The sequence below is a fragment of the Spirochaetota bacterium genome (assembly GCA_040756435.1).
Lineage (GTDB): Bacteria > Spirochaetota > UBA4802 > UBA4802 > UB4802 > UBA4802.
Genome location: JBFLZD010000028.1, coordinates 1 through 46590 on the forward strand (window position 1 = coordinate 1; position 46590 = coordinate 46590).

The following is a 46590-nucleotide window of genomic DNA, read 5'->3' on the forward strand; positions in this document are numbered from 1 at the left end:
TGTGTATTATATGTTAATAAAACAATGGTAGAGGGAAACAATGGGTGTTATAATTAAAGACATAAAAAAAAATAATAATGAGATTATACGAGTGGAAATTTCGGAATATCAGGGAAAAGAACTTATTAATCTTAGAATATGGTATCAGGCAATTGATGATGGTGAGGTTGTTTATAAACCCACACAAAAAGGTGTTGCGCTTTCGGTTGATAAGTTCAGTGAATTACAGGAAGCAATAACAAAGATAGCAGAATATTTGCATGATAAAAAACACGGCACTACACCTCACAATGTATAGTTCCATTGCAGTGTAATCTGATCAGAGATTGTATTACCAATTGACGGGCTTTTTTTATCTGCATTTCATCATGAACTATATTTGGATTAAGCACACCATCATAGACATCCAGAATGCAGTATTGTGCCCCTTGCGGAAATTTCTGTATACAATCACAAACAAGCTTTTTAGGTGTTTGTTTCAAGGCAGTGGCAATAGTAAACCATCCACAATCAAACAGTATATAATACATCATCTGAGGATCAATACATTTTTTTAACAGCTGGTTAAATGGCATTGTATACAGCATATTGATATGTGATACATTTTTTAGGTAATGCTGGACTATTGTATACTGTGACAGGATTGTGTGGTCATAGGTATATTTGTTGTTTACGTATGAGGCTATACTTTTTATTCGCCTGGAAGATAGATAGTTAGATAGTTGATTGAAAAGCTTTGAATTATCATTAAAAGCTGTGGCGATAGTTACATCATCGCAATGCGATAAAATCGTATACAGTAATCCAGATTTTTCTATTTCAGAAAACCATGTTTCAAATGTTTTTTTCTGGAATGTTGATACAATAGCAATATGGTGCAAAACGCTGGTAATTTGATCAATAAAATTCCCAAATATGAAATATGGTTTGGTTCTTAGTTTTAAATAAAGAATTTCTTCAAAAGCATATATTCCTTCAATAAGGTCCCTTGCTGTTATATGGTGTATAGTTTTCCCAACATGAAGAATATCAGATATCAGGTTACTTGAAATATTGTATTTAATTTTTAATGCATGCTGTGGGAATGCTCGTGTTAGCAAATACAGATGGTAAGGAGTAAGTATCTTTTCATTCAATAAAAAGTATATCAATTTTTGGAACTCAGTATCTTCCATTGTTTCAAGGATTATTGGCAAAGATGGAAACAGGTTGTAGGGGTCGTTGAAGAATTGTAAAAATTGTGTCTCGATATCATTCAATGAATGGCATGTTGTATAATTGCTAACGTTTATTCTAAATAGTGTGAATAATTCTAGAGGCATATATATAGTAAAATACTCGTCGACAAGGTGTGGATTGTTACAGCGAATATATACACTAAAAAAAATATGCACACTATCACATGGTGTATATTCAAGAGGTTTGTTAAAAGCAAAGGTAGCCTGTAACTTTTTTTTTGATAATAAACTTAAACGCAATCCAATATTGGAAATGTTTTGTTGAATATAATCTATGATAACTTTGAAAATATCTTCAGAATCGGTTGTTATGATTATTGGATACTGTTTTGACGTTAATCTTTTTAATGTTACTACTACATAGTATTTCTTTACAATTCTTTTTCCTGCCTGCCATGGAGATAATGCAATCCCTTCACATATGCCTGAACTTAAAATGAAATTATCAAGACCATACAATAAACTGTAAAAAATCAGGTGTGATGCAGTATTATAAAACATTGCTGTACAAGTTATATATTTATGAAAAATCTATGAACATAAACGCAACATCATCTTTTCGGTCATGAAGTGGAGAAAAATGGTCAAGTGTCTGTAAAAGATGTTCACAGAAATCTTCGGGTTTTTCATTGTGTTGTTTTAAAAATTTTGCCAGTCTTTGTTCCCCAAATTCCTCTTTATTCTCATTTTTTATTTCAGTTATTCCATCTGTATAAAGGATGCACCTATCACCGTGTTCAAAATGAATGGTTTTTTGTTCATACAGTGATTCATCCTGGATACCTAAAAATAAACCGTTGGTATCAAGAGCAATAATTTTGTCAGCGCTTTTTCTATAGAATAGCGGGCGCGTGTGTCCAGCATTTGTGAATGAGACTGTTTTTTTCTCAACATCTATGACCATATAGAATGCAGTAATGTATTGCATATCTAAAAGTAATCCGCGCATTTCTTCATTAATTTTTTTCATTAATTCCTTGGTATTTTCTATTTCATATGCGTATATGCTGAATGTCATCTTGGCCATACTCATAACCAGTGCAGCAGGTATACCGTGACCAGTAACATCAGCTATCAGTACACCAACTTTTGAATCAGAGATTTTGTAGCAATCAAACAGATCACCACCAATATCTGCAATAGGAAGATATCTTCCACTGATAGATGGGTATGGAACAAAAGAAAAATCTTTAGGAATGATAAATTGCTGAAGCCGTTTGGCATATTCCAGTTCTTTTTGAATGAGCTGATTTTTTTCATAGAGTTCATCATGGGCACTTTTTAAGCGAAGCAAGGATTGAACTCGTGCTACCAGTTCTTTCTGGTTTAAAGGTTTTAATAAAAAATCATCTGCACCAATGGTTAATCCCTTAATCTTGGAGTTTAAATCATCAAGGCCCGTCATAAGAATGACGGGGATGAATTCATTCCCGATGTATTGTTTAAATTGTTCCAGAAAACCAAATCCATCCAGATTGGGCATAACAATATCAACTAATATTAAATCAAACTGTTTAGATTTTAATGCATTGAGCCCTTCTCTTCCATCTGCTGCTTCAAAAACATTTATGTTATATGCTGAAAGAGTATTTTTCACAATTGCTCTGTTTAATTTGCTATCATCAATAACGAGTATATTTTTTGGCATATCAGATGAATGAAAAGGTTGCAAAATCATAGTACCTGCTCCTTCACTTTACTTTTGTTGATGATGAAAAAAGCGCATATTGCTGTTCAATATATGGCCCGGAAGAATACGTAATATTAATATCTTTTATGATTCTGTATTCCTCATCTTTAAGTATATTGGGAGCATAAAGAGGTAGATTAATCTGGTCGCAGAATAATCGCAACCCATTGATAATTTTTATTCTGTCTTTAAAGTAATGGAGATTGCGTATTATATGTTCTGATAATATAACCAAAGAAAATTCAATTGTAGAAAGTGACTGCAGTAAATTACTCCCGATGTAACAGTTTGAAACAGCAAATTCAACTGGTGTAGTGTTCTTTGAGCTTAATCCATCATAGTGCAAGATGAAAGAGTGTAATTCTATCTCGGCAATAGCCAAAACTATTTTGTCCAGTGAAAGTTTGGTACACACTTCTTGAAGGGTACTTATCTGTAAAGATAGGTCTATAGAAGGGATCCAGTTGATGATAAACGGTAAATGAAATTTGTGAGCCGATACAATATTTGCTAATGAAGAAACAAACTGTAAGTAATGTTCCTCAGATGTAATTGCGTTTTTTATCATTATATCAAAAAAGTTTTTTGCCGATACCAGCTGTTTGCTGAATACATGACACAGTGATCGAGTAAATTCAGTATTATAGACTGGTAATAAAAAAATATAATCACTGATATCTTTTTTTGAATGAATTTCCTGCCAAAAAGATGAAATAATTTCTGCTTCATTGGCAAGTGATAGCAGGGGTGAAAAATTAGATTTTATTGATTTTATTTCCTGAAGTATTTTTCTGGCCAGATGTTTATGGAATGGAACAACACCATGGGCATAATGAATTTCAACATGGTGATGTATTGATTGCAGTGATATATCCAGCACCAGTTCTTTACAAAGTTTTGTAAATTCTGAAACATTAGTTTTTAATGCTGATGGAAATGGGAACAGGATAGCTATCTCATAATCATAAAGATCTGCAACAGTAACATATCGCTCATACGGAAAATGTATCTCGCAAATTTTGGGTATGAGTAAAGAAATATTCTCAATATCATATTCAAAATTTTTATATCCTCTATACTGGTAAAAATCAACAAGTGGTAAAACTTTAATTATTAAAACCCCTATAGCATCTATTGATGTTTCAAATGAAAGCAGGTTTTCAAGGACAACTGGGAGGTAGTGATACCCTGTTACAGGTTCGTGAAGAAATGGGTCAATGAAGATGTTTTTTATTATTTTATTTGTTTTTATATATTCCCAGAATTTATCGTTCCGGGACATTATTGGACTGAACGCATAGACACGGTTTCGTCCATCAGTTTTTGCTGAGTATAATGCCTGATCTGCACGTGACAGTAATTCTGATAAATTTATACCCATTGAAGGGTATTCTGAAATGCCGGCAGAAAAGCTGACTGAAAAAGACTTGTCAGGTGTATTTGTTTTAAAGTTGATGCTTGAAAACTGGAGCCTGATACGGTCAATAATTTTTTTTGCTTCTGTTGCCTGGACACCAGGGAAAATAACGACAAACTCTTCACCACCAAATCGTGCGGGTGTATAATTCTCTGATTGCAGTGATTTTAGCATATTGGCTAACTGTATCAAGACTATGTCCCCCACAGGATGGCCATAGGTATCATTAATATTTTTAAAGTGGTCAATATCTATAATTGTGATTGAGACGCATCTGTGAATGTTGCTTTCTATATCAAATGAAAAACGACGGAAAAATTCTTTGCGGGTAAAAAGGCCAGTGAGGTCGTCAGTTACGGATAATAAATACAGTTCATCATGCTGTATCAGTTTTGCATGGACCAGGGAATGCAATTCCTCATTTTTTAATGGTAAAGGGAGATATCCATCAGCACCTGCATCAATAGCTGAAATTCTATCCTGTATTTCATTATTATATCCAAAGACTATACAGGGAACATAACGGGTTATAGAATTTTTCTTTATAAGGCTGACAAGCTCAAACGCATTGATATCGGTAATATCGGTACCAATTAAAATTATATGGGGCAATTTGTATGAGATAAGGCTTAAAACTTCCATGCCAGTTTTTGCAAGTGTGATAGTGTATAAAGAGTCAGAAAAAACCTTAGTAATTGTACTGACAGCATCCTCATCTTTTGAAACAATAAAAATCTGATAATTTTTTTCTATTCTAGTTGTCATTATTCGTTAATAACCTAATGTTTCATTTAAAATTTTTAATGCCTCAACCGCCGCCTCATCATAATTTTTGTTATGGTATTGTGATTCCTTGTATGCATAGTTAATACTACTGGAAGCATTGACCCGATGCAGGCCTTTGATTTTTGAGTTGTTCAATATTTTTATTACAGCTTCCATGTCACCTCCCTGAGTCCCAATGCCCGGAATGAGAAGTGGGATATCTTTTCCGGATTCTTCAAATACCGTGATAATATCATTGAGTTGCTGAGGAAATGTTGCACCTACCACAGCACCAATACCTGGAGTATACCATTCAAGTAGTTTTTTTGCAATTAATAAATACAGCGGTTCATTGTTTATAACAATATCCTGTATTTCTGAAGAACTTTTATTGGAGGTTTTAACAAGAACATAAAACCCTTTTTCGCGATAGTTACTGGTAAAAGGCTTAATGGAATCAAATCCTAAATAAGGTGACAGAGTAACGGCATCTGCATTAAAAAATTCAAAGGCTTCTTTTGCGTAGGCTGTGGCAGTCTTGCCAATGTCACCACGTTTAACATCAAGGATCACAGGAAATCCTTCATTCCTGAATATCGTGATGACATCACATAACGCAAGCACACCTTCAATGCCGTACTGTGCATAAAAAGCATAATTTGGTTTTACACATGCTGGATAAATATGAAGCTGCAAACATTTGTTAAGTATGCCCTCATAAAAGGCTACAATAGTATCGCGTATCGATTTCTTTTTGATGGGGATATCTTCAAGTACTGGGTCTAGCCCCATGCACACAATACTTTTATTTTTCCTGGAATAGTATGTCAGCGATTCACAATAGTTCATTCACGAAAGCTCCTGTAAATGTTTTGTATAGATTCCATAATTCTCATCGTCAAAAAGTACAAAATACACATCTATCACAAAATTTTCTTTTTCCATGAACTCAATGATAGTTGCTAGTGCTATGCTGCATGCTTCATCTTTTGGGTATCCATACACACCGGTGGAAATAGCGGGAAACGCAATTGATTTACAACCATTGTCCTTTGCAAGTCTCATGCTGTTGTAATATGAATTTTTTAAAATAGCAGCCTCATTGTGATTTCCCCCACGGTACACAGGGCCGGGTGTATGAATGACATGTTTAGCTTTAAGCCGGTAGCCTTTCGTGATTTTGGCTTCTCCGGGTTGAGCCCCACCCAATGTCCTGCATTCTTCTAAAAGCTGTGGTCCGGCGGCACGGTGTATTGCGCCATCGACACCACCTCCACCAAGCAATGAAGGGTTAGCCGCATTAACTATCGCATCAACTTCCATTTTTGTAATATCACCCTTTAGTATGTGGATATGTTTTAAAATTGTGCTTTTATGTACAGCCATTGGTACCCCCCCACTGTGTAATGTAGAAAAAATTTTTTTTACATGGTAAAAAAAGGTATTATTAATTGATAATAGTATTCACACTATACGTTTTATTCAAGCATATTTATTGAAAATGTTTACGAGATATATACTACAATGATACGGTATTTTGATATTATTGTTATAGGGGCAGGTCATGCAGGGGCTGAGGCAGCACTGGCTTCGGCACGCCGTGGTTTTACAACGCTACTTCTAACCGGTAACCTTGATACTGTCTGCCAGATGAGTTGTAACCCTGCTATAGGTGGGCTTGCAAAAGGGCATTTAGTGAAAGAGATTGATGCCCTGGGCGGGGAAATGGGTCTTGCAATAGATGAAACGGGCATACATTATAAGATGCTCAATAAAAGCAAAGGACCTGCAGTATGGGCACCGCGTGCTCAGGCAGATAAAAAGCAGTATCAGTTACGCATGAAGGAAGTTCTTGAAAAACAGAAGAATTTAACAATAATTCAGGATATAGTTGATGCAATTATTGTAGAAGGTGGGCAGGTACAGGGTGTTGAAACAATACGCGGGCAACAGCATATAGCTAAAGCAGTGATTGTATGTACAGGTACATTTTTAAAAGGCTTGATACATATTGGGAATTATAATGAAAAGGCAGGCAGGTTGGGTGATTTCTCGGCTGAGAAGCTTTCAGATTCACTGCGAGCCTTTGGATTCCCTGTTAAGCGATTGAAAACAGGAACCCCTCCTCGGGTAAATGGCAATTCAATAGATTTCAGCAAGTGTGAAGTGCAGCATCCTGATCCAGTACCGGTACCATTTTCGTATAGAACACATTCCATTAATCGCCCACAGGTCCCCTGTTATATTACCTATACAACCGAAACAACACACGCAATTATTACCAATAATCTTCATCTTTCTCCATTATACTCAGGGAAGATACAGGGGATAGGACCTCGGTATTGCCCGTCAATTGAGGATAAAGTTGTCCGTTTTTCTTCACGCAATAGGCATCAACTCTTTTTAGAGCCAGAAGGTTTGCACACCAATGAGTACTACATTAATGGTTTTTCAAGCTCATTGCCTGAAGATGTACAGTTAGAGATGATAAAAACCATACCAGGGCTTGAAGAAGTCCAGGTTATGCGGCCTGCATATGCGGTTGAATATGATTATGTACCTCCTGTGGAGTTATACCACACACTGGAAACAAAAAGGGTCAAAGGATTATACCATGCAGGGCAAATAAATGGGACATCAGGATATGAAGAAGCTGCTGCACAGGGTATTATTGCCGCCATAAATGCAGGTAATAAACTGTTAGGGATGCCACCGTTAGTTTTAAAGCGTTCTGAAGCGTATACTGGTGTACTGATAGATGATCTGGTTACCAAAGGAGCAGATGAACCATACAGGATGTTTACTTCACGCGCAGAATACAGGTTACTGCTGAGGCAGGATAATGCTGATGAACGGTTGATGCGTTATGGATATGAAATTGGCCTTATTGATAAAGCATTGTATGAGAAGACAGTAGAAAAGTATAAACGAATACAGGAACTGACAGATAGCATTAATACAGTATCTATTGTGATTGATGAAAAGTTACATGAAATCCTTAAAAATAAACAGATTGAAATAGAAGAGCGAAATCAGATACAAGCAGGAAAACTTTTGCGAAGACCAGAAATCAGTCTTGATGATGTGTTACCGTCTATTATACAAAGCGATAGTAGCCTAATAATGAATGAGCAGGAAGCAAAGATTGTTGAGATGAACATAAAGTATGAAGGCTATATAAAGAAAGACCTGGAGCGTATAAAAAAGCTGGAACAGATGGAAAACAAAAAAATACCCGAAACCATCAATTATGATGCAATCATAGGACTTAAGAATGAAGCACGGGAAAAGCTAAAAAAAATAAGGCCTGAAACCATAGGGCAGGCGCTGCGTATTTCAGGCGTTGATCCTTCGGATATATCAATAGTTTTAGTACATCTTGAATCATTACACAGAAAACAATCCAATTAAGTTACTAATATTTTCAATAAATTATATGTATTGTATGCTCTGAGATTCAATGTTCCACGTGGAACATTATGTCACATAACATTACTTCTCAATAAAAAGATTAAATTTAATTAGGAATAAATATCATACTACAAGTAAGGCTGTATACAACAAACTGTTGTGAAATTTTTAAAATTGTCTGATTATATACAGTGGTCATTATGATATAATCATTTTTACATTTGAGCAGTAAAATAAATATAATAAACACTTAGGAATTTAGATAACAATCAAAAGCTCATGCAATGCTTCTATCGATGATGCTATAATAACACGTTATTGAATTGGGTTCATTGTACTAAAAGAATTTTATAAAAGATAAAATAAACATCTCTTAATAGTATTAAAAAATAAAGAGAAATATTTTCACGTTTCATGTACAGGATTTTGCAATGTAAGGATGAGCAGCAAATTGAAGTAATGGCAGGATTTAGCATGCTAAATGGCCAGTGTTTAACTGGTAGTAACTAAATTCAATTAAAATGCTATGCAACAAATTTCAGCAGGTGGGTCTTTGGTATAATGTGGTGAAATGATTTTACACATACTCATCAAGGTACTTACTATCCATGTTTGACTATCTATACACAGGCACATGAACAAATACTAAATAAAACAGCATGAAGTGATAGGATTATGATCTATCATGAATACCATGCTGCAGTTGTAAATTAGTGCTATGATGTTGTCAAAGTGTTTATTAGTAATAAATATCGTTTTATGAGCATATAGAGATAGTGGTTTAAATATTTTATAGAAGATGTAATGAATTTGATCAATTCATGGTATAATACAGGAAATAATGTGTAATCCATAAGTTTACAATTATTAAATTGAAGATGAAATAGTCCAAAGTATATAAAGAGTAGGGGAAAGGGGGTGATGTGAATAAATTTTATATTTAACAAATCTATTGATTATTGATCATTACAGCACTATTGATTACAATAAAAAAACATGAACTTTCAAGAGAATTAATTTTTAAGATCATATACGGTCTGTGGAATATGTAGGTATTTTATCATAATAATTATAGTATAGCGGAAAGTTTTGTACATGAAGAAAGCAATATGAAATACATATTGAAAATAAAGATTAATGGTATGGAGATAATTTTTGGCTGATGAAAGAATAAAGTCCGACACAAAGTAGAAAAATGTAGACTCGTACTCAAAACATCCTTTTGAGGGTATATTCTCAAATAACAAAAACGTAAATGAGGTATCTTTGAATCATATACAATTGGGAGAAAGAATTGTCATCAAGAAATGGTATTCCATAAAGGAATATCGGTATGGGAAATAGCACGAATATTACAAAGGCATCCCTCAACAATAAGTAGAAAGATAAAGTGGAATGTAACAGGTGGATATTGAGTATAAGGCATAAAGAAATCGTAAAAAATTTCATAGCAATGGGGGCCGTCGCAAAACAAACCGTGGGGCTTGCACTGAGCATGTCGAAGTAAAGCAATCTCAATGCATCAGAAGACAAGATTGCTTTGTCACTTCGTTCCTCGCAATGACGTGGGTGCAAAGTAATTGCAATGAGGTGTCTTTGGGGACACCCTCAGGTGGTATAGCGTCAAATATTGCATGCGTAGTTCGAAAGGCTCACAATCAAGATCGTATAGATGGTCTCCGAGTGTTCCATAAAATCAGCAACCTTCTATCGAAAGAGGATAGCTTTTCTTAGATTGAAGTACTAAACCAATGCTGTTTAAAACCTGAGCTGTTGTAAGATTATAGAGTATAGAAAGAACAATGCATTTTTCTTTGGCACTTTCTATTGTTGCTGCCTGGACAAAAGAAAGTGAATGGTGGGATAAGGGCAATCCTAAAAAATTGCATCAGATAAGAATATTAATCTTGATAATGCACGTATGAATACATACACGTTCACAGAAGTCTAAAAGATGGAAATTTTGGTATGAGATTTTACAGGGATAGCTTAATGTTGGAATTCTATCTTGAAATGACAATTACTTTTAATTATTAATTAAGAAAGATTATTGCAAAGAATAATATATTCTGTTATACATTGATGATTTATTTATAGCTGAGTACAAGAGAATACGAATTATGCATAATTCAAATTCCGGCATCATACCCCAGGAAATAAACAGAAAGCTGCAGGAATATGCACAGCTTATACATGAGTATAATAAAAATACTAATATTACAGGATTAAAAGATAGTGAATCTATTTATAAAGAACTCATCATGGGGAGCATAACGCCTTTAATGCATGTAGATGTTCCACGTGGAACAAATTTTATAGATATAGGCACAGGTGCAGGGATACCGGGAATCCCGCTATTGCTGTATTTTGGCGGGAATATGAAAGGTGTTTTAGTAGATTCAAATAATAAAAAAATTAAATTCCTGTTGAATGCAATAGAAACATTGGGAATAACTAATATAGTTACGGTAATTCAGGGCAGGGTAGAAGAAATAGCAAAAGAAAAAGCATATAGGGATAATTTTGATTTTGCTGTTGCCCGTGCTTTTGCTCACCCGCTTATGGCACTGGAGTATGGACTGCCCTTTGTGAAGCAAGGGGGGTGGATGTATATATATTATGCTCTTAATGTGTATGAAATGAGAATACAAAATAATAAGATAGTGTCTACTGATAAAGAGATAATAGTAGAGTATAGTGATAATAAACAACATGAAGCAAATAATTTTGCAAAAAATGATATGGCAACATTAATTCACTATTTAAAAAAGCACGCACATAATCTTGGCGGACATATGGCTACGCTTGAAGAAGCAAGAAAATTGAAACTATATGAAGGTTTAATCTTTATGAAAGATAGGTACACGCCTGCAAGCTATCCACGAAAACATGCTCTTGTAAAAAGGGAAGTTGCGAATGTAAGGGATATAAGTTCATGAGCCATATAAAAAAGAAATATCTTCTTAGTATGGTTTTGGTGTATTGTATGACTTTTACAGGAATCAATGCTCAAATAAATCAAGGCCAGCTGCACAGTATGATAATAAAAGATGAAACTCTAATTGCACCAGGCATTGGGGCATCATCTACGGTGATTGATATGTCTGAACAGGAAGTTTTATTAATAAAGGGGAACCCTTTTGAAAAAACACAACAGGTACAGCATGATTTATTTAAGGATGTTTTAAAAATACAATCAGAAATTACGGTACCTTTTCATTATTTATATACTTACCGGAATCCATTAACCATTATAGGATTATATACTGGCAGGGTATCGTTTATTATTATATGGGGTTCATATGGTGTTTTAATTGATGGTGTGCGTTTATCAAAGGGTATAATGGCAATAGTATTTAATTATGGCAATGAAGGAATGAAGGTTCTAAAAGATGCAGATGGGTCAATCTACATGTATCCGTCAAAGGGGATTGCGTTTATTGATGAAAAGAGTGATGATACTGTAGATGGGGTAATAATTTTCAAGGGTAGTTCAAATCAATAATTATTATGCAATAGAAATTTTTGTGGCGATGCTTTCATGGATATGATGTGCAAGCATATCATTAATCCCATATTCATGAAAAACAATATCATCAATTGTATCCATTAATGTTTTCCGTTTAATTCCATCAACATTCCTGAGTTCTAAAGATAATTTTTTCAAAAGCTTTTTGTTTGTAGAATTAATTATTTTTATAGGCAGTTTCTCAAGATTACCACGCAAGACTTTAACAGTAAAAAATTGAGTTTCATAAATATATTGCAGCAGGCGAGAATTTAAAACAGCTACAAGGACATCAGGGTCCAGCTGCGGTGACAGTGGAATAAAACCATTAACATTGTTAAGTGTATACAATCCATGGGGGTCAACGGCAAAGGTAAGATACCTGCCGATAAATTTATATAGTATTTTATTTCTTGTAAGGTAACATTGCTGTTCGGCAACTTGTTGTAATGTGGCCACATTATATTTAAAATAATGGTTACTGAAATTAATACGAAATTTCTCTACATCTTTGCCTATGATTATTGGATCAGGATGTGTTGAGTTTTTGATAGTGCTAATGTGATAGTCATTATTGCCAGTGACAATACCAAGAAAAAATTTAACCCTGTCTTGTAATGTAATATACGGCAGTGTATGAATGTGCTCTAATAATGCTACTGCTTTGCGGGTATAATTGATGGAGAAGATAGATTCATGGGAAGTACAATACATTTGTTGGGGTATCAAATGTGCGATAGTTGTTAATGATTTTGCATGTTTTATGTGAACAATATGTTTCCTGCGAATTTCTTCCCGTGGCTCCTTTTGAACAGTAAGCGATATGGCAGGTGCATACACTCCTTTAAAACAATCTCCCCATTGAACTATTTCTTTAATTATGGTGTGCGAAAGTAGCATATGGCGTGAGTTCTGATGTGCTTTAATGTTGAGGTATGCTTCAGGAATTAGAAAAGATAAAATTCCGCGTTCGTGCAAAAAAGAAAGTGACTGCTCAATAAATAACGTAAAACTGTTTATACCACTTTTGGCTGAAAAATAATGCTGTTTGAAGTATTGCTTTTGTTCATGTGTGAAATGTGCACCCCAGGGGGGGTTGCCAATAATGATATCAAATCCAAATGCATTATTTTTATTAAAAAGGTCTTCTGCTAAAAGCATGTCCCTGTTGAAAATATTAGTATGGGTTCCTGAAAGTCTTTTTATATTCCACTGTGCAATCATACAGGCAATGGGATCAATATCATAGCCAAAGAGATTATTGTGGCAGATAGTGTATGCAGCTTCTTGCTGAGAAATACCATGTTGTTTGTAAAGCTCCATAAGATATTGATATGTATAAATCAAAAACTGACCTGATCCACAAGCAGGATCTAAAATTTTAACAGTAAAAGGATTGTCGTGATATTGCAGCGCCTGTTCAACCATATACTGTACAATAGCAGGTGGGGTGAAATATTGCCCTTTCTTTTTTTTGTCATGGGTGTCTTTGATGTTTTGGTAAATATAACCTGCTATATCACCATGCTGTATTATGTCCCATCCACTCATTACCCGTAGAAGGTCATTGCATGCTGTGATTCCCTGATTTGATAATGGGATTGTCATTTCCTTTTGGAAAAGAATATGTTTCAGTATTGCTGTGATGGCATCGGTTCTATTGGCTAAGCCATCAATATCTTTTTTTAGTTGCCCAATGCAGAAATCGATATAATGAATGTTATACGTAATATATGAATCAATTTTTTTTTGCATGGTAACTATCGGTTACAAAAAAATGAAGAAAAGATTGTTCATATTTACATATCGATATATTGTACAAAAACGATTAGCATTTGTGAGGAAACAATGCACGAATTATCCATCATGTCCAATGTCCTTGATATCGTTGTTCAGCATGCATCACAAAACGGTGCCAGTAAGGTAACTAAAATACATCTTCTGGTTGGGGAATTGTCGGATTATATTCCTGAATGGATGCAGACATATTTTGATTTTGTAAGCAAGGATACCATTGCTGAGAATGCTGAACTGGTTGTTGAAATGGTGAAGGCATCACTCAAATGTGATGATTGCGGCAATGAGTTTACCTTTAATAAAAATGACTGGCAATTTAGCTGCCCTCAGTGTAATTCTCCCAATATCACTATTATATCAGGAAGAGAGCTTACGGTAAAAAGTATAGAAATAGAGGGGTAGTATGATGACTATAGCAATAGTTGTAGTGAGTGATAGGTCATACAGAAAAGAGCGTGAGGACCTTTCAGGCAAGGCTATAGAAGAGTGGGCTAAAGACAGGGGATATAGTGTGGTTGAATTTTGTATTGTTCCTGATGAGCGCGAGATGATAGCACAAACATTGCGGAACCTGTGTGCAAAGAATATTAATTGTATTTTGACAACAGGAGGGACTGGATTTGCTCCCCGCGATGTCACGCCTGAGGCAACGGCTGATGTTATTGAACGCTATGCTCCAGGATTTGCTGAAGCCATGCGCCATGCTTCACTTGCAATAACCAAACATGCAATGCTGTCACGGGCAATAGCGGGTATCAGGGGATCTTCAATTATCATTAACCTTCCTGGAAGCCCAAAAGCTGTTATAGAGAATTTAGAGGTTATACAGGATGCCCTGCCGCATGCTGTAAGGCTTGTGCAGGGTCAGGTTAAAGACTGTGCCCATGAATAAAATTTGATTGTACTGGCCATCCAACTGTACCGATATTATATATAGTACACCTATCTTTACTGTTTATGTGTTTTCATGCTACTACGTGAGTTTATTAAAAAAGTGTTTTTAATGTATGAAAATGCGGTCAATCATCAATTGGTAACACCACCTATGTGATAAAAATGGATTAGGGAGTCAATTGGATCAGAGAAGCAGTGAGAAATCTTGATAGAAGTCATATAAGGCTGTGATGAAATTTGTTATTATGTATTATGCATATATGAAAAAATCTATGAAACGATATCTGAAATATGCTGCAATTGTGGGTGCATACGCGGTATTTCTTTATATACCTGGTATACTGTTTGCAGGGCCAATTGTTGCCATTGAACGTATCATTGTAGATTCATTGCCTGAGATTACCATAAAGGGTGTAGTACACAAACCGGAAGGAATACAGATTAGTACTTTGGACAGAGAAAATTTTGCCATTGTGGAAGATAACACACAAATACATGAGTTTACGGTAAAGTCACTGGATGCAGATGGATATATTGCACTGTGTATTGATGCAAGCAAGAGTTTATCAAAGAAAAATTTTCTAAAGCTTAAAAAAATAGCTATAAACATTATAAACAAAAGTAAAGGCAAATATAGGTTTATTGTATACAAGTTTAATGATGAAGTTGTAACACTGAGTACATTTTCAAAAGATATACCTTCTACTGAAACAATTGAATCAATTCAGCAACATGGCAAACGAACGAAGCTATATAATTGTTTGTTTGCTGCTACTGAAGAATTAGCTCGAAAGAAAGGTAGAAAATCCATTATACTTTTAACTGATGGAAAAGATGAAGGTAGTTTTATGTTGCCTGATGACGTTGTTACAAATGCCCGTGAGCATGCAATTCCTATATATACCGTTGTCCCTGAACGGTGTTCAAAAGCTGCTGTAGTGAGCAGATTAAGTAAGATTACCAAAGGGAAATTGTTTGTTGCCACTGTAGGGGTAGAAGATACGGTGATTGACGTACTCCATACACAGTCGCAATCCGAAACCATACCATTTGAAATAACGTTCAAAACAAAAAAACATGATGACGCCATTCATCCCATAGAAGTACAATTTAAACACAGATCCATTCAGGATAATGATACAGGGTATGCAAAATACTCTTTTCCAAAGAATACCTATACAATACATACTGATCTGCCATTTGTGGTGCTGGCAGGGATTATTGTGCTTTTAGTGGTAGCGCTGGTTATTGTTATTCTGGTATTTATAAATAAATGGAAACAGATCGTTGAGCTTGTAAGCATGCAACGAATTCCTCAGCCAGTGAGTCGTTACTATTCTTTGCTCTATGAAAAAGATGAAGCTGTAAAAAAAGATACAGATACGTTGCTTTTATCAACATCTCCTGAATACAGTTATACCAATGCATGGCTGGTTGAAAAAAGCGGACCTGAAACGGGGAAAAAATTTCCTCTTATATGGGATGAGGTAACAATAGGACGGGATAAAGAGAATACGATAGTCATCAATGATGATGCTGTTTCCTTAAAACATGCAAAAATTAAAAAAGTTGGGAATACCTACTATTTATTTGACCTGGCAAGTGATAATGGCACATTTTTAAACAATAAGAAATTATTGCGTCCCAAACCTCTTTCTGATTGGGATGAAATACAGATAGGGCGAACAACCATACTGTTTCGCGGAACAAAGATAAAACAATCATAATATGCCTCTCAAAGTACTATTGCTATCACCGCCAATATTTGATTTTTATTATAGCTTTCACCGCTCAGAACCATTGGGGCTTTTGTACATTAAAGAGGTATTAGCAGGATATAACTGGCTTGACGTAACAATCTTTGATGCGCGCTATAAAGGCACTACCAAAGTAATTCCAACGCCTGAGCTATTCAATTATCTTGATCATATGTATGTAAAAGATACGTCATGGTTTAGCCTTTTTTTTGGGTATAAACGATTTGGATATTCGTATGATACTATTGTTAAATATATAAAAGAAAATGCATATGATGTTGTGTGTATAACCTCTTTATTTTCAGCATATCATCATGATGTGGATGTTCTTGTAGAAAGAATTAAAAAAGAAACAGGGGCGATAGTTATTGTGGGAGGTTGGGCTGTATGGGCTGATACAAACATTTTAGAAAACGGCAAGGCTGATTTTTATGTTCGGGGTGATGGTGAAATTACATTGCCTTCGCTCCTTCAGGAGATCCATTGTTCAAATGGCAACATTTCACATCTTCCCAAAATCATTGATTGTGACAGTTCATTGGTCAATGAATTCTTTATGCATAAATTCCCACATCGTGATACCTGGTATACATATTATGGTAAGCGAATGGCAAATATCATATGCAGTAAAGGTTGTGTGTATCACTGCGATTTTTGTTCAATTCATTCTCGGTATCGCTACTACCAGCGCAGTATTGATTCAATACAGCAAGAACTAAAATACCTGTATTCACACGGAGTGAAAATAGTCAATTTTGAGGATGACAATTTTTTATTTAACAGGAGGTTTGCTAAACAGTTACTATCGCTTATGAAATACTATCATACGAAAGGGATGCAATTTTTATGTATGAATGGTGTAACAGCACCCAATCTATATGCGGTGATTGATGATGCGCTGGAAGCTGGATTTTTAGAATTCAACCTCTCGCTTGTTTCATCACATGAAGATGTTGTTGCACATCACAATCGTCCAGCATTACACAAGATTATAAAAGATATTGCCTGGAAAAGTGTGGGGAAAGTCAGGGTGATAGTGTATATCATTGCGGGGTTACCTGGTGCTACGGTTCAAACATGTATTGATGATATTCTTTTTTTAGCTTCGTTACCTGTGATAATAGGATTTTCTCCTCTTTACTTGCTTCCGGGTGTGCCATTGTTTGAAAGCATGGGGGTACCTGAAGACAGGCGGTTGTGCAGAGGGAGTGCCTTATATTCTTTTGGACAAGGGTTTACCAGGGAAGATATTGCATCACTGTGGAAGGTATGCCGATTTATTAACAGGCTTAAAATAGCTGATGGAAGTAATGATGAGGTGAGAATGCATTATGAGTTCTACAAAAAAGCCTGCCATGAACATGTGTGGTATTATCGTGACGAAAGTGGTTTATGGCATGAAGGCTTTTCGTTTTCTGCAAACCTTCCTGAAAGCTTTACTATATGTGATATCAATGGTGCCACACGATATATTGGCTGAGTTATTCTTTATACATGATAAACAGATAATTAAATCCTCGTAAGAAAAAATTTCCCTCTAATGCTGCCTTGTGGTAATTTCCCATCTGAAGTGTCTTGTTGTGGCGTACTACTGCCATTATATCAATGGGGATAAAATATTTTGTCAACAGTGAAAACAAACGGAATCCAATAGGTACAAATCCATCTTTTTTATTGTAGTAGTCGCATACGTATAAGCCCATGTGGTGTTCATGTTTTAATATTCTATGAATCTCATGTATAACCTGTTCCATAGCGGTAAAATACTCTATTTCAGTTGCTTTCAGTTTGCCAATACAATCCTTTTCGTCAGAATAGGTTATATTGTCGCCATAGGGTGGGTCTATGAAGACAAAGTCAGCTTTATTGTTTTCAAGAGGCAATGAACGTGCATCAGCTTTGATTATGTCTTTGCGGTAGGGGTGAATATCATAGCCCAGGCATTTTCTACCGGTATCTTTGCAAACATCAATAGTAGTTCCACTACCACACATGGGATCAACAACAAGATCTCCCTTTTGTGTATAGCGCATAAGAAGATTCCAGATGATATATGACGGTGTAGCACCAGGGTAGTTCTGGTTGCCCTGTTGCTTATCTCCATAATGCTGTGAAGGATAATTCCACAACGTGGTGGTTTGCATGCTTAATGGTGGTTTAAACATATACTGCTCCCTTTCTAGTAAACTATACCAGTAAATAAATATATCAATTATTTTAAGCAATTATTACTAAAAAATAACAGATGGATATTAAAGTATATACTGTTTGAAGTAGTACTATTACGTGAATAATAAAAATAGAAAAAATTTTTTCTCAATTTTAGATATATCACAGAATGAGAAGAAAAAAAATACTACTAATGCTAAATCAAGTATAGAGAAATAAATAATTTTGGAACAGTGGCATGAGCATTTCCATTGCCTTTGTATGCATGAATGTGAATTGTCTAATTTTTATAAAGACGAGTAATAAAGTAATACAGATAAAAGGAATATTTTGGAGGAAGTGTATGGATAATAAAAGTTCTGATTGCATTGCTCAATGTTATGTTCTGTATGGCAATTATATCAAAAAAATTATTGCACGGTTTTGTTCTGATAAAGATGAAATTGAAGATATATTTCATGATGTTTTTTTAAAGTTGTTACATGCTGGCTTTTATAATGATCCCCATTCACGTAAAACTAAAAACTATATCGTAAAGACAACACGACATATATGTATTTCCCGTATGAGAAGGGAAATTGCACGGCAAAAGTATTGTAACAGTAAAAATCCAGACACTTTTATGGATATAGAGACTGTCACTGATGTACAATGCAAGGATATTGGCGATACTGTCATTGATGGTATTATTGTGAGCACTCTCAATGATGTTATTGATGAACTTGAACATGATGAACAAAATCTGATATTTGATAAATATTTTCATAACAAGAAATATATACAATTGGCTGCGGAGCAGGGTGTTTCATATCATTTTATAAAAAGAAAGCTTTTAACAGTTAATAAAAAGTTAAAGCATAAATTGATGAATACTATTGCATATCCATAAAGCTTACCGATGGTTTATTATTTAGCTTGAAATTTATCGATATCTATTGTAGAAGTAGCCTGTTTATATATGCAACATTAATTCATAGATATCGGAAGGTTTTGCTTTGAGATATATAATTATTTTATTTTGTTTTTTTACAATTTTGTATGCTTTGTTTGTAGTTCTGGTTAATGTTCTGAAGCGGTTTTCGTATGCAGTGAACAGGTGGTTTTCATTTATAGCGTTGCTTACAGCAGCAATGATTTCATGCCTGCTGATTCCTTTTTTTATTTCAACTATAGCAATAACAGAGTTAACACGCTGGTATTTTGCATTGATTATAATCATTAATCAGGCTTTCTTCCATTATACACAGATATTCCCACGCTGGGAGAAAAAGAGTCCTCTATTTATTATAATTATTTCAGCAATTCCAGGAGTGGTTACTTTTTTGCTTACGGCGGTAACCGATGGTATAATTCTTTCTGCTTCTTTTGATGGTCTCCATATTCAGTTTGAATATGGTCAGTTTATAGTGCTGTATCTGGTTGTTTTTGTTTTTTATATTATGGGAACGTTCCTCACCCTGTATTATAAAGTACGACGCCTGGAGAATACCTCTTTCAGGTATCAGCTTTTTTATGTGTTTATGGGGAATCACGTTGGTGCACTCATAATACTCATTTCTTTTATCATAATGCCCTATGTTTTCAAACGCTTTGAATATCACAGTTTAGGAATATCCTCTGCAGCTTTGCTATTATTGTATATTAATAACTATGCTATCTCTGATGAGCGATATCTTAACTTTAAAGAATTTTATCTTAAAATTGTGTATTATAGCGTTGTGCTGGTATTTACAGTAATTCCAACATACTGGATTCTTGTTACCAGTTACCGGTATTTTCTGGCAGGAGGCCAGATACCTGCAGTTGCTGTCGCCTTTTTAAATTTCGTATATTTAGTTTTCTTCACCAGGGTTATACAGCCATATTTAGAAAAATTGATTAAAAGAGAATATGCTGAATTAGAAAAACGTTTTAATGAATTTATTCAGGCATTATCGCAGGTTGAAGAATTTGAAGGTGATCCCACATACTGGGATAGGTTCTTTACTGCCACAATGGATTCACTGGAATACCTTTTTAATGTAACATCTGCTTCATTTTTAATGTATAATGAATTGGAAAAGGCATATATTTTGAGCCATGCTATAGGGCAGCAGCCCCAGGTAAAAAGAATATCTGTTGATGATTCACTGGTTCAATTATGCCAGATAGCAAAAACAACAATACATCAATCATTATTCTACACTGATGAAATATTTAAGCCGTATGATGATGTACTGGCATTGGTAAAAAACAATGCTATTGAAGTTATTCTCCCATGTTTTGACCAGTCGGGAAAACTTATAGGAATACTTTTTATTTGCCCTCATAAAAAAGGAAGGCCGTATACATTTAATGAAATTGAGTTTATGGAGTTGTACAGAGTAAAATTTAACAGTGCACTTGTTAATTCACTTCAGATTGAAGAGGTCAAGTCAAAACAGGTTGGCGAACATGATAATTTAGTTGTGAGTGCTATAAAAAATTCAATTATCCCCCGTCAGATGCCCTATATTGAGCACATCAGGATAAGCTCATTTTTTATGAACAATTCTAATTTAGGAGGGGAATTCTTCAATGCAAAGGTTTTACATAAAAATGCACTGGCCTTTTTAATAGCCGATTGTTCCTACAGTGGAGTGGATGCAGCAGTATTGGCATTGGAACTCTATGCTGCGTTTGAGTCTTTATCCCCCCTATATGACACTCCGGAAAAAATTATGCAGTTATTGAACTGGGTGGTATGTACATCCAAATTTACTGAAAGGTATGCCACTTCATTTTGTTTTACATTTAACTCTGAAGCACTATCACTGAAATATATTAATGCAGCGTTTAATCCCTTGATTATATATGAAATTCAAAATGATAGTTTTATAGAGTTAGATACAAAAGGAATCCCCATTGGTATAGAGAAAGATTTTATCTATGAATCAAAAGAATATGTAATCAAAGGGCCATGTATTGGTTGTATTTACTCTAATGGCATTACGGGTGCTGTAAATCAAACAGGGCAACCATATTCTATTGGAAGAATTAAAGATCTCATAAGACTCCACAACAGTGAAAGCCCTGCTCTTATAATCAGGCGTATTTCTTCAGACATAGATACATATACAAGCAATACAGCTGTTAAAGAAGATATCAGTATTATTATATTTCGAATAGAATGATTATTCCCAATATAATTTATCCAATTATAGTAGTGTCATCATGATTAATATTAATTTTGAAGAATCAGCAAAAACTATTACATCTTTGTTACAGGAACAGAAAAATATAGCAATTATTATAAAAGGTTCTCCAGATCCAGATGCATTAGCTTCGTCATATTTTTTCTGGAAACTATGTACATTGTTACATGTTAAAGCCACTATATATGGATTTATGCCTGCTTCTCTGCCATCTAATAAAGAATTTATATCTATTTTCAATATACCGTTTAACATTGTAGCGGATTTAAAAGAAATAAATCTTAGCAGATTTTCAGGGTATATTGTATGTGATTATCAGATAGCAGCTCTTGAAGATAATTTTGCTACTATTCCCTGTATAATCCATTTAGACCACCATTCACCAGCGGAACATGATGTTCCTGCACGTTTTCGCCTATTAACTGATAAAGTATCTTCAACAAGCACACTCTGTGCATTGTTGATGCAGCATATATCATTTGTATCATTAGAAGATGTTCCCAGTCTGGCAACATCACTATATGTAGGCATTAAAACGGATTCTGATGATTTTAAACATGTGGGTGAATATGATACAATGGCACTGGAATATATTAAGCCATTTTGCAATATGACAATAATTGAACAGATTGAAAATACGCCTTTAACTCCGCATGCATTGAGCCTGTTACAGAAAGCAATGAAAAACGCCATTGTTTATAAAGATTGGCTTATTGCTGGGGTTGGATTTGTGGAAGAAAGGTATCGTGATACTATCGCCATTATTGCGGATTATCTTTTGCAAAATAATCCTGTTGAGCTTGTGGTAGTATATGGGGCAGTGTATCATAATAATCACACTAAATTGGATATTGACGCATCATTCAGGACAAGAAGCGAAGATTTTGATTTAAATGAGCTCATAAAAAATATTACTCCTGATGGCGGCGGACGCAAGTACAAGGGTGCATTTCAGGTTCATATTGATTATTTTGTACATTGCCCTGATCAGGATACGTTGTGGGAGATAATAGAAATAACTACAAATCAGATATTAAAAAATCAAAGAGATAGTAGTTTAAAAATTGTATTGCAGAGTAAATTTAAAAACTTTAAAAAAATACTTAAACATTTATTTCGCTTATAATAATATAAGGGAACTTCTAAAAAACTTTTTTTTGGATGTTCCCTTGTGGGCATAATACATAGGATAAAACTGCTTTATTTTTATATGAATAATCGGAAAAAAGCAGTTTTAAGAGATGCCCATAGGAATGTTTGATTATATTAAAATAACAGGCTGAATTGGAAGCCAAGCTCATAAGATATAATCTCACGATTAACGTCATTTGTTTCCCTATTTCTATAGCGCTCCAGTATGCCACGTGCAATACATGAACCCTGAACATTTTTGTGGACATTTATTGTGAGGCTTGATGATATGCTGTACAGGTCGTATGGTTCAGGTGAAGTGTAGTAGGTATAATTATAGCGGTTCAGTGTCATGAGATATTCTAATCGAAATATTGGTAATGCTGTTAATGTGTACCAGGTACTGAAGAAATCATAAATAAACGGGACATCTGTTTCATAAATTGTAGAAAATGTGTATCCCTTGTCAATATTTGTAAATGGTGATTGTACCATCATATTGTAAAAATAGATATCATCTTTTGCCGATCGCTCATTATCATCAATCGGGATAAATTCATGCCATTTCTGGGTACGGTAACTAATCCCAAATTTTGCAGCAATACTTGACCTGTCCCATTTAAATGTTGCTCCAATGCTGGGTGTGTACTCATCCTGCAGTATATTGGAAGTAATACGAAGGTATCTATTCCATTGATATTCTAGTAATGCAGTTGCGGAATGGTACGGAAGATCGGGCCTGTTTGGTCTGAAAAAACCAGAGGAAAATATTTTCATTAAATCACATGATAATGATGAAACAAGAGTATAGGTAACAACCTGCTGGGAGGCGGTATTAACACCGTTGCGGTCTGAAACTGAATGAATACTGCTGTTTAAAAATAAAACAAATGGCGATAGTTCCCAGTTGATACTGAATGAAGCATTATCTAACAGCCTGAAATAGTTATTGTAATCTGAGAATGGAGTTCCATTAACTTCTGGCTGAGACGATACCGTATGGGTTACAAAATCACGTCCGTGAGCGTAATTTGATCTTCCTTTAAAAAAATGCCATGGGGGATAGTGAATAATGTTATATATGGGGCCAGCACATAGATTCAAATAACGACTTACTCCATATTTTTCTTCATAAAAATTTATAGACTCACCTTCATAGGGCACATTAATCTCATTCAGTGTGCTTGCACGAGTATAGTTGAATGAACAACTTTTTATACTGGGGAATAAAGTTTGGAGATTTATGGGTACAGCAATTGTACTGGATAGAAATCCCTGTGTAGAACGGGTGCGATTGAATCCCAGAGTCATCCATGTATCATAGGATTGCAGGTCTTTGAATTGATTTTCAAAATATGAGATTTCGTATGTTATAGAAGGGTTTATAAGCTTATAACTTTTAAGGCCAAAGGAAAGTGAACTTTTTTTCAAACGCTCAATAAATCGTATACTATCTCCATATATAAAAGGAATGTGATATCCTGAACTAATCTCCTGTGATAATGCTGGGTTTATGTCAGTTACCGTTCCTGAGTAGGTGATAAATTCTTCTGTTAGTAGTTGTATGTTGGGGGAAATAAAAAAATGAGGTAATTGATAATTAAAATTCATTGAACAGGATTCACGCTGTTTTTTTTGAGTGTTTGTTCCTGTTGCTACTGATTGGGTGTTTTCTTTGAATATATCTTCTTTAAAAGAAGTATCAAGGAGTAATCTGTATGAAAAATCTCCGCCCAATACATCATGTAACGATTGCTGCACGCCAACTGTTGCCTGATGTGTTATTTTGCTGGTGTCATTATCAAATGTGTTTACATCCTGATAATATGCCTGCTTGTTGGTGAAGTTTTCATAATTATAGAGCAGGTTAAGCTGTGGAATTGTTGTATTGGGAGGTGAGAGGGTTGAGGCAAAATGGATTTGTTTTATACTGGTTATTCCTCTTCTGGATGCGGTTACCTGCTCATTAAGACTATCAGTTTGCGATTCTTCCTGAATAAAATCAAGTGATGTGTGCCAGTATGGAAGCACCTGGCAGGTTACTGTTGCCTGATTATAGTCTTCAGAAATATCATTATATGGTTGACCTATCGTATAAAAATTATTCCCATGCTGTTTTTTTAAATATGATAGGGTAATATCCGAAAACACCGGAGTCCCTGCTTGTGTGCGGGTAATCGGTTTGGTAATTTTTATGGTGCCTTCATACCAGTGAGCGGTATCTTCAAGTGTCATGGGGTCGCTGGCATAGATATCGTCAAGCCAGAATTGGCCACTAGTAGTGGTATTCTGCACTGAAACTGTGATAGCTATTATTCGTTTAAGATCAGGGTTACCTTCTTTTTTTATGAATTGAGCATTTGTATTGTTGCATTGTAATGACAAAACAATATCTTCCCAGGCTTGCATAAATTGTGGGTTGTATGAGTACTCTAAATAATCATTATCTGAAGAATGCAAACGGAATATAAGTGTATCACCTGATGTATAATTTCGTATATTAATCCAGCAATGGACATTGCGATAAAACCTGAGATCCATTGGTTTATAAAATTTTCTTTTTATAGTGGCTGATGTAATTGAAGTATACGTTACATTCAGGGCAGATTCCATAGTCTGGCTGAGTTCTTTTTTACTTTTATCACCATACAGACTGGTGTAAATATCACTTTTACTGCGAGCAAATGACTCCTGCGCATATTCTGAATCATTAAGTGAATCAATAAGGGTAAGCTTCACTTTGTCGATATCAGTGCCACTTGTGCCATCAATACTATCCACCTGCCAGTGCATGGTAACAAAGCGAATGGTGTCAATGAGGATGGTACCAGTTGCTGCTGATTTTTTTTGTAATATGAGTCTAATAGCATATATTTTTTTCAATATATCCTCAAATGCATCTGGCAATGCGGTATATAAAGCGGGGTTAGTTTTGTTTATATAAATACGAACTCTTTGCCATGTAGTATTGGCACAATCCACGGTAATTGGGGTTATTAATCCGGGAACACGTATATTTTGTTCACCGGTATCAAGCATCCCATTATCATTTAAATCCTCAGTATTGAGCACGCCATCGCCAATGGTGGTAGATGATACAGCAGGCCCAGAGCCCACAACTGTTGTAAATGGATTGTCAAACGTATATCCTGTATCTTCAGAAATATTTTTATTGGTATCATAATCTAAAAATCCGTTATGATTACTATCTTCAGTATCAAGAATCCCATCACCGTCACTGTCTTCATTTATGGAACCTATATCAAGGTACATATCAACAGTACCAGTACCACCTGTACTACGATACCATATCTCAACATATTCTAAGTTGGAAAGATCAGTGGGTTTTTGGGATAGTGTACGGGTAACAATAGATATACATTCCCCCGATGAAAAATCAAAGTTTAAGCCTAAAGAACGCTGGGATTGCTCGCTCTGGAGCGACGGTGCAATGTGGCCAGTAGCAACATTATAAGGGCCAGGCTTTTTGGAGTATGGCACATTAATAGGGGTAAAGTCTAAACCATACAGTGTTTCAGGATTATTACTATCGCGATAAAATTTATAATAGATGCGGGCACGTTCATTCTGCGATATACTAGGGGGTAAAGAGCCCAATACCCAGTCTTTTTCTGACATTGATACTGTTAGCCCAGAATAAATTGATTCAAAATCATCTATCAGTCCTTTGCCAAAGGTATTGATGCTGTGATAGCTTTTTGCGTACTCTGCATAGCCTTTGAATAGTACCGGTACGGTAATAAGGGATTGCGTAATTTTTGAGGCAAATGCTGATATATCATGAGGGCTCACTTCAACGGAACTATCGGCCTCAATAACCGTAGTTTGTGTTGGTTCATTGCCTAACAGAGGAACAGTGGATGCCATGCCCTGCGTGGTATACAGAATAGTCCCACCAACATTAATATTTTTATTCAAAGCATAATCAGCTCGCATGCCACCAACGAATTGCTGGGCCTGTCCTTCAAAGGGGAGGTATTGGTAGCTTATTTCAATATCGGTTTCAGGAGTGATTACAGGATTCCCTGGATTGGTGAACTGGAAAAAACCCGATGTGGGGTCAACACTGTACAGGCTTTCGGCAATCTGAATGCCATTAATCTTAACCCGTATGGTGTCAGGGATGATATTGACATGTTTTAGCTGAAATCCCCGTGACTGACTGTATCCTGCAATACCAATCTTATACTGGGATACGGTATATGCCTGAGTTTGTGATTCAGTGTAGATAATTTTTTGTGATTGAGCGGACAAAAGCTGTTTAAATGGTTCACGAAGCTTAAACGTAATTGCGCCAGTGTTATAATCAATAATGAAATTTCCTAATTTTTGTATGTCGGTTCTGGACATAGGAAAAAGATTGTTAAAAAAAGATATTTTAACGTCATCAGCACGAATGTTTTGTAGCCCTGTATTATATATTCCGCGAATTTCATATATGTCTATGTTTAAAACACCATCGTTGTTGGTATCTTCACTTGGGTCAAGAGTGCCATTAAAATTAGCATCCTCGTGAATTGATGGACCACATTTAATAAACACACATATTTTACCGGGAAATTGCGGATGATTGGTAATTGCAGAAGGGTCGGAAGTCTGTGTGGTCCCACCATTTCGAGTATAAACTGCAAATATTTTTGCCTGGGGTTTAAAAGCTTTTAACAGGGCGATAGTTCCTGTGGAAAAGTTTATGGTATACTCAGAGCCCTGCTGTAATTTTCTGAAATATCCCAAAATGATAGAAGGATTATCCCATCTGTGAAGTTCCAGTAATCCACTTTTATCCTGTGTGATAGCATCATCTGCATACAGTTCAAAACCGGAGCTATCGATACCAACAGAATAGGGTGTGTAGGTTGATGGATTGACTGGTGCAGATGTCCATGTAATGGTTGTATACATGTTTGATGGGGGAGTATCCACATTGTCATAGCGTTTGAATGGTTCCAGCTGATAATATGTTGCCTTTGTATATTGGAATTCCTGCAATGTAATGCTTGCACTGGAAAAGTTACCCTTAAAATGTTCTATCTCACTGACACCCTTTGCCACTGAACCAAACGCTTTGACCTGTAAATTGCCCTTTTTAATGGTAAAATCTATACCCATGCCCTTTGATGTGGTGTCATCATACACTGCATATTTTGATTTATTCACTTTTATGGTTATATCACCGGCATTAATCTCACGTAAAACTTCATCGTCTTCTACAGCTTTGTATTGCATTATATAGGTGTTGGTGCGCTGCTGACTATCGTGGTCAATGTATAGGGTAAGACGCTTACCGGCTTTGCCTTCGATATGAAGCTGCATGGTTTGTTCAGGTGTAAAACCGGATTGGATTAATGCAGATGTTGGTTTGTCTTCATCAAATCGTTTGTACTTATTGCTGGTAAAAAATGACTTTCCATATCGTGCGTTGAGATTCATTGAACCATATGACAGAATGTCATAGGGCTCTTCTTCTATGAGTGGTTCGGCTCCGGGGACAGTAAATTTATACTGGGGCTCTATGATGTATTTTGTCCAGTCTCCCTGATTATAATCAAATGGCGATTGTGCATGGGGTTCTATTTCTGGCTGTGTAGAGGACGGGGGGTGTATTTTTTCCTCTGAAATTTTGTATGTAGTGATATAATCATTAATGCGTTGGTGAAACGGACGAGATAATTGCTGGGAGATAACTATAGCAGTAGCTGATGACAGCAATAAACCAATAACAATGATATTGGATAATGATTTCATGTGTTATAATTACAAGCATGTATAGAACAGGGAAATAAAAATATTACCACATCTTGCTCATATATGGGTAAGGATTTATTGGCACCCCGCCTAAACGTATTTCATAGTGACAGTGGCTCCCCGTTGCAGAACCGGTTTGGCCAACATAGGCAACAACCTGTCCTTTCTGTACATTCTGCCCCGGGAATACTATTACTTTGGAACAGTGCCCATAGATCGTTTCATAGCCGTATTTATGTTTAATTCTGACCATAAATCCATAACCACCACCCCAGGAAGAGGATATGACTACTCCCGGAGCAGTGGCACGTATTTCAGTACCCTGAGGTGCTGCGATATCAATGCCGGAATGAAAATCCCTTCCAAAACCAAATGGGGAACGGCGCCATCCAAAAAGGGAAGTGATGTGCCCGGGATTAGGAATTATTGACGGGGTGTCATAAATAACTTTATTACGTACATCAATAAAATTCTTTATTGTTTTTACAGTATTTGTTGTACAGATCAGATCCTTTTGCAATACTCGCAATGTTTTAACTTCAGAAGGCAAAATTGCCGAATATTGACGCATTGAGGGGTCTTCCACTGAAATTATGGATGATTCCCAGATTGACTGAGTATTATTGTTATTGGTAGCCAATTCATATAGATCTTCAATATCAGGTTTTATGGAATCTAATTCTTTATCAAGCTCATTTGTCAGCTGCTCAAACCGTATAAGCTGTGATCGTATATCTTTGTAGTTTGATAGTAAACGTTCTTCTTCACGTTTTACTGCAGCATTTTTGATTATTGCGTAAGCTGAAGTAACGATAACTATCATCATTAAGGAACTGAAAAAAAGTATGGTGAAACGAGATATCTGAAAATTAAATATTTTCTGTTCATTGTGGGGAATGAACATTATGGTCATTTTTTCGTGGCCATGTTCAAGGAATTTATCCCACTTTTTAGACCATTGTTTCTTCTTCAGATAATATTTTTCTTTGAGCTGTCGCTCAATATCGCTCTTTAGTATTTTTAGCTTTACTTTCATGATTCCTTTAATAAACAGCACTTTTTATTAAGTGATTCAGGGCAATGGTTAAAAATATACAATAAATTGCAATAAAAAATAAAATATGCTATCATTGTATTATATCGTATGATAAGCCTGATTAATGCAAGTTTTTTTTATACACTGTATAAAGGATAACAGGATTTAGGACAATATATGGGATGTAAACGGTGTGGAACATGCTGTAATGATATCAGGCTGGCTGAGTCGCCTGAAATGCTAAAGAAAGCATATGAATACTGGCTAAAGATGCCTTCAGTTGACCCTAAATTTTCTGAGATATATCTTATTTATCCCATGCTGACGTTTATCTATGAAAACAAGTCTGAGGATTTGCCCTACCATTATTCTTGCAAACATTTTACACGCGATAGCAATGGTCTGGGTGTCTGTAGCATTTACGAAATAAGGCCACGGATGTGCAGAGATTTCCCATATTATGAAGGAGTTGAACTTGCTTATGAAGACAAAGTAAGCCCTTACGATGGATGTGGGTATAATGAATAATAGTGAAATAATTGTAGAAAAATGCTTGTATTATTAACAAATTAATATAGGATTTGATACAGTAGTCTGGCAGAGATTTATAATGACATCTGATGATAAAAAAAATAAGCTTCGTGCAATCTTATTTTATACGATGATTGCAGCATATTCCTACCTTGTATTGACTATAGGTTCTGGCAATGATATTCTTTTCTGGTCGTATGAAGAGTTTATTTTTGGCACTGTAATCAGTATTATACTGGCATCTGTAACCTACTGGCTTATACCAATAAAGATTACCGGTAAATTGTTAAATCCATTCTTTTATCTTGGGTTAATTCTATACTTTGCAGGGCCTTTTTTCGTAGCGCTGCTCATAGCTAATGTTGAAGTGATGTATCGGATTATCACCGGGAAAATTAAGCCTGCAATTGTAAAAGTTGACCCTGAAATTCAGGATGAAATGGGAGTATATTTACTGGCAAATTCGATTACCCTATCCCCTGGAACATTAACCTTAGGTTTTGATCCTGAAAAAAGAAAATTATTCATTCATTGTTTGTACTGGACTAAAAGCAAAGAATATTCAGCTGTGCCAAAGGATGTTGCAGGCTTTTTACACTTTTTTTTAAAAAAGCTTTTTAGGTAAGCAAGTATGCACATGTATGATTTCAATTCAATATTCCTGTTATCTGCGCTGTTATGCATAGTGTATGTATGTATCATTGTGATACGGATTGCATTCAGCCATAATGTGCCCGAACGAATAGTGGCCCTGGATACCATTAACACATTAATAATTGTTATCATGATTGTACTGGGTGCAGCTCAGAAAAAAGCCTTATATATTGATATTGGAATTGTGTATGGGATTATCTCGTTTATTGGGACATTATATATTGCCCGCTACCTTATAGATGAGAGGAAATAAGTGGATACTTTTATTGTGTCTTGCCTTGTTATTGGTTTGGTTGTCAATGGTATGAGTATTATTGGGCTCATGCGGTTTCCTGATATATATACCCGTTTGCATGCAGCCACAAAAACAACCACGTTTGGCAGTATCTTTGTTGTTTTGGCGATAGTTATTAAAAATATAGTCTACTATGACCAGGCAAGTCTCACAATTGCCATTCATAGTATTGTTGCATTACTGGTTATTATCTTTACCAATCCAATCAGTGCTCACGCAATAGCACGAGCATCATTGCTATCAGGCATTAAACCGTTTGGTGTTGTTATAAATGAATTTGATTATAAATCGCAGATTAAGTCTGCAGATGAGCTGGAACTTGAAAAGGTAAGTGAAGGAATTCCTGATGAGGATGGTGTACTATGATGTATTACTTTTTTCTGGTTATTTCAATTGCCCTGGTAATCACAGCACTGCTCTCTATCTATTTTAGAGATCTTCTGGCAGCAATCGTAAGCTATTCGGTTTTTTCATTGGTTTTGACAGTACTGTATTTTCTTTTAGATGCACCTGATGTTGCTATTGCAGAAGCTGGTATTGGAGCGGCACTCACTACCTGTATTTTTGTTATTGCCATCAGAATGACACGGAGAAGGGAAGAATGAGGTTATTCAGCGTTGTAGCAATTGTTATACTATTTGGGTTTCTTTTTGTTGGAATATTACATCTACATCCTGTTGGAGAAGCTTTAGGCAATTCGGAAGTGTTACAGGGAAGGCCAGAACAGGGTATTGATATTAATGGTGTTAGCACCATGGATGATTACTTTTTGCGCAATGGTCAGATTGAAACAAAGTCAAATAACATTGTAGCAAGTGTGGTATTTGATTATCGTGGATTTGACACATTAGGGGAAGCTACCGTTTTGTTTATTGTTGTAAGCAGTATTTCAATGCTTTTCTTTACATTTTTGAAAAGTAAAAGTATTGTTTCAGCGGGTGTACCTCCTGCAGGTCAATTTCCAAAAATTGAGTCAAGAGTCATTACATTTGGATCTTTTATCATGTATATCATGATATTAAGCTTTGGGGTTTATCTGGTGGTTCATGGTCATATCTCACCGGGAGGAGGTTTCCAGGGGGGCTCTGTTATGGCCTCGGCAACAGCACTTTTACTCATCAGCTTTTTAATCACCCGCCATATGCAACGGACTCGTAAAATTTTCTCTTTCTTTGAATCTTTGGGGTTAACCATTTTTATTGGATTGGGATTTGCGGGAATTACAATATCGTTTTTATATAATTTTCTTGTTCACACCAGTACTGGATTTGGCAGGATGATTGCTTTTGGTCCAAATCAGGGTTATTTAATATCAGCGGGGATATTACCGTTGTTATCACTGGCTGTAGGTATTGAAGTATTTTTTGGGTTAAGCCTTATCGTTGTAACATTATTTCATGTATCAGGGGTAAAAGATACTAATTCATTACGGTAATCATTATGTCAGCAATTTTGCTTTATGTAACATTTATTCTTTTATTGACCATAGGGATAATCGCACTGTTGTTTAAACGCAACCTTATTAAAATTGTACTGGCATTTAACATCCTGGATTCAGGTATAAACCTGTTTTTTATTTCTTTAGGATACCGTGAAAATGCCATGGCTCCAATATTCACACTGGCGCCGTTTGATTCTGTTATAACCATGGTATTGCCCACACCTCAGGCGCTTATATTAACTAACATAGTTATTGGATTTGCTACCACTGCGCTCATGTTGGGAGTTTCTGTGCTTACCTACAGAAATAATAATACTCTGGATACACGAAAATTGCGTGGAGTGGAAGAGTATGATTAAACATGTCCCTATCTTATTGGTAGCTATCCCGCTTCTTGCTGCTTTCATGATACCAATGATTGGCATGGTCAATCGTACTGCCCGTACTGTTGTTGGGGCGATAGCTCTGGTAATGATACTGGCTGCATCATATTATATTGCTGGTGATGTTTTAGTCCATGGCCGAATTTTATATTATATGGTAGGTTCCTCCAATCCAGAAATAGTAACTGAACATGGATTGACATTCCCAATACGGATAGGATTAAAGATAGATTCATTTTCACTTTTTTTTATTATAATGACTACAACTCTTGTGTTTATTTTTTATCTGTTTTCCACTCAGTATATTGAAGAAAATGAAAGAAAAAATTATTTTACCGTATTATTTATATCAATGGTAGCAGGGATGATGGGGCTACTTGTTGCAAATGACCTGTTTACCTTTTTTGTGTTTCTGGAAATCCTTTCAATTTCCTCAGCAGCCCTGGTGGCATTCCGGACAGAACGAAAACACCCGCCCTATGCCGGGTATAAATATATGTTTATTAGCGCTGTGGCAACCAGTTTCTTTTTATTAGGGATTGCCTTCCTGTATGCACAGTATGGATCGTTCAACATTGACTATCTCAAAGAAGCTGTACGGGGAACATTGCTTGATAAAATTGCTATTGTCCTGCTTATAATACCGCTGGCAATGAAATCAGGTGTTGTTCCCATGCACATGTGGATACCGGATACCTATTCAGAAGCTCCAGCACCAATCAGCGCAATGGTAAAATTAGGAAGTTTAATTTGCCTGTATGGTTTATTCCGTATATCATTTTCATTTGGATTGAGCCATGCACATGTCAGCTATCCACTGGGCGTATTGTTTATTGTTTTTGGCATACTGTCAATGTTTATAGGTGTGACTCAGGCTCTGGTACAGAAGGATGTAAAACGCCTGATGGCCTTCCATGCGGTCTCTCAGGTGGGGTACATGCTTTTAGGTATGGGTGTTGGATTAACAGTAGTGAGAGCAGGTGACGCTTCCTTTGCTCTTTTTGGAAAAGTTGCAATGATTGGTGGATTACTCCATGTTGTTAACAACGCATTGTATAAGGGATTGCTGTTTTTAACATCAGGTGTTTTGGTAAGGCATTTCAAAACGCGTAATCTGGATGCTATGCATGGATTGGCGCATTATGACGTATTTACAACAGTGGTATTTATGATAGCAGCCCTGGCTATATCAGGGATTCCGCCATTTAATGGTTTTGTGTCAAAAATTATTATCTATGAATCGGTATTCCAGTATAATCCGGTATTGACGCTCATTGCAATATTTGTTTCAATTTTAACACTGGCTTCATTTATGAAAGTATTTTATAGTGCATTCTTAGGTATGCCTGCAAACAAAAGGCCAATGGAACAGCCGGTACTGATCAAGTGCAGTATGCTTGTCCTGGCTGTTTTTATAGTAGTTATAGGTATATATCCACAGGGAATACTGAAAGTATTAATTGAACCAGCAGTAAATGCATTGGTTAATTTTTAAGGATACAGTGATGAATATAGTTCAAGTTGAATATCTTCATTGGGCGCCATTGTTCTGGTTAGGAATTTTTTTTGGATTAGTTGTTGTGGTGATTATTATTGGCAAACTGTTTTTTAGGAATGATTATAATACAGTTGGTCAGCAAAGCCTTCCATTCTATTCGGGGACAAGCAATTCCCTGCTGCAACTGATCACCGCAAGCAGTTTATACTGGGGATTTAAGCATACGTTAGATGCCTATTTTTTAATCATAAAGAGATTATTCATAAGTGATGTTGAAGATTTTATTCAATGGTTTATCATCATTGTTGCAGGCATGCTTCTTATACTGACTGGGGTACTATAGTGAAAAATGTAAATTACCGGCATTTGAAGCGTTCATTGTGGGCTTACCATATAAATACAGGATCCTGCAATGCATGCGATATTGAAATATTGGCTACCCTCATGCCACGGTATGACGCGGAGAGGTTTGGTATAAAGTTAGTTGGCAGCCCCCGGCATGCTGATGTGCTGCTTGTTACAGGAACCGTTACCGAAAAGATTAAAGACAATATCCTTCAGGTGTACGAACAGGTTCCCGAACCCAAGCTGGTTATTGTTATTGGAGGATGTGGCTCTACTAAAGGAGTATTCCAGGAATCCTATGCAATGGCAGGCCCGGTTGATGCAATAATACCTGTTGATGTGTATATACCAGGGTGCCCTCCAAGGCCTGAAGCTATCATTTATGGTATAGCAAAAGCATGGGAAAAACTGGAAAAATTGCAAAAATGATGTTATGGTATATATGCAATGAAAACTGAACCTATAGTAACGGTATTACAGAATAAATTAGGAAGCCATATACAGGCATCCCGTGAAAAGATTACCAATTATGGTAATGGAATTAACCGTATAACACTCTGGATCAGTATTGACAGGGAGTCTTTTCATTCGGCAATAGCAATCCTGAAAACCATGGGAAGGTTGCATATATCAACCCCAATGCCCTATAAAGAGTATGAAGACCGTATTGAGCTTATATATCCGTTTGCGTTGAAAGAAAAAGATACTAAGTTTTCTGAAATCATGGTTATTATCTCGGTGGATATACCCAAAGACGATTTAAAGATAAGGACAATTACTGATATTGTTCCAGGAGCCCTTTTTATGGAGCGGGAAACCATGGAAATGATAGGTGTAGAAATTGAAGATATTCCTGACCCAAGAAGGCTTTTTACGGGCAACTATCTTCCTGATGGTGTTTATCCGTTGAGGAACCAAAAAAAGTAAGGAACTAGTTAAATGAAATCAGATATAACGTATCCATTAAATATTGGCCCCGTTCATCCAGCATTCAAGGAGCCCATTAAGTTCACGTTCAGGATTGAAGGGGAAAAGGTTGTTGGGGCTGATATTGATTTTGGGTATACACACAGGGCAATAGAGAGGATTGCCCAGGAAAGAAATTTCATACAGATAATCTATCTTCTTGAAAGGGTGTGTGGAATATGTTCGTTTTCACATCCCATGGCATATTGTCTTGCCATTGAAGATGTTGCAGGAATAGAAGTGCCGCCTCGTGCGCGGTATATACGGACTATTGTTGGTGAACTGGAACGCCTGCACTCACATTTATTGTGGACTGGTGTTGCAGCTCATGAAATTGGATTTGATACACTTTTTATGTACACATGGAATATCAGGGAGAAAGTCCTTGATTGTTTAGAAGAGCTTACCGGAAACCGCATTAATTATGCCATGCTTACAATAGGTGGTGTGCGACGTGATATAACACCTGACAATGCACAAACTATTCATCAAATGCTTGAATACTATGAAGAGTTGTATAACAGAACTTCGGAAATATTGCTTGATGATTTAACACTGAGAGCCAGGACCGAAGGAGTAGGAGTCCTGACTACAGAACAGGCTGAGCGATTATGCGCAGTGGGACCAACGGCCAGAGGTTCAGGATTAATGAAGGATGTTCGGGTTGATTATCCTGTGAATGCGTATTATGAGATACCATGGTTGAAGCCCATATCTCCACGGGATATAGGGAAGGAACCAATTGGTGATGTGTATGACAGGATGGCTGTGCGTGTGCTGGAGATACAGCAAGCAATAAAGATAATACAGTTCTGTATGGAAAACCTTCCCCAAGGGGACATTAACACCGGCAGTGGTGCCGTTAAGATGATTAATACACTGAAGAAGTTAGAAGGGGAGGGGATAGGACGGTATGAAGCTCCTCGTGGTGAGGTGTGCCACTATGTTATACTGGATAATCAGGAACATCCGGTTCAGATAAAAGTAAAGGCGCCAACATATTCCAATGGGTTTGCCTGGGCGCCAATGCTTACCAATATTGAAATAGCTGATATCCCAATAGTCATTGCTTCAATTGATCCATGTGTGGCATGTGCTGATAGGATGACGTATGTGCAAACTGATGGAAGTAGCACAACCATATCCTGGGAAGAATTGCATGCAAAAAGTATACAGAAATATAAAGGGGCACGCAAACGATGTATGAAGTGATAGGTGTGGCGATAGCTATCGTAATTGCAGGTGTAATTGCAGGGCTGTTTCTGAAAGGGATTGATAGAAAACTTGCAGCTTTTATGCAGTCAAGGATTGGGCCACCTATCGCACAGCCGATATATGATATTTTGAAATTAATGCAGAAGCAGACAATTATTCCGGCAACATCAGTGCGGTGGTTGTTTACCGGGGCACCACTGATTGCACTTACTTCAAGCATCCTGTTATTACTTTATATTTCCCTTTCCTATGTGTGTTATATAATCGGATTGCAAAGCCCTGTACAGGGTGACCTGATAGTTATACTTTATCTTATTCTTTTACAATCTATTGCTATAATCAGTGGGGCTTTTGCTTCAGGATCACCATATGCATCTATAGGTGCCCAGCGTGAAATGGTTATTTTAATGAGCACCGAATTGCCTATCGCTGTAGTTGTGGTGAGCATAGCCTGGCATGTAGCCGACAGTATGTATAATCCATTTGCCTTACAATCTCTGTTTGAATATACATTATGGCATCACGCCGGAGCATTTGGAGTTCTTGGTGGTATTTTGCTGTTTCTTACTATGATACTTGTTCTGCCTGCTGAAATGTCTAAGGTGCCATTTGATCAGGCTGAGGCTGAGACAGAAATAGCAGAAGGTATGATGGTTGAGTATTCGGGGAAGTTGCTGGCATTTTTGCTTTTAAGTGATGCGTTTAAAGCACTGTCATTTTCGGCTTTGATAGTTATATTATTTTTCCCCTATACATTTACAAGTTTGTTTGGGCTGTCCTTTTCCATTGGTGGTTATAGTATTATTCCACTGGTTGAAATAATCTTTTTTTTAGGTAAAGTTATCTTTATATATAGTATTGGAGTAACTGTAATCAGGGTAATTATGGCACGGTTAAAGATTTCTCAGGTAGCTAAAGTGTTTCTGTTTGCAGTGTCAGCTATAAGTATTATTGGAATGGTGCTCATTATGTTAGATCCAAAGATGAAAATGATATGAAAGGTGAGCCATGTTAGGAATGGTATATAAAGTGGTGGAGCAATTGTTTGCAAAAAAATCCACAAATTATTTCCCTTCAAAATATATACTGGAAGATACAGCAACTACTCTCAATAAAGGTGCAATACATCCACCTATTGCGGTGAAAGAAGGTTTCAGAGGCAGATTAGAGTATAATGTTGAGACTTGTACCGGTTGTGGATTATGCAGCAAGGTATGCCCTGCCAATGCTATTGAATTATATCCTGCTCTCATTAATGATAAAAAAACAAAACGAATTGTAATATATTTATCACGGTGCACCTACTGTCAGGAGTGTGTTACTATTTGTCCCAAAAATTCAATACAGATTACTTCACATTTTTGCATGGCTGATTACAATAAATATAATGCTTCTCTGGTTGTTGGTTTTGAACACAGACAGAAATTTGAAATAAAAGAAGAAGGATCCACGGATGTTCAAAAAGAAGGAGATTGAGATAAAAGTTAAATTGTATAGCGGGTTACATAAAGAAGCCAGCATTGACAGGTATAACCCGGATGAAGGATATATACTAAAAATTCCTAAAGGTTCCCGTGTAAGGTATGTGGTAAAACAGTTAGGATTACCCGATATCTACTCACTGGCATATTTTTGTAACGGCCAACGTATTGGGATTTTTACAAGGCTGCATGAAGGCGATGAACTTTCATGCTTCAGGCCTTCCGGTGGAGGCTGATTTACAGCAGGTATTCATCGTCCCTGTGGCTTAATGATCTGAAAATGCTTGATTGTGCGCCTTTCACCGATTTATTGATAATTTTTAATAGTTCTTTTGTCTGTTTTCGCTTGGTTGTATCCTTATAGGGACAATCATTTTCCAAAGGCACAATCGGTAGTGCGTTGCAATATCCTTTCACTTCTGCTTCCGTGAGAAATGCTAGTGGCCTGATTATCTCCAATGTGCCATTGAACATTTTTAATTTTGGCGGCATTGTCGATAGTTTCCCATGATAGAACATATTCATAAAAAAAGTGACGATAATATCATCCTGATTATGACCAAAGGCAATTTTTTTGCACTGAAGTTGGGCGGCAGTTTCAAACAAAGCTTTTCTCCTGAACCATGAACAGACAAAACATGGTGATGAATTTTTGTCAGAAAGATCTAATGTTATTTCTTTTACGTATAATGGTATACTGTAATGATGGCAGTATGTCTTAAGTGTTTCAATAGTTTCTTTGTTATGAAAGTTTGTAATACAGACATGGCAGCAATACAAATTATATGTAATGGGAATGTGGTGTAAACGACGATGTAATGCATCCATCAAAACCAGAGAATCTTTCCCACCTGAAAGAGCAATGAGTACATTATCATTTGCTCCAATCATGCTGTAGGTATTTATGGCTTTGCCAACAAGTTTTAAAAGTTTTGCAATGAGTTTGTTTGTTTGAGTACTCATAATAAAGCCTTGACGTAAAGATTATGGTATGATTAAGTAGTGTTTGGACAGGAGTAGATGTCAATAGAATTTGTACGTAATTATCATAGTGAATGCAGAGGTTTTGTAATGGCTCGTTGTATGATAGTTGATGATTCAAGTTTTATGCGCCGTATTATCAAACAGACATTAGTAGAAGCTGGTCATGAAGTAGTGGCTGAGGTTGATAATGGCCTTGAAGCCCTGGAAAAATACAGAGAAATACTGCCTGATGTGGTTACAATGGATATTACCATGTGGGGTAAAGATGGCCTGGAAGCAATATCTGAAATAACCGATAGTTACCCGGATGCCAAAATTATTGTGATATCAGCATTAAATGAAAGAACGTTGAAAATAAATGAAAAAGATATCAAAGCCCGTGTGTTTTTAACCAAGCCGTTTGAAAAAAAAGAGCTGTTAGAGGCAATCAATAAAGTCCTGTAACATGGAAGAGCAATTATTACAATTATATAAAAAAAATGCTGTGGCAGATAGTGCATATTTAATTGCTGATGGCAAGGCATATTTATTTGTTACAGAAGCTGATAAATATCTTTTGCAGGGCAAAAATCTAATTATTGGTGCCACTGAACTGGTGTTGGGAGCAAAAACTAATGAAAATATAGTAAGGATTGAGACAGCTTTAGCGCTTAAAGGAACAACAATAAAAAAAATTCCTGCTGCAACACTTGTACAGGGATTGGACAATAGTGCTTTTGCCATGAATCTGGCAATTGTTGAAGCTAAAATTGTAGTTCTAACCAATGAAATCCTGAAAAAAGATTTGCAGTTGGATTCACAGCTTTTAAAAGAAAAAAACATATGTATTGAATATTATTCAATCATTCAATCTCTCCAAAAAGAATATGATAAAAGAAGGCTTCCCTGGATAAAAGAGCTTATAGAAAAATATAAAACCAGTTTGATATATAAAAAAGGTGAAGCATTTACACGAGCAGCAGAATCAATAAAAGTTGAAACACCTCGGGAGCTTTCTTCAAACACTGTGGAATTTCCTGCAGGTTCTGTGTTATGCCAGGAAGGCAGCATTGGCGATTTTATGTATATCCTGGAATCAGGCCAGCTTGAAGTATATATACAGAATGCAAAAGTTGCCACGATAGCTGAAAGAGGCACAGTCATTGGTGAAATAGCAATGTTACTTTCCATGCCGCGTACTGCCACACTGAAAGCCCAAAATACAGTTCTTGTTACAAAAGTAACCAAAGATGATTTAAAAAAATCTTCCTCACCACAGCTTATACAGATGTTACTGGTTTCACTTGCCAAGAAACATCAGGCAAACGTAATACATATTGAAGATATTAATGAGAAAAAAGCTCTTGCCTATGCAGAAAAGAAAGAGCAAGAGCCTCATAAAACAGATATTCACCGGTATATCAATGAACTATCGCAGCTTAAAAGTGCATTAGAAAAAACAATCAACACTAAACAGGCTGATTATTTAGAGTATATATTGAAAGATAAATAAAATTATTCTACCTCTGTCAGTACTTCACCTTTCTTTAATGATCTCAACCAGTTCAGCTCAGCTTTTAAATGATTTTCCAGATAGGTGTACACATGTAACTGAGAAGCTGGTGATGTATTCTTTGATTCAGCATCAATCTTTTCACGCAAAGCATTCATCTTTTCTTTGATATGTTCTACGCGATCTTCAATGAACTGTTCGCGTTGTTCAGGTGAAAGAGAATTTAAAAACATCAGAACTATATCAATATCAAAATGTATGAAATTATGGTCAAAATACTGTTTTAACATCTTCTTATAGTACTTTCTTCCATCTGGCAATATTTGGTATATATACCGCTCAGGATTTCCGCCTTCTTTTTCAGTTCCAATTTTTTTAACCCAGCCATTGTCCAGGGCTTTTTTTATTGCATAGTAAATAGAACCAAATTTAATATCAACATAATCTTCAAGGCGTTCAACAATCCTTTTCTTAATTTCATAGCCATAAAGATTTTCCTCCATAAGGAGCCCCAATATGGTAATTTCTATTTTCATACCTACCTCTCTATAAAAATTAAATTATTTCTTTTAAAATACAATGAAGATTGAAAAAAAGCAATAATATTATTGTATGTTTATAAAAATATTTTAAAAATAATTTAAATTAGATTATATAAATATGACTTTATATATAATTATATTTAATATAGTTTAATTTTACTATTTTAATATATCATAACTACTCTGGATTATTTAGATAGTTGTTTTAATGACAAACGGATAATAGTTTCACTGTTATGTAAGTCGGGATGTTGTGCCAGTATAGAAGAAACAGTGGATAAAGCCTGTTTTTCATCAAATCCTAACGAAACCAATGCTTCAATAGCATCATTCATATAAGGTTTTGTAGCAGATTCCTGAGACAGGATGGTGTCTAATTTTTTTAATTTTCTTTTTAATTCAAAAATAATTTTTTCACTTTTGCTCTGACCTATGCCCGGGATGGATTTAAATGCCGTTATTTGGTCATTTTTTACAGACGATAGTACCTGCTGAGGAGTCATGGATGATAAAATTGAAATTGCTATTGACGGGCCTATTCCAGAAATTGTCAGCAGTAGCGAAAATATCTGTTGCTCTTCTTCAGAGTTAAAACCGTACAACGATATAGCATTTTCCCTTACCACCATATGAATGAAAAGTTCAGCACTGGTAGCTGTATTGATTTTTTCATAGGTTGAAAGGGGGATATGTATTTCATAGCCTACACCCTGAACATCAAGAACAACCCTGGTAGGCTTACAAGAAAGTATAGTTCCCTTTAAAAAAGCTATCATAGTATGTTTCAGTAAACCCTTTTTATGATGAAATATTTTTTTGGATTATTGAATAACCTGGTAATGCTAAACAATGGCATACTGCAATAGCAAGGGCATCGAATGCATCATCATGCTGTATGATTTCAGGGGCCTTTAATATTTTTTTTACCATGGTTGTAATCTGATCTTTTGAAGAATGTCCGTAACCCGTTATTGATTGCTTTATCTGTACAGGTGTATATTCAGTATACGGTATATTGTGCTGAGCCAGCAATAATTTTATCACACCAATCACCTGTGCAACGGGAATAGCTGTTTTAACATTCTTATTGAAAAAGAGTTTTTCAATTCCACAGGATATGGGGTTATATTTTATTATGATATCTGATAATGCAGTGTATATGCATAACAAACGATTTTCATCAGTGGGCTTTGTTTCTATAACACCACAATCTATATAGGAAAAAGCATCATTAATGATAGCCCAGCCGCAACGCCCATATCCTGGATCAATGCCAAGTAAATAAGCCACGAAATATCAACTCATATTGTTAATAATATCATCAGGTATATCAAAATTAGCATGGACACTCTGAACATCATCATGATCTTCCAGTGCTTCAATAAGTCTCAGACATTGCGAAGCTTTTTGTCCTTCTAAATGTACTGTTGTCTGTGGAACATAGGTAATTTCACTGTTCAGGGTTGGCAAATTATTTGAACGGATAACTTCTAAAATATCGTTAAACTTTTCAGGGGCAGTGTAAACTACGATTGTATTGTCTTCTGTCTTAATATCCTCAACATCATAATCAAGTAAAATTTCCATGACTTTGTCTTCGGTTGTTGCGTTTGCATCGATGTTTATAACTCCTTTTTTATCAAAAAGATATGCAACGCATCCTGTTTCACCCAGGTTTCCGCCATTTTTGGAAAAAATAGTGCGTATTTCAGGAGTAGTTCGGTTTTTATTATCAGTCATACACTCAACCATTATGGCCACTCCACCGGGTCCATACCCTTCATACCGAACTTCTTCATATGTTGAGCCTTCAAGAGCACCAGTACCTTTTTTTATTGCTCTTTCAATGTTATCCATTGGCATATTGTTTTCACGAGCTTTTAATACTGCAGTACGCAATCTGGGATTACTGTTCAGATCATCGCCGCCAACGCGTGCTGCAACAGTGATTTCACGTATGAGCTTGGTAAATACCTTTCCTTTTTTGGCATCCTGTGCCGCTTTCCGGTGTTTTATGTTTGCCCATTTAGAATGTCCTGACATGTTCTATTCTCCTCATTGTACAAGTTTTCAGATAGTATTGCAAAGCAAGAACGAATGGTAGAATCATGACTAATTTTGTCATTAATAAAATAATCACAAAATTTGCGTAAAAATAATTTTTTCAATAACCACGTGAAATTTTCAACTGTATTTTTTCAATTTTTTTTGAGGATTCACGGATTTTTGTACCTGAAGCGATAGCTCTATTATACCAGTCTATTGCCTGCTGGTATTGCATAATAGTTTCATACGTTGAAGCAATTTTGAAGTACAGTTCCCCTACGGTAAGTTTGCTATATTCGTGCTCAAGGCGGCGCAATTCTAACTCATTATTTCCTAATTCATCCATAAGAGACTGGTATTCGGGATAGAGTGATATGTCCTTTTTATCAAGTAGTGTAGACTTGATAGTGTTAATTTTGATTTTGATCCCTTCAATACTATTTTTTTTATCATCTATGGACTTTTGTATTCTCTCAGCAATTTGTATAGCCTGGAGATAGTGGTTAAGACTTTCAGTGTAATTTAAATCAATACTGTTGATATCACCAATTATAGCATGTGATATTCCTTTCCTTATCAGATCACTATCGCCATATAGTGACAGTCCTTTTGATAGTGAGGTATATGCCAATTTCATGTCTGAAATTTTAGTATAAGCTAAATATCCAAGAGCAAATTGTATAGCAGCATCATCAGGGTGGGTATTGAGATATAATTGGTAATGTCGCCCCGCGTTTATAAAGTCACCAATTGATTCATAGCAGTTTGCAGCAGTTAAATAAAGGTCAGGAGGGGTATCATTGCCTTTTGACTGTATATAGCGGTTGAGATGAAAAAGGGCTTTTTTCTTGTTTTTACCAGGAGCAAGCGCTAGAGCTAATTCTAATGAATAGTCATAATTATCAGGTTTAATTTCATATGCTTCTTCCAGATAAGTCAAATATGCGTCAAATTTATTGAGGCGTTTAAAAAGGAGTGCAAGGGAATAGAAGATTATATGGTCTTTTTCACTTATGGTGGTAAACCGTAATGCCTGAATGTAATGCTGTACTGCTTCTTTGTATTTAAATATATTATTGTAGCAAAGGGCAGCATTAACATGCAATGTATAGAGGGTATCATTGTTTTCAATAAAAAATGGCTGCAATTTTCTATCAGTGAAGAGTTTTTTCAGGTCTATACCTTCTTCAATTTTTTCAATAGCAATGTATGAGTCAGGAATCTTTTTATCAGTGCTTCTTGCAGAATAGATTTTATCCAATTGCAATTGTATTATCTGTAGGGCATCGGTGAACTTTTTCTGCTGTATCAGAGCAACATAATCCTGGCCACTGCCATCATTATATAGCAGCAATATAGAAAATATAAACAGATACAATATTAACGATTTAAATTTCATACCATTTAATTTATTTATTTAGTAATATTATCGGTTGGTTTAAAAGGCAAGTTGAATTACAGAAACTATCGCCGAATACGTATTTTGGGAAGTTGCCGCTTCTTGATTTTTGGAGCGCCATCAGGATTATACTTATTCTGAACATCTTCAATGCTATGAGTTATAAGCATTCTGACCACTTCCTCAGCTTTGTTGAGTACATCAATTAGAATAAGATTTTCATCTTCGGAAAAATCATTGAGAAGATGTTCTTCCATGGTCACGCCTTTTTTAGGATAGCCAATGCCTATTCTAACCTTAGCAAATCTGTCCGATTTTAACGCACGGGTAATTGATTCAATACCCGGGTGTTTGAGCTTTGACATAATGGAGTCTATTCGTATCTCGCCAAGTGGGAGGGATGGGTCTTCAAGAACACATATAATATCACGCACATTTATTCGCAGAAAAGAGGCAATATAAAGAACCGATTCACCTAAAAGGGTGACAAAGGTTTGAGGTTTCAACAACACTACATCTTCACCAGAAATCTTGCCACGACCAATAATTGATTTTTTCTTTTTAATGCGGATGTCGATATTCTCATTGTTTCCAAGAATATCGACAACCTTGAATCCAATGTTTTGCCTGTTGTTGAAATATTCCTCGCCTGGATTTCCAAATCCTACGATTAGTTTCAATTATTAACTCCTTGCCTTAAAGTGTTATTGCTGTTCTTCAGCTGGTTTGGCTTCCTCAGCTACAGGCTGTGCAACTTCTTCAGCTGCCTTATGCGGTGCAAGAACAGCTACAACTACCGTTTCTGGTGTGCTAAGAATTGTAACACCTTTTGGAGCAGCAATATCCTTTACATGTATAGATTGCCCTATGGTAAGATTTGTTACATCAATAGTAATTTTTTCTGGCAAATCTGCAGGAAGACATTCAACCTCAATTTCACGCTCAATGATTTCCAGTATGCCACCCTGTTTTACACCAATTGGAGTTCCGCTAATTTCCACAGGTACTTTTGTGGAAATGGCTTCAGTCATGGTTACTTTAAAAAAATCTACGTGTAGAATTTCATCGGTAATGGGATGGCGCTGGTAATCCTTTACAAAGGCTTTTACGGGAGAACCTTTTGAATCTTTTATTTCAAGGTCTATAAGGACATTCTCAGAAATGTGGCCCTTAAAAATTTTAAAGAAGTTTTTCTTCTTAACCATTATGGTTTGAGATTCACCGTGAGAGTACAATACTGCAGGTATATACCCCTGTGCTCTGAGCTTATGATTTGCATTTTTCCCTATCTGGGTTCTTGTTTCAACTGGTAAAACATGTGCTTCCATATCAACCTCTTTTAAATTATTTAATATACATTATAGTGAAAATGTTATAAAATTCAATAATAAATTTTTTTAAAACTATCGGACAAACAATGAGCTAACTGATTCGCCGTTATGTATGCGGCGTATAGCTTCACCAAACAGTGGCGCCATGGATAATATTTTCATGTTTGGCAAAAGTTTCTTTTCTGATATATCAATTGTATTGGTTAAAATGATTTCTTTAAAATCAGCTTTTTTA

At 35.9% G+C, this 46590-nt stretch carries 47 protein-coding genes; 29 read left to right on the forward strand and 18 right to left on the reverse strand.

The genetic code is table 11. The features are described from left to right. Positions 1-40: 40 nt before the first annotated feature. On the forward strand, positions 41-298 hold the full coding sequence (locus tag AB1444_09155) for a transcriptional coactivator p15/PC4 family protein (protein ID MEW6526819.1): 258 nt from the start codon (positions 41-43) through the stop codon (positions 296-298). Here the strand turns inward: AB1444_09155 and AB1444_09160 are convergent. Genes AB1444_09160 through AB1444_09180 form a run of 5 tightly spaced genes read right to left on the reverse strand, consistent with a single transcriptional unit; the run spans position 279 to position 6496 of the window. Beyond that, on the reverse strand, positions 279-1739 hold the full coding sequence (locus AB1444_09160) for a hypothetical protein (protein MEW6526820.1): 1461 nt from the start codon (positions 1737-1739) through the stop codon (positions 279-281). The two genes, AB1444_09155 and AB1444_09160, sit on opposite strands and share 20 nt — an antisense overlap. 19 nt (positions 1740-1758) lie before the next feature. Next, on the reverse strand, positions 1759-2916 hold the full coding sequence (locus tag AB1444_09165; GenBank protein MEW6526821.1) for a fused response regulator/phosphatase: 1158 nt from the start codon (positions 2914-2916) through the stop codon (positions 1759-1761). A 13-nt stretch (positions 2917-2929) separates the two neighbouring features. Beyond that, positions 2930-5110, reverse strand: a complete 2181-nt coding sequence (locus AB1444_09170; protein MEW6526822.1) for a diguanylate cyclase — start codon at positions 5108-5110, stop codon at positions 2930-2932. Positions 5111-5116: 6 nt separating this feature from the next. Beyond that, complete coding sequence (gene pyrF, locus AB1444_09175) at positions 5117-5959, reverse strand: orotidine-5'-phosphate decarboxylase (GenBank protein ID MEW6526823.1); 843 nt, start codon at positions 5957-5959, stop codon at positions 5117-5119. Next, complete coding sequence (locus AB1444_09180) at positions 5960-6496, reverse strand: O-acetyl-ADP-ribose deacetylase (protein ID MEW6526824.1); 537 nt, start codon at positions 6494-6496, stop codon at positions 5960-5962. A 138-nt stretch (positions 6497-6634) separates the two neighbouring features. On the opposite strand from AB1444_09180, the gene mnmG reads away from it, so the two are divergent. The 4 genes from mnmG (at position 6635) to AB1444_09200 (ending at position 12026) form a co-directional block, all read left to right on the forward strand. Continuing rightward, positions 6635-8521, forward strand: a complete 1887-nt coding sequence (mnmG, locus tag AB1444_09185) for a tRNA uridine-5-carboxymethylaminomethyl(34) synthesis enzyme MnmG (protein ID MEW6526825.1) — start codon at positions 6635-6637, stop codon at positions 8519-8521. 1307 nt (positions 8522-9828) lie between these two features. Next, the gene (locus AB1444_09190; protein ID MEW6526826.1) at positions 9829-9936 is read left to right on the forward strand and encodes a helix-turn-helix domain-containing protein; all 108 of its coding nucleotides are present in this window, start codon (positions 9829-9831) and stop codon (positions 9934-9936) included. A gap of 705 nt (positions 9937-10641) precedes the next feature. Beyond that, positions 10642-11460, forward strand: coding sequence for a 16S rRNA (guanine(527)-N(7))-methyltransferase RsmG (gene rsmG / locus AB1444_09195; protein MEW6526827.1), 819 nt, complete (start codon positions 10642-10644; stop codon positions 11458-11460). Positions 11461-11507: 47 nt separating this feature from the next. Further along, complete coding sequence (locus AB1444_09200; protein MEW6526828.1) at positions 11508-12026, forward strand: hypothetical protein; 519 nt, start codon at positions 11508-11510, stop codon at positions 12024-12026. Positions 12027-12029: 3 nt separating this feature from the next. Here the strand turns inward: AB1444_09200 and AB1444_09205 are convergent, their stop codons facing one another. Next, positions 12030-13784, reverse strand: a complete 1755-nt coding sequence (locus AB1444_09205; protein MEW6526829.1) for an N-6 DNA methylase — start codon at positions 13782-13784, stop codon at positions 12030-12032. A gap of 93 nt (positions 13785-13877) precedes the next feature. On the opposite strand from AB1444_09205, the gene hypA reads away from it, so the two are divergent. The 4 genes from hypA to AB1444_09225 all read left to right on the forward strand — a co-directional run bounded on the left by hypA (position 13878) and on the right by AB1444_09225 (position 17957). Next, positions 13878-14228: a hydrogenase maturation nickel metallochaperone HypA gene (gene hypA / locus AB1444_09210; protein MEW6526830.1), complete on the forward strand. Its 351-nt coding sequence runs from the start codon at positions 13878-13880 to the stop codon at positions 14226-14228. A gap of 1 nt (position 14229) precedes the next feature. After that, a complete protein-coding gene (locus AB1444_09215; GenBank protein MEW6526831.1) occupies positions 14230-14718 on the forward strand; it encodes a MogA/MoaB family molybdenum cofactor biosynthesis protein in 489 nt (162 codons plus the stop codon). Positions 14719-14950: 232 nt separating this feature from the next. Further along, positions 14951-16447 (forward strand): FHA domain-containing protein, encoded by a 1497-nt coding sequence (locus AB1444_09220; GenBank protein MEW6526832.1) that lies wholly within the window; start codon positions 14951-14953, stop codon positions 16445-16447. Between the two features lies 1 nt (position 16448). Next, entirely contained in the window at positions 16449-17957 is a 1509-nt protein-coding gene (locus tag AB1444_09225) for a radical SAM protein (protein ID MEW6526833.1), read from the forward strand. Between the two features lies 1 nt (position 17958). On the opposite strand, the gene AB1444_09230 is transcribed toward AB1444_09225, so the two are convergent. Next, positions 17959-18642 (reverse strand): DNA methyltransferase, encoded by a 684-nt coding sequence (locus tag AB1444_09230; protein ID MEW6526834.1) that lies wholly within the window; start codon positions 18640-18642, stop codon positions 17959-17961. A gap of 347 nt (positions 18643-18989) precedes the next feature. On the opposite strand from AB1444_09230, the gene AB1444_09235 reads away from it, so the two are divergent. The 3 genes from AB1444_09235 (at position 18990) to AB1444_09245 (ending at position 22945) form a co-directional block, all read left to right on the forward strand. Next, positions 18990-19535 carry a sigma-70 family RNA polymerase sigma factor gene (locus tag AB1444_09235; GenBank protein MEW6526835.1) on the forward strand — a complete coding sequence of 182 codons (546 nt, stop codon included), beginning with the start codon at positions 18990-18992 and terminating at the stop codon, positions 19533-19535. 106 nt (positions 19536-19641) lie between these two features. After that, positions 19642-21798: a SpoIIE family protein phosphatase gene (locus AB1444_09240; protein ID MEW6526836.1), complete on the forward strand. Its 2157-nt coding sequence runs from the start codon at positions 19642-19644 to the stop codon at positions 21796-21798. Between the two features lie 40 nt (positions 21799-21838). Further along, a complete protein-coding gene (locus AB1444_09245; protein MEW6526837.1) occupies positions 21839-22945 on the forward strand; it encodes a DHH family phosphoesterase in 1107 nt (368 codons plus the stop codon). A gap of 140 nt (positions 22946-23085) precedes the next feature. On the opposite strand, the gene AB1444_09250 is transcribed toward AB1444_09245, so the two are convergent. Both AB1444_09250 and AB1444_09255 read right to left on the reverse strand, forming a co-directional pair. Further along, positions 23086-28716, reverse strand: a complete 5631-nt coding sequence (locus AB1444_09250; protein MEW6526838.1) for a hypothetical protein — start codon at positions 28714-28716, stop codon at positions 23086-23088. A gap of 43 nt (positions 28717-28759) precedes the next feature. Next, positions 28760-29752, reverse strand: coding sequence for a M23 family metallopeptidase (locus AB1444_09255; protein MEW6526839.1), 993 nt, complete (start codon positions 29750-29752; stop codon positions 28760-28762). Between the two features lie 177 nt (positions 29753-29929). On the opposite strand from AB1444_09255, the gene AB1444_09260 reads away from it, so the two are divergent. From AB1444_09260 to AB1444_09330, 15 genes are all read left to right on the forward strand, one after another. Further along, on the forward strand, positions 29930-30280 hold the full coding sequence (locus tag AB1444_09260; GenBank protein ID MEW6526840.1) for a YkgJ family cysteine cluster protein: 351 nt from the start codon (positions 29930-29932) through the stop codon (positions 30278-30280). An 82-nt stretch (positions 30281-30362) separates the two neighbouring features. Continuing rightward, a complete protein-coding gene (locus tag AB1444_09265; protein MEW6526841.1) occupies positions 30363-30908 on the forward strand; it encodes a Na+/H+ antiporter subunit E in 546 nt (181 codons plus the stop codon). A 12-nt stretch (positions 30909-30920) separates the two neighbouring features. Beyond that, complete coding sequence (locus AB1444_09270) at positions 30921-31190, forward strand: monovalent cation/H+ antiporter complex subunit F (GenBank protein ID MEW6526842.1); 270 nt, start codon at positions 30921-30923, stop codon at positions 31188-31190. Then, complete coding sequence (mnhG, locus tag AB1444_09275) at positions 31191-31598, forward strand: monovalent cation/H(+) antiporter subunit G (protein MEW6526843.1); 408 nt, start codon at positions 31191-31193, stop codon at positions 31596-31598. Continuing rightward, a complete protein-coding gene (locus AB1444_09280) occupies positions 31595-31837 on the forward strand; it encodes a hydrogenase subunit MbhD domain-containing protein (protein ID MEW6526844.1) in 243 nt (80 codons plus the stop codon). The genes mnhG and AB1444_09280 overlap by 4 nt, the downstream gene beginning before the upstream one ends. Further along, entirely contained in the window at positions 31834-32667 is an 834-nt protein-coding gene (gene mbhE / locus AB1444_09285; protein ID MEW6526845.1) for a hydrogen gas-evolving membrane-bound hydrogenase subunit E, read from the forward strand. The genes AB1444_09280 and mbhE overlap by 4 nt, the downstream gene beginning before the upstream one ends. A gap of 5 nt (positions 32668-32672) precedes the next feature. Next, a complete protein-coding gene (locus AB1444_09290) occupies positions 32673-33032 on the forward strand; it encodes a cation:proton antiporter subunit C (protein MEW6526846.1) in 360 nt (119 codons plus the stop codon). Continuing rightward, the gene (locus AB1444_09295; GenBank protein MEW6526847.1) at positions 33025-34551 is read left to right on the forward strand and encodes a proton-conducting transporter membrane subunit; all 1527 of its coding nucleotides are present in this window, start codon (positions 33025-33027) and stop codon (positions 34549-34551) included. The genes AB1444_09290 and AB1444_09295 overlap by 8 nt, the downstream gene beginning before the upstream one ends. 10 nt (positions 34552-34561) lie before the next feature. Next, the gene (locus AB1444_09300) at positions 34562-34897 is read left to right on the forward strand and encodes a hypothetical protein (protein ID MEW6526848.1); all 336 of its coding nucleotides are present in this window, start codon (positions 34562-34564) and stop codon (positions 34895-34897) included. Then, positions 34894-35328, forward strand: coding sequence for an NADH-quinone oxidoreductase subunit B family protein (locus AB1444_09305; GenBank protein ID MEW6526849.1), 435 nt, complete (start codon positions 34894-34896; stop codon positions 35326-35328). The genes AB1444_09300 and AB1444_09305 overlap by 4 nt, the downstream gene beginning before the upstream one ends. Positions 35329-35346: 18 nt before the next feature. Beyond that, positions 35347-35826, forward strand: coding sequence for an NADH-quinone oxidoreductase subunit C (locus tag AB1444_09310; protein MEW6526850.1), 480 nt, complete (start codon positions 35347-35349; stop codon positions 35824-35826). A gap of 12 nt (positions 35827-35838) precedes the next feature. Next, positions 35839-37077, forward strand: coding sequence for a nickel-dependent hydrogenase large subunit (locus AB1444_09315; GenBank protein ID MEW6526851.1), 1239 nt, complete (start codon positions 35839-35841; stop codon positions 37075-37077). Beyond that, positions 37065-38078: a complex I subunit 1 family protein gene (locus tag AB1444_09320; protein ID MEW6526852.1), complete on the forward strand. Its 1014-nt coding sequence runs from the start codon at positions 37065-37067 to the stop codon at positions 38076-38078. Before AB1444_09315 ends, AB1444_09320 begins: the two co-directional genes overlap by 13 nt. Positions 38079-38088: 10 nt before the next feature. Beyond that, positions 38089-38556 carry a 4Fe-4S binding protein gene (locus AB1444_09325; GenBank protein ID MEW6526853.1) on the forward strand — a complete coding sequence of 156 codons (468 nt, stop codon included), beginning with the start codon at positions 38089-38091 and terminating at the stop codon, positions 38554-38556. Continuing rightward, positions 38534-38797, forward strand: coding sequence for a hypothetical protein (locus tag AB1444_09330; protein MEW6526854.1), 264 nt, complete (start codon positions 38534-38536; stop codon positions 38795-38797). The genes AB1444_09325 and AB1444_09330 overlap by 23 nt, the downstream gene beginning before the upstream one ends. Before the next feature lies 1 nt (position 38798). On the opposite strand, the gene AB1444_09335 is transcribed toward AB1444_09330, so the two are convergent. Next, a complete protein-coding gene (locus AB1444_09335) occupies positions 38799-39524 on the reverse strand; it encodes an ATP-binding protein (GenBank protein MEW6526855.1) in 726 nt (241 codons plus the stop codon). A gap of 57 nt (positions 39525-39581) precedes the next feature. Between AB1444_09335 and AB1444_09340 the strand changes: the two genes are divergently transcribed. Both AB1444_09340 and AB1444_09345 read left to right on the forward strand, forming a co-directional pair. Next, positions 39582-39989 (forward strand): response regulator, encoded by a 408-nt coding sequence (locus AB1444_09340; protein ID MEW6526856.1) that lies wholly within the window; start codon positions 39582-39584, stop codon positions 39987-39989. A gap of 1 nt (position 39990) precedes the next feature. Continuing rightward, complete coding sequence (locus AB1444_09345) at positions 39991-41037, forward strand: cyclic nucleotide-binding domain-containing protein (GenBank protein MEW6526857.1); 1047 nt, start codon at positions 39991-39993, stop codon at positions 41035-41037. Positions 41038-41039: 2 nt separating this feature from the next. Here AB1444_09345 and AB1444_09350 read toward each other — a convergent pair whose 3' ends face one another. The 8 genes from AB1444_09350 to AB1444_09385 all read right to left on the reverse strand — a co-directional run bounded on the left by AB1444_09350 (position 41040) and on the right by AB1444_09385 (position 46568). Then, the gene (locus tag AB1444_09350) at positions 41040-41573 is read right to left on the reverse strand and encodes a PadR family transcriptional regulator (protein MEW6526858.1); all 534 of its coding nucleotides are present in this window, start codon (positions 41571-41573) and stop codon (positions 41040-41042) included. 194 nt (positions 41574-41767) lie between these two features. Then, positions 41768-42355 (reverse strand): Holliday junction branch migration protein RuvA, encoded by a 588-nt coding sequence (gene ruvA / locus AB1444_09355; GenBank protein MEW6526859.1) that lies wholly within the window; start codon positions 42353-42355, stop codon positions 41768-41770. 22 nt (positions 42356-42377) lie between these two features. Beyond that, the gene (gene ruvC, locus AB1444_09360; protein ID MEW6526860.1) at positions 42378-42869 is read right to left on the reverse strand and encodes a crossover junction endodeoxyribonuclease RuvC; all 492 of its coding nucleotides are present in this window, start codon (positions 42867-42869) and stop codon (positions 42378-42380) included. 6 nt (positions 42870-42875) lie between these two features. Further along, complete coding sequence (locus AB1444_09365) at positions 42876-43622, reverse strand: YebC/PmpR family DNA-binding transcriptional regulator (protein MEW6526861.1); 747 nt, start codon at positions 43620-43622, stop codon at positions 42876-42878. A 121-nt stretch (positions 43623-43743) separates the two neighbouring features. Further along, the gene (locus tag AB1444_09370) at positions 43744-45024 is read right to left on the reverse strand and encodes a hypothetical protein (protein ID MEW6526862.1); all 1281 of its coding nucleotides are present in this window, start codon (positions 45022-45024) and stop codon (positions 43744-43746) included. Positions 45025-45089: 65 nt separating this feature from the next. Beyond that, positions 45090-45704 (reverse strand): aminoacyl-tRNA hydrolase, encoded by a 615-nt coding sequence (gene pth / locus AB1444_09375; protein ID MEW6526863.1) that lies wholly within the window; start codon positions 45702-45704, stop codon positions 45090-45092. A gap of 24 nt (positions 45705-45728) precedes the next feature. Beyond that, positions 45729-46352 carry a 50S ribosomal protein L25/general stress protein Ctc gene (locus tag AB1444_09380; protein ID MEW6526864.1) on the reverse strand — a complete coding sequence of 208 codons (624 nt, stop codon included), beginning with the start codon at positions 46350-46352 and terminating at the stop codon, positions 45729-45731. Between the two features lie 75 nt (positions 46353-46427). Then, positions 46428-46568 (reverse strand): hypothetical protein, encoded by a 141-nt coding sequence (locus AB1444_09385; GenBank protein MEW6526865.1) that lies wholly within the window; start codon positions 46566-46568, stop codon positions 46428-46430. Between the last annotated feature and the right edge of the window lie 22 nt (positions 46569-46590).

Excerpts from the sequence above, each read along its gene's own strand:
- rsmG (MEW6526827.1), top strand. The coding sequence starts at position 10,642 with ATGCATAATTCAAATTCCGGCATCATACCCCAGGAAATAAACAGAAAG.
- AB1444_09180 (MEW6526824.1), bottom strand. The coding sequence starts at position 6,496 with ATGGCTGTACATAAAAGCACAATTTTAAAACATATCCACATACTAAAG.
- AB1444_09260 (MEW6526840.1), top strand. The coding sequence starts at position 29,930 with ATGGGATGTAAACGGTGTGGAACATGCTGTAATGATATCAGGCTGGCT.
- AB1444_09330 (MEW6526854.1), top strand. The coding sequence starts at position 38,534 with ATGTTCAAAAAGAAGGAGATTGAGATAAAAGTTAAATTGTATAGCGGG.
- AB1444_09205 (MEW6526829.1), bottom strand. The coding sequence starts at position 13,784 with ATGCAAAAAAAAATTGATTCATATATTACGTATAACATTCATTATATC.
- ruvA (MEW6526859.1), bottom strand. The coding sequence starts at position 42,355 with ATGATAGCTTTTTTAAAGGGAACTATACTTTCTTGTAAGCCTACCAGG.
- AB1444_09190 (MEW6526826.1), top strand. The coding sequence starts at position 9,829 with ATGGTATTCCATAAAGGAATATCGGTATGGGAAATAGCACGAATATTA.
- AB1444_09160 (MEW6526820.1), bottom strand. The coding sequence starts at position 1,739 with ATGTTTTATAATACTGCATCACACCTGATTTTTTACAGTTTATTGTAT.
- AB1444_09270 (MEW6526842.1), top strand. The coding sequence starts at position 30,921 with ATGTATGATTTCAATTCAATATTCCTGTTATCTGCGCTGTTATGCATA.
- AB1444_09170 (MEW6526822.1), bottom strand. The coding sequence starts at position 5,110 with ATGACAACTAGAATAGAAAAAAATTATCAGATTTTTATTGTTTCAAAA.
- AB1444_09155 (MEW6526819.1), top strand. The coding sequence starts at position 41 with ATGGGTGTTATAATTAAAGACATAAAAAAAAATAATAATGAGATTATA.
- AB1444_09320 (MEW6526852.1), top strand. The coding sequence starts at position 37,065 with ATGTATGAAGTGATAGGTGTGGCGATAGCTATCGTAATTGCAGGTGTA.
- AB1444_09310 (MEW6526850.1), top strand. The coding sequence starts at position 35,347 with ATGAAAACTGAACCTATAGTAACGGTATTACAGAATAAATTAGGAAGC.
- AB1444_09315 (MEW6526851.1), top strand. The coding sequence starts at position 35,839 with ATGAAATCAGATATAACGTATCCATTAAATATTGGCCCCGTTCATCCA.
- hypA (MEW6526830.1), top strand. The coding sequence starts at position 13,878 with ATGCACGAATTATCCATCATGTCCAATGTCCTTGATATCGTTGTTCAG.
- AB1444_09250 (MEW6526838.1), bottom strand. The coding sequence starts at position 28,716 with ATGAAATCATTATCCAATATCATTGTTATTGGTTTATTGCTGTCATCA.
- AB1444_09300 (MEW6526848.1), top strand. The coding sequence starts at position 34,562 with ATGAATATAGTTCAAGTTGAATATCTTCATTGGGCGCCATTGTTCTGG.
- AB1444_09345 (MEW6526857.1), top strand. The coding sequence starts at position 39,991 with ATGGAAGAGCAATTATTACAATTATATAAAAAAAATGCTGTGGCAGAT.
- AB1444_09380 (MEW6526864.1), bottom strand. The coding sequence starts at position 46,352 with ATGGAAGCACATGTTTTACCAGTTGAAACAAGAACCCAGATAGGGAAA.
- AB1444_09235 (MEW6526835.1), top strand. The coding sequence starts at position 18,990 with ATGGATAATAAAAGTTCTGATTGCATTGCTCAATGTTATGTTCTGTAT.
- AB1444_09230 (MEW6526834.1), bottom strand. The coding sequence starts at position 18,642 with ATGTTTAAACCACCATTAAGCATGCAAACCACCACGTTGTGGAATTAT.
- AB1444_09225 (MEW6526833.1), top strand. The coding sequence starts at position 16,449 with ATGCCTCTCAAAGTACTATTGCTATCACCGCCAATATTTGATTTTTAT.
- AB1444_09335 (MEW6526855.1), bottom strand. The coding sequence starts at position 39,524 with ATGAGTACTCAAACAAACAAACTCATTGCAAAACTTTTAAAACTTGTT.
- AB1444_09265 (MEW6526841.1), top strand. The coding sequence starts at position 30,363 with ATGACATCTGATGATAAAAAAAATAAGCTTCGTGCAATCTTATTTTAT.
- AB1444_09245 (MEW6526837.1), top strand. The coding sequence starts at position 21,839 with ATGATTAATATTAATTTTGAAGAATCAGCAAAAACTATTACATCTTTG.
- AB1444_09325 (MEW6526853.1), top strand. The coding sequence starts at position 38,089 with ATGTTAGGAATGGTATATAAAGTGGTGGAGCAATTGTTTGCAAAAAAA.
- AB1444_09295 (MEW6526847.1), top strand. The coding sequence starts at position 33,025 with ATGATTAAACATGTCCCTATCTTATTGGTAGCTATCCCGCTTCTTGCT.
- AB1444_09255 (MEW6526839.1), bottom strand. The coding sequence starts at position 29,752 with ATGAAAGTAAAGCTAAAAATACTAAAGAGCGATATTGAGCGACAGCTC.
- AB1444_09370 (MEW6526862.1), bottom strand. The coding sequence starts at position 45,024 with ATGAAATTTAAATCGTTAATATTGTATCTGTTTATATTTTCTATATTG.
- mbhE (MEW6526845.1), top strand. The coding sequence starts at position 31,834 with ATGAGGTTATTCAGCGTTGTAGCAATTGTTATACTATTTGGGTTTCTT.
- AB1444_09280 (MEW6526844.1), top strand. The coding sequence starts at position 31,595 with ATGATGTATTACTTTTTTCTGGTTATTTCAATTGCCCTGGTAATCACA.
- AB1444_09215 (MEW6526831.1), top strand. The coding sequence starts at position 14,230 with ATGATGACTATAGCAATAGTTGTAGTGAGTGATAGGTCATACAGAAAA.
- AB1444_09365 (MEW6526861.1), bottom strand. The coding sequence starts at position 43,622 with ATGTCAGGACATTCTAAATGGGCAAACATAAAACACCGGAAAGCGGCA.
- AB1444_09220 (MEW6526832.1), top strand. The coding sequence starts at position 14,951 with ATGAAATTTGTTATTATGTATTATGCATATATGAAAAAATCTATGAAA.
- pyrF (MEW6526823.1), bottom strand. The coding sequence starts at position 5,959 with ATGAACTATTGTGAATCGCTGACATACTATTCCAGGAAAAATAAAAGT.
- AB1444_09340 (MEW6526856.1), top strand. The coding sequence starts at position 39,582 with ATGTCAATAGAATTTGTACGTAATTATCATAGTGAATGCAGAGGTTTT.
- AB1444_09290 (MEW6526846.1), top strand. The coding sequence starts at position 32,673 with ATGTCAGCAATTTTGCTTTATGTAACATTTATTCTTTTATTGACCATA.
- AB1444_09350 (MEW6526858.1), bottom strand. The coding sequence starts at position 41,573 with ATGAAAATAGAAATTACCATATTGGGGCTCCTTATGGAGGAAAATCTT.
- AB1444_09200 (MEW6526828.1), top strand. The coding sequence starts at position 11,508 with ATGACTTTTACAGGAATCAATGCTCAAATAAATCAAGGCCAGCTGCAC.
- mnmG (MEW6526825.1), top strand. The coding sequence starts at position 6,635 with ATGATACGGTATTTTGATATTATTGTTATAGGGGCAGGTCATGCAGGG.
- AB1444_09165 (MEW6526821.1), bottom strand. The coding sequence starts at position 2,916 with ATGATTTTGCAACCTTTTCATTCATCTGATATGCCAAAAAATATACTC.